This window comes from Pseudoalteromonas porphyrae, from assembly GCF_001298125.1.
GTDB lineage: Bacteria > Pseudomonadota > Gammaproteobacteria > Enterobacterales > Alteromonadaceae > Pseudoalteromonas > Pseudoalteromonas neustonica.
Map to the genome: position 1 here is coordinate 115,344 of NZ_LHPH01000005.1, position 57,671 is coordinate 173,014.

The 57,671-nt window shown below is 38.2% G+C and carries 48 protein-coding genes and 3 tRNA genes (2 of these 51 cut by a window edge); 31 read left to right on the top strand and 20 right to left on the bottom strand.

The genetic code is table 11. The features are described 5' to 3' along the window. From ADS77_RS06165 to ADS77_RS06220, 12 genes are all read left to right on the top strand, one after another. Positions 1–449 carry the 3' portion of a hypothetical protein gene (locus ADS77_RS06165; protein ID WP_054203582.1) on the top strand. 82 nt of this gene lie to the left of the window's left edge, so only the last 449 of its 531 coding nucleotides appear in the window; its start codon lies beyond the left edge, outside the window; its stop codon occupies positions 447–449. 15 nt (positions 450–464) lie between these two features. Then, positions 465–932 (top strand): hypothetical protein, encoded by a 468-nt coding sequence (locus ADS77_RS06170; protein WP_054203583.1) that lies wholly within the window; start codon positions 465–467, stop codon positions 930–932. Positions 933–934: 2 nt separating this feature from the next. Further along, positions 935–4,381, top strand: a complete 3,447-nt coding sequence (locus tag ADS77_RS06175; protein ID WP_054203584.1) for an AAA domain-containing protein — start codon at positions 935–937, stop codon at positions 4,379–4,381. Between the two features lie 150 nt (positions 4,382–4,531). After that, positions 4,532–5,224, top strand: a complete 693-nt coding sequence (locus tag ADS77_RS06180) for a hypothetical protein (protein WP_054203585.1) — start codon at positions 4,532–4,534, stop codon at positions 5,222–5,224. A 124-nt stretch (positions 5,225–5,348) separates the two neighbouring features. Then, complete coding sequence (locus ADS77_RS06185) at positions 5,349–5,879, top strand: HEPN domain-containing protein (protein WP_054203586.1); 531 nt, start codon at positions 5,349–5,351, stop codon at positions 5,877–5,879. Positions 5,880–6,102: 223 nt separating this feature from the next. After that, entirely contained in the window at positions 6,103–7,692 is a 1,590-nt protein-coding gene (locus ADS77_RS06190; protein WP_054203587.1) for an AAA family ATPase, read from the top strand. Positions 7,693–7,698: 6 nt separating this feature from the next. Next, a complete protein-coding gene (locus ADS77_RS06195) occupies positions 7,699–11,016 on the top strand; it encodes a DEAD/DEAH box helicase family protein (protein WP_054203588.1) in 3,318 nt (1,105 codons plus the stop codon). After that, positions 11,017–12,699, top strand: a complete 1,683-nt coding sequence (locus ADS77_RS06200) for a hypothetical protein (RefSeq protein ID WP_054203589.1) — start codon at positions 11,017–11,019, stop codon at positions 12,697–12,699. It begins immediately after the preceding gene. Then, positions 12,699–14,864, top strand: a complete 2,166-nt coding sequence (locus ADS77_RS06205; protein ID WP_054203590.1) for a hypothetical protein — start codon at positions 12,699–12,701, stop codon at positions 14,862–14,864. The genes ADS77_RS06200 and ADS77_RS06205 overlap by 1 nt, the downstream gene beginning before the upstream one ends. Then, a complete protein-coding gene (locus tag ADS77_RS06210; protein ID WP_054203591.1) occupies positions 14,857–15,066 on the top strand; it encodes a DUF2997 domain-containing protein in 210 nt (69 codons plus the stop codon). Before ADS77_RS06205 ends, ADS77_RS06210 begins: the two co-directional genes overlap by 8 nt. Further along, the gene (locus tag ADS77_RS06215) at positions 15,066–15,563 is read left to right on the top strand and encodes a hypothetical protein (protein WP_054203592.1); all 498 of its coding nucleotides are present in this window, start codon (positions 15,066–15,068) and stop codon (positions 15,561–15,563) included. Before ADS77_RS06210 ends, ADS77_RS06215 begins: the two co-directional genes overlap by 1 nt. 3 nt (positions 15,564–15,566) lie before the next feature. Then, positions 15,567–16,139, top strand: coding sequence for a 4Fe-4S single cluster domain-containing protein (locus ADS77_RS06220; RefSeq protein ID WP_082355615.1), 573 nt, complete (start codon positions 15,567–15,569; stop codon positions 16,137–16,139). Positions 16,140–16,320: 181 nt separating this feature from the next. On the opposite strand, the gene ADS77_RS06225 is transcribed toward ADS77_RS06220, so the two are convergent. The 5 genes from ADS77_RS06225 to ADS77_RS06240 all read right to left on the bottom strand — a co-directional run bounded on the left by ADS77_RS06225 (position 16,321) and on the right by ADS77_RS06240 (position 19,228). Then, positions 16,321–16,397, bottom strand: a tRNA-Val gene (locus ADS77_RS06225). Then, a complete protein-coding gene (locus ADS77_RS21580) occupies positions 16,388–16,663 on the bottom strand; it encodes a hypothetical protein (RefSeq protein WP_082355616.1) in 276 nt (91 codons plus the stop codon). The genes ADS77_RS06225 and ADS77_RS21580 overlap by 10 nt, the downstream gene beginning before the upstream one ends. Further along, positions 16,637–16,713 (bottom strand) — tRNA-Val (locus ADS77_RS06230). Before ADS77_RS06230 ends, ADS77_RS21580 begins: the two co-directional genes overlap by 27 nt. Positions 16,714–16,824: 111 nt before the next feature. Continuing rightward, entirely contained in the window at positions 16,825–17,895 is a 1,071-nt protein-coding gene (locus tag ADS77_RS06235; protein WP_064435467.1) for a DUF3080 family protein, read from the bottom strand. Next, complete coding sequence (locus tag ADS77_RS06240) at positions 17,873–19,228, bottom strand: MATE family efflux transporter (RefSeq protein ID WP_054203594.1); 1,356 nt, start codon at positions 19,226–19,228, stop codon at positions 17,873–17,875. Before ADS77_RS06240 ends, ADS77_RS06235 begins: the two co-directional genes overlap by 23 nt. Positions 19,229–19,392: 164 nt before the next feature. Between ADS77_RS06240 and ADS77_RS06245 the strand changes: the two genes are divergently transcribed. After that, complete coding sequence (locus ADS77_RS06245) at positions 19,393–20,019, top strand: riboflavin synthase (RefSeq protein ID WP_054203595.1); 627 nt, start codon at positions 19,393–19,395, stop codon at positions 20,017–20,019. Here the strand turns inward: ADS77_RS06245 and ADS77_RS06250 are convergent. Continuing rightward, positions 20,016–20,219, bottom strand: coding sequence for a CPXCG motif-containing cysteine-rich protein (locus tag ADS77_RS06250; protein WP_054203596.1), 204 nt, complete (start codon positions 20,217–20,219; stop codon positions 20,016–20,018). The genes ADS77_RS06245 and ADS77_RS06250 overlap by 4 nt on opposite strands. Positions 20,220–20,406: 187 nt before the next feature. Further along, positions 20,407–21,267, bottom strand: coding sequence for a fructosamine kinase family protein (locus tag ADS77_RS06255; RefSeq protein ID WP_054453429.1), 861 nt, complete (start codon positions 21,265–21,267; stop codon positions 20,407–20,409). A 130-nt stretch (positions 21,268–21,397) separates the two neighbouring features. On the opposite strand from ADS77_RS06255, the gene ADS77_RS06260 reads away from it, so the two are divergent. Further along, a complete protein-coding gene (locus ADS77_RS06260; RefSeq protein WP_054453431.1) occupies positions 21,398–22,093 on the top strand; it encodes a hypothetical protein in 696 nt (231 codons plus the stop codon). Positions 22,094–22,170: 77 nt separating this feature from the next. On the opposite strand, the gene ADS77_RS06265 is transcribed toward ADS77_RS06260, so the two are convergent. Next, on the bottom strand, positions 22,171–22,536 hold the full coding sequence (locus ADS77_RS06265) for a DUF3718 domain-containing protein (protein WP_054453434.1): 366 nt from the start codon (positions 22,534–22,536) through the stop codon (positions 22,171–22,173). 355 nt (positions 22,537–22,891) lie between these two features. On the opposite strand from ADS77_RS06265, the gene ADS77_RS06270 reads away from it, so the two are divergent. From ADS77_RS06270 to ADS77_RS06280, 3 genes are all read left to right on the top strand, one after another. Further along, positions 22,892–23,677, top strand: a complete 786-nt coding sequence (locus ADS77_RS06270; RefSeq protein WP_054453436.1) for a hypothetical protein — start codon at positions 22,892–22,894, stop codon at positions 23,675–23,677. A gap of 118 nt (positions 23,678–23,795) precedes the next feature. Next, positions 23,796–25,178 (top strand): amidohydrolase, encoded by a 1,383-nt coding sequence (locus ADS77_RS06275; RefSeq protein ID WP_054453522.1) that lies wholly within the window; start codon positions 23,796–23,798, stop codon positions 25,176–25,178. 12 nt (positions 25,179–25,190) lie between these two features. Further along, complete coding sequence (locus tag ADS77_RS06280) at positions 25,191–26,432, top strand: amidohydrolase family protein (protein WP_054203601.1); 1,242 nt, start codon at positions 25,191–25,193, stop codon at positions 26,430–26,432. A gap of 417 nt (positions 26,433–26,849) precedes the next feature. On the opposite strand, the gene ADS77_RS06285 is transcribed toward ADS77_RS06280, so the two are convergent. Together ADS77_RS06285 and betT are read right to left on the bottom strand one after the other, a co-directional pair. Continuing rightward, complete coding sequence (locus tag ADS77_RS06285) at positions 26,850–27,266, bottom strand: MgtC/SapB family protein (RefSeq protein WP_054203602.1); 417 nt, start codon at positions 27,264–27,266, stop codon at positions 26,850–26,852. Positions 27,267–27,588: 322 nt separating this feature from the next. Further along, positions 27,589–29,571: a choline BCCT transporter BetT gene (gene betT, locus ADS77_RS06290; RefSeq protein WP_082355617.1), complete on the bottom strand. Its 1,983-nt coding sequence runs from the start codon at positions 29,569–29,571 to the stop codon at positions 27,589–27,591. A gap of 163 nt (positions 29,572–29,734) precedes the next feature. Here betT and ADS77_RS06295 point away from each other — a divergent pair, with 163 nt between their 5' ends. Next, on the top strand, positions 29,735–30,124 hold the full coding sequence (locus ADS77_RS06295) for a hypothetical protein (RefSeq protein ID WP_054203604.1): 390 nt from the start codon (positions 29,735–29,737) through the stop codon (positions 30,122–30,124). Here ADS77_RS06295 and fghA read toward each other — a convergent pair. Beyond that, positions 30,078–30,920, bottom strand: coding sequence for an S-formylglutathione hydrolase (gene fghA / locus ADS77_RS06300; protein ID WP_054203605.1), 843 nt, complete (start codon positions 30,918–30,920; stop codon positions 30,078–30,080). The genes ADS77_RS06295 and fghA overlap by 47 nt on opposite strands. A gap of 50 nt (positions 30,921–30,970) precedes the next feature. Further along, a complete protein-coding gene (locus ADS77_RS06305; protein WP_054203606.1) occupies positions 30,971–32,092 on the bottom strand; it encodes an S-(hydroxymethyl)glutathione dehydrogenase/class III alcohol dehydrogenase in 1,122 nt (373 codons plus the stop codon). 106 nt (positions 32,093–32,198) lie between these two features. Here ADS77_RS06305 and ADS77_RS06310 point away from each other — a divergent pair, with 106 nt between their 5' ends. Then, entirely contained in the window at positions 32,199–33,074 is an 876-nt protein-coding gene (locus ADS77_RS06310; protein ID WP_200909641.1) for a LysR family transcriptional regulator, read from the top strand. A gap of 1 nt (position 33,075) precedes the next feature. On the opposite strand, the gene ADS77_RS06315 is transcribed toward ADS77_RS06310, so the two are convergent. Continuing rightward, positions 33,076–34,767: a SulP family inorganic anion transporter gene (locus tag ADS77_RS06315; RefSeq protein ID WP_054203607.1), complete on the bottom strand. Its 1,692-nt coding sequence runs from the start codon at positions 34,765–34,767 to the stop codon at positions 33,076–33,078. A gap of 146 nt (positions 34,768–34,913) precedes the next feature. Here ADS77_RS06315 and ADS77_RS06320 point away from each other — a divergent pair, with 146 nt between their 5' ends. The 6 genes from ADS77_RS06320 to ADS77_RS06345 all read left to right on the top strand — a co-directional run bounded on the left by ADS77_RS06320 (position 34,914) and on the right by ADS77_RS06345 (position 42,171). Beyond that, entirely contained in the window at positions 34,914–36,131 is a 1,218-nt protein-coding gene (locus ADS77_RS06320; RefSeq protein ID WP_054203608.1) for a lipoprotein-releasing ABC transporter permease subunit, read from the top strand. Then, positions 36,124–36,822, top strand: a complete 699-nt coding sequence (gene lolD / locus ADS77_RS06325) for a lipoprotein-releasing ABC transporter ATP-binding protein LolD (protein ID WP_054203609.1) — start codon at positions 36,124–36,126, stop codon at positions 36,820–36,822. The genes ADS77_RS06320 and lolD overlap by 8 nt, the downstream gene beginning before the upstream one ends. Next, the gene (locus ADS77_RS06330) at positions 36,812–38,056 is read left to right on the top strand and encodes a lipoprotein-releasing ABC transporter permease subunit (protein WP_054203610.1); all 1,245 of its coding nucleotides are present in this window, start codon (positions 36,812–36,814) and stop codon (positions 38,054–38,056) included. The genes lolD and ADS77_RS06330 overlap by 11 nt, the downstream gene beginning before the upstream one ends. A 142-nt stretch (positions 38,057–38,198) precedes the next feature. After that, positions 38,199–38,672, top strand: a complete 474-nt coding sequence (locus ADS77_RS06335; protein WP_054203611.1) for a DUF1456 family protein — start codon at positions 38,199–38,201, stop codon at positions 38,670–38,672. A gap of 461 nt (positions 38,673–39,133) precedes the next feature. Beyond that, the gene (locus ADS77_RS06340) at positions 39,134–41,323 is read left to right on the top strand and encodes an ATP-binding protein (protein ID WP_161803875.1); all 2,190 of its coding nucleotides are present in this window, start codon (positions 39,134–39,136) and stop codon (positions 41,321–41,323) included. A gap of 317 nt (positions 41,324–41,640) precedes the next feature. Beyond that, positions 41,641–42,171 carry a hypothetical protein gene (locus tag ADS77_RS06345; protein ID WP_054203613.1) on the top strand — a complete coding sequence of 177 codons (531 nt, stop codon included), beginning with the start codon at positions 41,641–41,643 and terminating at the stop codon, positions 42,169–42,171. 609 nt (positions 42,172–42,780) lie between these two features. Here the strand turns inward: ADS77_RS06345 and ADS77_RS06350 are convergent. Beyond that, entirely contained in the window at positions 42,781–45,600 is a 2,820-nt protein-coding gene (locus ADS77_RS06350; RefSeq protein ID WP_082355620.1) for a bifunctional aconitate hydratase 2/2-methylisocitrate dehydratase, read from the bottom strand. Between the two features lie 635 nt (positions 45,601–46,235). On the opposite strand from ADS77_RS06350, the gene ADS77_RS06355 reads away from it, so the two are divergent. The 5 genes from ADS77_RS06355 (at position 46,236) to ADS77_RS06375 (ending at position 48,716) form a co-directional block, all read left to right on the top strand. Next, the gene (locus ADS77_RS06355) at positions 46,236–46,784 is read left to right on the top strand and encodes an NAD(P)H nitroreductase (protein WP_054203615.1); all 549 of its coding nucleotides are present in this window, start codon (positions 46,236–46,238) and stop codon (positions 46,782–46,784) included. Between the two features lie 200 nt (positions 46,785–46,984). Next, positions 46,985–47,362 (top strand): hypothetical protein, encoded by a 378-nt coding sequence (locus ADS77_RS06360; RefSeq protein WP_054203683.1) that lies wholly within the window; start codon positions 46,985–46,987, stop codon positions 47,360–47,362. A gap of 105 nt (positions 47,363–47,467) precedes the next feature. Next, a tRNA-Ser gene (locus ADS77_RS06365) sits at positions 47,468–47,558 on the top strand. Between the two features lie 49 nt (positions 47,559–47,607). Further along, positions 47,608–47,994, top strand: coding sequence for a hypothetical protein (locus tag ADS77_RS06370; RefSeq protein WP_054203616.1), 387 nt, complete (start codon positions 47,608–47,610; stop codon positions 47,992–47,994). A 104-nt stretch (positions 47,995–48,098) separates the two neighbouring features. Beyond that, complete coding sequence (locus tag ADS77_RS06375) at positions 48,099–48,716, top strand: FKBP-type peptidyl-prolyl cis-trans isomerase (protein WP_054203617.1); 618 nt, start codon at positions 48,099–48,101, stop codon at positions 48,714–48,716. Between the two features lie 376 nt (positions 48,717–49,092). On the opposite strand, the gene ADS77_RS06380 is transcribed toward ADS77_RS06375, so the two are convergent. After that, complete coding sequence (locus tag ADS77_RS06380) at positions 49,093–51,489, bottom strand: TonB-dependent receptor (RefSeq protein WP_054453441.1); 2,397 nt, start codon at positions 51,487–51,489, stop codon at positions 49,093–49,095. Between the two features lie 149 nt (positions 51,490–51,638). Between ADS77_RS06380 and ADS77_RS06385 the strand changes: the two genes are divergently transcribed. Then, on the top strand, positions 51,639–52,166 hold the full coding sequence (locus ADS77_RS06385) for a YaeQ family protein (protein WP_054453443.1): 528 nt from the start codon (positions 51,639–51,641) through the stop codon (positions 52,164–52,166). Positions 52,167–52,197: 31 nt separating this feature from the next. Here the strand turns inward: ADS77_RS06385 and yfaE are convergent, their stop codons facing one another. The 5 genes from yfaE to ubiG form a co-directional block, all read right to left on the bottom strand. Beyond that, on the bottom strand, positions 52,198–52,470 hold the full coding sequence (gene yfaE, locus ADS77_RS06390) for a class I ribonucleotide reductase maintenance protein YfaE (protein ID WP_054203620.1): 273 nt from the start codon (positions 52,468–52,470) through the stop codon (positions 52,198–52,200). Then, complete coding sequence (gene nrdB, locus ADS77_RS06395; protein WP_054203621.1) at positions 52,470–53,600, bottom strand: class Ia ribonucleoside-diphosphate reductase subunit beta; 1,131 nt, start codon at positions 53,598–53,600, stop codon at positions 52,470–52,472. The genes yfaE and nrdB overlap by 1 nt, the downstream gene beginning before the upstream one ends. 69 nt (positions 53,601–53,669) lie before the next feature. Beyond that, the gene (gene nrdA, locus ADS77_RS06400; RefSeq protein WP_054453446.1) at positions 53,670–55,952 is read right to left on the bottom strand and encodes a class 1a ribonucleoside-diphosphate reductase subunit alpha; all 2,283 of its coding nucleotides are present in this window, start codon (positions 55,950–55,952) and stop codon (positions 53,670–53,672) included. A 380-nt stretch (positions 55,953–56,332) separates the two neighbouring features. Further along, positions 56,333–57,016: an HAD family hydrolase gene (locus ADS77_RS06405; protein ID WP_054453449.1), complete on the bottom strand. Its 684-nt coding sequence runs from the start codon at positions 57,014–57,016 to the stop codon at positions 56,333–56,335. Further along, positions 57,016–57,671 carry the 3' portion of a bifunctional 2-polyprenyl-6-hydroxyphenol methylase/3-demethylubiquinol 3-O-methyltransferase UbiG gene (ubiG, locus tag ADS77_RS06410; RefSeq protein ID WP_054203624.1) on the bottom strand. The gene runs 55 nt beyond the window's last position, so 656 of the gene's 711 nt are visible here — the last part of the coding sequence; its start codon lies beyond the right edge, outside the window; its stop codon occupies positions 57,016–57,018. The genes ADS77_RS06405 and ubiG overlap by 1 nt, the downstream gene beginning before the upstream one ends.

Genomic DNA, 57,671 nt, shown 5'->3' on the forward strand with positions numbered 1-57,671 from the left:
TACAGCATGGGGTTAAAGGAGCTGCAAAAAAAATTAACCCGGCTGTATTATATGTTGATGCTGCACTGTCGGTTATTGAAGCGGTAAGTAGTTATTTAGAGTACGCTAAGGAGTGTGAAAAAACTAAACAAATATTTGCTGAAAATAGAAAAATTAAATCAGAATTAGATGATCAATTAAAAATTTTAGGGTTGAAACAAAGAACTGTTTTAAGAGAAGGTGAAGCACGTATAGAAGAGCTAAGCCAGCAGATTAAATTAAGTGAAAAGCAAAGGTCTAATATGCTCAGCCAAGTTAAAAGACACCTTCATATAGCTAAATCGATGCAGGATAAGCTTAAAGAAGACCGCGAAAGGGGAATTGATTTTAAACAGTTGCAAGTAGCTCAACAAGCACTAGATCACTTGCTAAGAGCGACTTTAATTTTTATAACAAATAATATCGATTAAGTAAGGACACATATAATGAAAAAACCTCAGTCAGTTAAAGCCCAATATATACCTAGAAATAAAGCCAACTCAGCCCAGCAGGCTACTTCTCCAAATGAATCATCAAAAATTGATGTTAGAGAAATGCTTGGTAAGCTTGATGGTGAACAAATAACAAATCTAGGCAATGGTGTTATTGAGTTAGCTAGTAACGGTATGGAATTGGCTAAAGAAGTTTTAAAAACAGGACAGGTTTTAGCGCAAACTCAAGCAGAAATATTAAAGAGCGGGCATGAAGTAAAAAAAATCGCTATCCAAGAAGAAACTAAACAAAAAGAAATAAAGCTTAAAGAAAAAGCTAATGAGTTAAATTCTTGCTTTGAAACTAGAAAAGAAGCTAATAACCATGAGCAAATAATGAAAATTTTAGAGCATATTGAAAATGGTAAAGTTTCTTCTGAACAACTTTCAGAACTGATTTTTGCTATAAAGTCAGGATCTTAATTATGTGGCAACTAGCTGTGGGTCTAGGTGTTGTCGTATTAGGTAGCGCAGCAGCTTACTATTACAACGAAAAAACGGATGATGAACTAGCTAGGCAAGATAGAGCTTATAAAGAACGTGATGATATTTATGCACGTTATGATGCTAAACACGCTACTCAAGATGAAAATTATAGAGAAAAAAGGAAAGCACAAGCTGATGATTATAAGAGGTTATTAGTCAAAGAAATAGAAAAGCATTTTGAAAAAGTAGCACCAATAACTAAGGCTTATCAGGAGCTATATGATGCGATCATTATAGAGATAAACTCAGATACGACAAGTCCTTATAGAAAGTCAGCACTACGAAAAGAGTTTTCACGAATTGAAGATGCTCAAATTAGAATTTCAGAATACGCAAAATATTTAGAGTTTGAAAGAAGAAAGGTCAACCAGTTGTGGGATCAAGGTAGTTACGATTGGTTATTAGAGCGACCAATTTCAGACGCCTTATTGCCTTTGGAGTGGTTATATCCAGGTAAGCTATTAGTAGTTGAGCTTTCTGATTTGGATAAGCCTTTAGATAATAGCCGTCATATTTTAAAATTTTCAGGGTTTAATGGTGAACTAGAGCAACAAAAAGCGCTGGCATTAAACTATGGAACTGAATTTCCAATACTAATAGTTAAAAATAATCGTAATGGTAATCAATTTTTTGGTTGTGTGGCTCGCGGAATTATTTTTCATGATCACATTAGATTGTCTGAACCTCTAAGTATGACAGTAGATCGTTTTCGTGATGGATCTAAGGAGTATTTATGTACTTTTAATGAAGGTTTAGTAAGGGCGTGGTTACCACAGCAATCACTTCTTCAACCTGGGCTGCGTTGTGTATCAGGGCAAAAGGTAGAAGTATATTTTGAAAGTTATGATGCTATTTTACGTTCAAATCCTCTTGGTCTTTTAAAAGCAAACAAAGAGAAACCATTCCCTTCTATTACAGAAAAGTCTCCATCAACTTTGGGATATGATGACTTTGAGTTGTTTATTGAAGCAGATACTGAAGTATTAAGTAAAGTACCGTCGGACAGTTCTTTTTATAGTGAATTTACCCAATGGTCATTGTTAGATTTTAATATCGATAAAGGGCTAATAACGTTAGGCAAAGGGGAGGTTGAGGTACAGTGCAAACTTTCAGAAAATAATGATGGCTTAGTTATTAGTAAAACTTTTGTACACCAGCTACCCCAAGTTGGTATAGATTTACCTTTTGAGTTTATACTACTGTCATCAGATCTTTCAGCGAGTGAACTTTTTGGCTGGGCTTATGGGGTTGAACAGCTTTTTTCATTTGCAAGCCAAGTACTTATTAACTCAACAACAGCAAAAGAAAGAGTTAATCAAGTAGAATTTTTTAGGCGCTGGGAAAGAGTTGTTGAATATCAAAAACAACAGGAAAGTATTCGAAGCGTTGAGTTTGAAATAGTTCCACATCGCATTAATTCCACATTTTATTCACTAGCCATTGATAGCAATTCTATTAAAGTATCATGCTTGAATGACAAATCTGTATACCTATTCATGAAAGAAATAGAAACCTCTGGTTTTTTACAGTTTAACCGCAGTTGTCGGTTATTAGTTTGGGATGCCGACCATGGTAAATACTTACCCGCTGTCGAGCATTCAAGATCATATAAAGTTGATTATCGGCTTGATAACGGCAATATTGAAATTGAAGCACCTCTCAATAATTTCAAAAAACTAGACTTTACACAACCTCAAAAATTTCAATTAGTAGTTCAATTACCTAATGCCCCTCTTCAAAGGCAGCAGATGGCTTTAGATGCATTTTTTGAAGATAGACTTGTTGAGCCTCATTTAAAAGAGATTTTCCTAGCGCCATCTTCTTACAATATCGAACAACATCCCGGTTGGTTTGAAACTGACATATCGTGGAGTGATAGGCTTACTGACAGCCAAAAACATGCAATTAAAGTAGCACTTGCAGCTAAACATATAGCTATGATTCAGGGACCTCCGGGAACGGGCAAGACGACTACAATTGTAGAAATGTTGTATCAATTATTACGAAAGAACCCTAATCAAAAGATTTTAGTTGTTTCACAACAGAATACCGCAGTAGATAATGCCATTACAAAATTTAAAAATGTTTATCCACATCTTGTAAATTCAAGCGTGAATATTGTTAGGGTAGGTAATCCTGACAAAATCGATGATGATATGGCAGAAGACCATTTCGATTTTATTTTTCAATCTTTCATTGAAAAATGTTTGTCCGACACAACGAGTCGAGCTTCGAATTACGCTGTTAATGGCACTATTGAAGATAATGAAAAGAGACTTGTAAAAGAAAAGCTTAATGCTGTTTACGAGTGGAGAACATTATTGATGCAAATGAAAGATACTGCTCAAAATAATAAGGTGTCGGATGAGTTTTTTACTACTATGCTGGCAGATAAAAACTTGATAGGCGCAACTTGTGTAGGTTTAGCAGCTAGACATTCTGGTATTGATCATATCACCTTTGATGTAGCAATAGTGGATGAAGCTGGTAGAGCTACAGTTCCAGAGCTTTTAATTCCTTTACTTAGATCTCGTAAGACAATACTCATTGGTGACCATCATCAACTCCCACCTAGCATCGCACCTGTTCTGCGTGAAGACTCAGCAAAAGATGAAATGAAGTTTCTTGAAGAGACCTTTTTGGAAACAAGCTTTTTTGAGACGTTATTTGAACAATTACCAGTTACATGCACAGCCTCTTTAGCTGAGCAATTTAGAATGTCTAAGCCTATAGGTGATCTTGTTGCCGAACTCTTTTATACAAAAGAAGGTGTTAGAAAACTCCATAATGGTAATAAAGACCCTCTTGATACAACTGGTTTTGTATCAAAAAAATGTCTTGTTTGGGTCGATGTGTGGGGTAAACAGTTTAAGAAAAATGGAGCAACGAGCCTTGAAAATGAATTAGAAGCCGAGGCCATTTGTTCTTATCTCAATAAATTATCTAAATCTATCACCCGTAAAATAGATGTTGCTGTTATCACCCCTTATGGTGCTCAAAAGCGATTAATAAGAAAGTTTTTAAAGTCTAGTGGCGGTTCTCAGCAAATTAAGCTAGGAAGTTTAACTATTAAAGTTGACACAGTAGATAGCTTCCAAGGTAGTGAAGCTGAACTCGTTTGTTATTCTACTGTGAGAACGCATGGGTCATTGCAGTTTTTACTTGATAAGAAGAGGCTGAATGTTGCCTGCTCGAGAGCTAAAGAAAATTTGATGTTCTTCGGTAATATACGAGCGCTAGAAAGTTGGCAGCCCAAATCTGGTGAGGTTAATCTTTTTAAAGAAATAATAAAAAGGTCACATAAAGAGAAATTTTTACCTGAACATATTAAAGAAAAAAGAGATAACAAAAAGAGGTTATATAAAAACTCTGGCGTGAGAAGCTAATACAGTGGTTACCTAGGATAAAATGAGTTATCTAATAGCTAAATTAGTCTTCAAAAACATAGTTTGGAATGATCTATTTAGCTAACATTCATATAATAGAAATTCTCAAAGTTAATAATTTACTTTAATAACATAGGGCTGAAGTTTATTTTGAAATTCCAGCTTTGCGCCTCAAACGCACTCAATAAATACCTAAAAGCTGATTTACCTCGTTTGCCACATGAACCAGGTAAACAAGCTGGGGTAAATACACTTATAAGCGATAATAATAGCTTTAACTGGCAATTGCAGATAATTGATAACAGCTATAAATTTCGTGAAAAAACAATCATTGTTTGTGAAGCGAATAGCCGTTTTACGTTTTTTATACCGGTTAGCTTAAAGCTATCGCAAGAAGAATTAACTCAGCGCTTAGAGTATGAATGGCAGCTAATGATGGCTGAAACGCTTGAGGTGTATCAGCTAATACCACGCAGCGACATTGCGGTGCTGTTAAGTGACTTATCAAAAATAGAATTTACCCCGCACTGGGTTAAAAATACCGATTTAAGTATAAGCGGCCACATTAGCGATGCTGCACTTTGGGTTACTCAAACACTACAAGAAGAGGGGCTTTATGATTTACCTAAAGACCTTGCCATTGAGTTAGCTATTTATTTAAACACCCAACCTAAACGTATTACTAATAAAGCAACTGGCCGTAAAGATAAGCTGATACCCATAGAGCGTTTATTGAGTTATTGCCAATCGCTTGTTACTGATCAACAACATGATGATGGCTCATCAAACGAAATAATTGATAACAGTAATATCATTAATTTTAGTGATTACAAAAAAGGCTAAAACCAACTCAATTAAGTTTTCACAAGCTTGTGAAAATATATTTTTATAAATTTTTGTATAGCATTACAAAAATAAAGCAGTAGTAACAAACACCTAATTGTTAGTTAAATATTTAAGGAAGAAAATGACCCTCTCATTACAAAATTTTAATAAAGCCCTATCTGAAGCAGAACAACTATTAGCATGCTTTGAAACGTTAAATAATCATCCAGAATTATGCTCTTATGATGTTTTAAAAAAAGCGAGTTTAATAATGACGTTAACCGCATGGGAAACTTATGTTGAAGATGTGGTAACTGAAATTTTTGATGCCAAGTTTAGCTTAATTAAAGGCTCTCAATTTGGTCACTTTGCAGAAAAGCAATTAAATGAACGTTTAAAGTTTTTTCATAATCCAAATTCAAATAAAACCAAAAAGCTTTTTGAAGAGTTTTTTGGAGTAGATATTACTGAGCAATGGTCATGGCCTAATGTACTACCAAAAGATGCCAGAGAGCAGTTAAATAAGTGGATTTATAAAAGGGGTGAGGCTGTACACCGTGCACAGCTTGATAATACTCAGCCACAAATAATTAAAAAAGATGAGCTTGAAAAGTGTTTGCGCTTCTTTAAAGCGCTTGCACAAGCAACAGACAAAGCATTAGCAGTAATTTAAAGGAATAAGTAATGAGTTTACAAACAAGAATAAAAAATTGTTCTGATATTTTTAAAGTTATATACCCAATATTAATTTTTTCATTATTGTAGGTTTTAAGTATTTATTTTTATTGAATTAAATGTTGAATAGTTACAGGTAGTCTAGTATTTTCTAAAGTACCCAAAATAGGTCGGAAAATGCTGGGCTACAAAAATTATCTTTTTATGCTACATGGATCAGTATGGATTTCAAAAAACAAATAACACTCGCCGTGAAAGCAGGCGCACCGATTATACAAATTATAAGTCACGATACGCTCCGTATTAGGGCAACAATTAACTCAATTGCAGACACATTAAGTCTGGAAACTTTCATTTGGGATAGCTGTAAAGGTTTAAGAAGAGGGATTAGCCAACAAGAACTAGTGGAAGATGTGGGTACCCCCTCTGAAGTACTTGAGTGGATAGTTGGAGATAATAATGATTTGCCCACCCCAGTTGACTGTATATTACTTCTTGAGGACTTTCATCCTCACATAGGCACATTCGATCATAAAAATATTTCGCGTTTACGAAGTTTTGCTGTAGCGGTTGCTGGCCGTCGAATTGAGAACGTAACAATAATCATGTCCCAACCCGTTTTTGATTTACCGGCGGAATTGGTAAAAGATACGCAAGTATTTGAAATGCCTTTACCTAACCAGTCAGAACTAAAAAAGCTGGCTGAGCAGGCAAAACAAAAGTTTGGTTTAGACGAAAGAGATTGCTCTTTTAGCTCAGAGTTTCTTAATTCAGCACTAGGGTTGTCGACAAGCGAAGCACAGTTAGCGTTTGCCAAGATTGCTTGTGAAAATCAGCGATTAAATGAACTTGATGTTTCGACTATTGTTCGAGAAAAAGAGCAAGTAATTAAAAAGCAAGGGCACTTAGAATACTTTCACCCAAGCGCCACGTTGGATGATATCGGTGGTCTCGACAATCTAAAAAAGTGGCTTGATCGCAGAAAACTTGCTTTCAGTGAAAGTGCAAAAGAGTTTGGTTTAGAGGAGCCTAGGGGGCTACTTTTATTGGGTCTTCCTGGTACAGGTAAAAGCTTAGCAGCTAAAGCGATAGCGAATGCCTGGCAATTACCTTTACTACGATTAGACATTGGCAAAATATTTGGTGGTATCGTCGGTCAATCAGAATCGAATATGCGAGAGGCCCTTCAGTTAGCTGAAACACTATCTCCCAGCATTTTATGGATAGATGAAATTGAAAAAGGATTATCGGGCATTCAAAGTTCTGGTTCATCGGATGGAGGCACCACAGCGCGGGTGCTTGGTAGCTTTTTGACTTGGATGCAAGAGAAGAAAAAACCAGTGTTTGTTGTTGCGACAGCTAACAATATTGCGCAGTTGCCTCCAGAGTTACTCAGAAAAGGCCGTGTTGATGAGATTTTCTTTGTCGACTTACCTACTGAACAAGAGCGACAAGATATCCTTAACCTGCATTTAAAAAAGCGAAGCCGACAAGATAACTTAAATCTATTTGAAATTAAAGAAGTTGCTCAACTCACACTCGGCTTTACTGGGGCAGAGTTAGAGGAAGTAATCAAAGAGGCTTTGTTTATGGCCTTTGACGATGGCATTGATATTAACTTTGAACATATCAAATCAGCGATTGCAGTAACTACGCCTATATCAATGACTATGCACGAACTGATCGATAAAACACGTTCTTGGGTCAAAGGGCGAGCAGTGCGCGCAAGCTCACAAACACCAGAAGTAATCACTGATAAATCAAAATCAATGACTCGCTTAAAATCTGAAATAGAAAATCCTTTCGAGTAATCTGCTATGAATCCATTTTATCTATCACTTTGCGGTGATGAGTCAGAGTCGTCAAAATTACAAGAAAAAGTGCGCGATGGTCTAAAACCTTTTCGTGATTATTTGTCTAACAGTATTACCGCGTTTAAAGATAAAGAAGTCACATGTGAATGGGAAGCGCTTGCCCAACAGCAATTTATTATTAAGCCAAAGCAAAATATATATCAAGTAGTTCCTCTTACTCGTATTCGTGTAATCAACCCAGATAAAGACTGGCATCGATTAAACAACGCTGACTTGGATGATGACTTTGAAGTTGATCTTGATGAGCCCGTAACCTTGGGTAAAGGTAAAAAAAGTCAAAAAATTAAAGTAACTGATTCCAGAGTCCGTAATAGTTTTTATGAAATTAAAATAGAACACAGTGAAGTTATTACTTCTGTGGTGTGGCTAGGTTATACCATAACATTAGTGCCTTTGAGCCTTACTGTTAGAACTACAGATATACTGACAGTCAATGAAGAAAGTTACAGTATCGATACTTGTAATGATTTAGTGGTGGATTTGTTTGGGCTGTTAAATGAAAAAAAAGGTACAGCCAAACTTGATGATGTAACCGTGAAGTTTGAGGTCATAAAAACGTTTTCGGATTCCAATTTACCAACTCATGCAAAGGGGGAGGAAGCAAATTGGTTAGTGATTTCAGCGAAAAAGCCTCGTTATGATTGTGCTAAAGTTGAAGATATCACCGGGCGTGAGCTAAAAAATTTAACGGTTGATAGCTTATTTGATAGTAAAGGAAAACCATTAATACAAAGCGATTGGGAGGTTTCTTTAGACAGTAACAAAGTCACTATTACCGCACAAAATAGCAATGTAACAAAATTAAGCCACTGCAGTTTATGCACTCATCCAGATCTTGAATTTGATATTAAAGAAGAAAATACAAAAGAGCAGTGGATACAGTTAATTGAACCCAAAAATAACGAGGATAGCGGTCTATCGGCACTCGATTATTTTTTTAGTGAAAACGCGATTATTTTGGAATCTAACCAGAATAATAATCGCGAGGCATTTCACGTAATAAAAAGTAATAGTGAGAATAAACAGTTATTACTGGCTAAATCAAAACAAACTAAGCATCAAAGTGTTTTGCCTACTCATAAAACTATAAAAGCCAAAGTTGATATTTCTCAATTACGCAAGCAACAAGACGCTATAGCTGCTCTTACGTCTGTTCCTCACTCAAAACAGCATGGATTACTTAATTTATTTAAAGACCAAACAAGTAAACCTTGGCAGCATATAGAGTCGGAACCTCTTCAAGAGGACGAATGGAAGATTTTGACGGATATTCGCTTTAAAGGCTGTCAGGAACAGCGCGAGTTCGTTGAAAAAGCATTGGCTACACCTGATTTTGCAATTCTTGATGGCCCACCCGGTACAGGGAAAACGACGTCTATTTTAGAGCTTATTGTCCAGTTAGTTCGCCAAGGTAAAAAAATACTATTAACAGCATCAACTCATGCTGCAATAAATAATGTTCTAGAGCGGATAGACAGTAAACAACTTACTAATGAAGTGTTTCCCCTTCGAATAGGAGATACTCATAACGCTCAAGGACTTGAGCACTACCAATTTGATAGTTTGGTTCAAAGTGAAAATACTAGTAAACAAATATTAGTCGATAGTGCCAATCTCATATGTGGAACCACCATTGGTATAATGAGATTATTTAATGATAAAGAGGTTAATTTACCTCTTTATGAGCCAGCTTTCGATGTGATGATCATAGACGAATGCAGTAAAACCCCTTTTCAGGAATTTTTGGTACCCGCTCGCTATGCGGCTAAACACATATTAGTCGGAGATATCCGCCAACTTTCCCCTTTTACTGATAGAGAGCAGATAGTCGCAAACCTCGAAAACCTTATATTAGAGCCTGGTAGAAAAGGGCACGCTTCGCAAATGTTAGATAAAAACTTGCAAACAGCATGCTTTTTACTGGAAGTGTTAAGAGGTGGGCAGAAAAGCCATCAGGCCTATTCAAATCAATTAATTAAAACCGTTTCACCACAAGAAGCGACAGCCTTAAGGGCTGAACTTGCTACAAGAGTAAAAGTAGGCGAAGAATACGAACGCATTTTAGTGATCGATACATCAAATGTAGATAAGTACGCTTCCAACCCAATTCACCTTTGGGATTATAGCTTGTGTTTTATTGCGGATAATTGCTTGCAAAAAATTAATGGCTTTGTACCCGCTGATAGCATTTGGCTATCAGATGATTGGCATACGAGTGACCACGCATTCTCACATCAAGCATTATTTAGTAACAAGCAAAAACTTAATAGTCGTGGCGCTAGTATCAATGGAACATCAGAGGTGGCATCACATTTTAATAAACAATTAAAAGAAAAATCTTGGGCTGAGGAGGTATGTTGGCGACTAGAAAGGTTATATTGGTTACGTTTGTCACACAATTTTGATAACAAAACTAAAAATTATAAGGAAACTATAGAACGCCTCTTGCCGAAAAGTATAAATTGCGAAGGGCGAGTTTTTCAGTTGCAACAAGTGGCATTTCCCTCAGTACTAGAAGCGTTATCAGGCAATGGTTTACAAAAAAGAAAACAAGATATTTCGCATACGCTTAACTCAGGTTTTACCCCTGTTATTAAAAAGCAACGCCATACAACGCTAAGCTACCAACATAGAATGCACCCAGATATATCCAAATTTCCTGGTAGGCAATTTTATAATGGAGAATCACTTAAAAATGGCGATGCTGTTTATACAGATAGGGAGTGGCAGTATCAAGGCTTTAAATCGCATGCAACTTGGTTCGATATTCCGAAAAATAGTAAATATGCCCAAGTAAATCAAAACAAAAATAAAGCCGAAGTCGATAAGATCCTTAAAGAATTAAAACAGTTCTGTGATTGGGGGGAAGGTCGTGTAAATGATGAGGGGCAGCCTTATAGTGTCGCTATTCTGACGTTTTATAAAGGGCAAGAAGCAGCATTAAGAAATGAATTACAAAAGTTGCCGGGTAACAACAAAAAATATAGTCAATTTCAATTTAAAGGGCTGTCTATTAAATTGGCTACGGTTGATTATTTTCAAGGGCAAGAAGCTGATTTGGTTTTTCTATCTATGGTTAATAACTACCGCGATGGCTTTTTAGACTCACCTAATCGGCTTAATGTTGCTATTACACGTGCTCGTTATCAATTAGCGATAGTCGGGTGTCATGATTATTTTGAGAATAGAGATAATGTACGTTCTAAAAGCCCCACTACTGAGCTCAACAACTTGGCTAAAGCGCTTACTAAGGAAAGTTAAATGAATTCGTCACTGCAAGAACAATTACAAAGAATAAAACCAAATTTAAGCAAAGATATAACTAAATCAGGTCATCCTGAAAAAATGCAAAAATCTTCTAAAAAAATACGCAATAAGGTTAAATCTAACGACCCTTTATTTACATTGAGCCGAAAGGTTAATTTAGTATGCCTACCTTTGTTGGGAACGATAGAGGTTTACGTTAAGCGACAGGATATTGCTGATGCGCTTGCAAAATTAGGCGAGCTCCCTACTAGATTAGTTGAGTATTTAAAAAAATTAACATTAATCGATCGCAATAATGAGTTAACGGCCAAGGGCCAAGAATTTATGAATACAGCATTGCTACCAACATTGGAGCGGGGCTTGTATCACATTTGGTTTGCTGAAAATGATCCATTATTGTTAAATGCTCCAATTTTAATACAGCGTATTGATGCCTTTGCCACAAAAGAGCTTAATAAATATCGACGTTATCGCGGTGATACCAATCAATATTTAACTGAGCAGCTTATTACTACTAACTTGGTTATAGAAAACAACAAATCAATCTCAATAGAATCAGTTAATGCGAGAATTAAAGAGGTGGAAGTGCTATGTGATACGCAAGGGAATTCAAGCTTGCCTTTAAAGTGGCAGTTACAACAGCACAGTAAAGCTATTCTTAGTGGGAAATTAAATATTGAGGTGCCAAGTAAGGGGAGGGGAAGTAATTCGACTATTATTGAAAAAGAAGTTTCTTTCAATTTACCAACCAGCCACAACCAGTATATGGAAGTAATGGACAGTATAGGGAAGCGGTTAAATGGCCAGTGGGATAATCAAAAGAAGTTTTTTGTTCTTCCTTTTAATGAAACCATTGATGATAAAAACACGCTTAACGACTTATCGTTAAAAACACTCCCTTTTAAAACAGTTAATTCAACTAGTTTTGGCTCATTTGAGATAGAAGAGCATCAGCCGTTGTCAATTTCACCCATGAATTCAGGTGATGGAGAGAAATGGTTAGAAGCATGGTGCAAACATTATTATCAGCAAAAACATAAAGCGTTGATACATGCAGAAAAATCGCAATTGGAGTGGCTTTCTCAACCAGAACTAATAGCACATGATATTACACCTATTCAGATTGATAAAATGCTAGCAATATTAGGGACTGAAGGTAAAACCACAGCCTATTGGCAAGCGGCAGCTGGATTCGACTTAATGCCACATATAGCGGCTGATTATGGTGTTGCTTTAACATTAGATGATAACGCCGAGTTCGAATTGGTAAAACTCATCAACCATTTAACCAATGGTAGAACCATAGAAAATATTATTATTTCAGATCGCTATTTCACAACTGATCATCAACAAGCCCTTTTAACAAGCATAGCCAAAAAAACAGGTGTATCTGATGGGGTGTTTGTAACACTTGAGCAAATGTACAAAAAGAAATTACCTGAAAGTTGGCAGCCTAAATTTATTGATAAATCACCAGATAATCATGATCGCTACTGGCTGTTTTATACATCGGCAGGTTTAAAGTGCTGGAAAGTCAGCGCAAGTTTAGATTTTGCTCGCGAGTCCCATGGCCAGTGGAGCGTGCACGGCACACCGACTTTTACTCCCTTAGACAAAAGGGAACTACCGCAATATCTTCACGACATTGTTGAAGCATTCGACAGGGAGTGTGTGTAATGATAACACTTGCACCAAAAGAAATTAATTTTGAAAAAGATTTTAGTGAACAAGAGCTTAGCAGTAAATTTGTAGCTAAAAATATTAACACCGAATCAGTTTATGATTGTGATATTGTTGCTGCATTTAATAAATTTGAATTGATAGAGCAGATAGAAGAAACAAAGCATACTTTAATTATTTCTGCAGATGTCCTGTTTGATAGTGAGATTATCAAAACGATACAGTTACTCGTTGATAATCAACCTGCCATACGCGTGTACTTATGCTTAGGTGATGATGAACAAAACAAAACAGCGATCGATCGGCTAAAATCGCGTTGTTTAGTTCGAACCGGGGTTGCTCAGGCAGGGGCAATATTTTTAAGTGATCATCAGTACTTTAATAAACGCGGTGTAGTTATCACAGAGTTAAATGAAAATGGCTATTGTTTGGATCTTACACTAGATCAAATTGATGATAGTTACCGCAGTTTCTGCAAACACTTTTGGGATAATACACAGTACGAATATATTGGGGAATCAAAGCGTCAATCACAACAAACAGATGCTACGATTGTCTTAAACGATGAATATCAATTAGATGACTATTTTAATAGAAAATCATTTAAAACAGCGATATCGACAGTTAACGCATTAGATTTATCAAATAAAATTGAGCTAGAAGAGTACGCTACACTGATTTCAAATCGGCAATTTGCGGAGCTAAATCGTATCGCAAAAGAAAGTTCAGTAAATATATTTTTAACTGACTTTAACTACCCTAATATTGTGTATGAAGCTAAAGATGATGAAAGAAGTGAAGAAGTCGTTTGGTTACTCCCTAACAAATTCTCTGCAGGTAAAGTAAATTGGGCTATTCAACTTAATGACGATCAAAAAAATAATGTAACTGAGTCTATTGATAAAGCTATTGAGCAAGCTTGTTGGGAGCTAGCGTTAAAACCTAAAGTATGTGAACTTGTTGATGTTGATTTTGTGTCTGCTAATAATTCAAATGAAGAGCTAATGACGATAGATGAACGTAAAGCTATCACTTTGGAAGAAAAATATTGCCAATCAATCGAAGAGTTTTTGAATGAAACTCCTGAAATTTTGTTTTCGAAACAAACTCATTGGTCTGATAAATTTGCGGCACAACATATTACGTTCTCTGGCATCATTCATCCTCCTTATTGCCCTAAAAACGCAACCAAAGATGAATTGGTAGGTAAGTGGGATAAAGTAAATAATCAGTGGCATCAATCATTATCAGAAGTAGAAAGTATGCTAAATAACTTAAGTAAACAACTTACTGAAAGTAGCGCTCGCTCATTTGCAAGTTTATTGAAGCAATTTATTTTGGGGCAAGATCAGAAGCGTAAAAAACTGATTGGAAGAATAGATGAGCTCAAAAATTTTAACCTTTTACACTCAACACCTGCTGAGAGAAAAAAGGCAGAAGATGACTTTTATCAAATTTCATTAGAAATCAATCAGAATAAAACGCAAATAGCTCAGCAGATCAATTTGGCTGAAAAAGAACATATGTGGGATAAACAAAATAAGCAGTTATCGGCGAATAAACAACAAGCACGTGAGGACGTGAGTAAAGCGAAAGAACTACTTAAAAATAAGCGACCACAAGTTGAAACTTTGCTCAGAGAAATAGAGAGCAAGTACTGTGAGGAAGTCAAAACTTACACAAGTGCGAAAACAGAAGATAATAGAGCGGCATTGCCAAAAGAGTTAAACATCGCCAAACAATTCTTTACTAATAAAGGAAATCGAAAGAAACATTCTAAATTACATCAAGTCTACAATCGTTTAGTTACTCAACATAACAAAGCTAATAAAGAGCTGCTAGATATTGAGAAAAATACGGATAATCTTGAAAAACGTTTAGCAACCATCATTGATGATCTTGAGCGTCATGAGCAAAACAAACCAAAAGCAAAAAGCTTAGATGAATCTTTTGATAAACAACTGGGGCTTAAAGATAAAAAACAGTTAAAAATTACTTGGCCTTCGGAAGATTTACCAGTTGATGATTTGCCATTAATGCAAGATAAAGGTAAACGGTACTTAGTGATAAAATCATTAGATGAATATGACATTGCGAACAAAGAGGCATCTCGATTAAAAGCAACAGTTTGTACCTTTAAAAATGGTGATGTTTATGCCTGAGCAACAAATTATTTTAACGATTGATGAGCAAGGTAAAATCAATGCTAAAACTGAAGGATTTCAAGGTGATTCTTGTATAGCAGCAGTTGTTGAACTTCTTGGTGAGCAGATCAATATCAATAATATAAAAAAGACTGATGAATATCACCAATCACAAACGGTAAAAGCAGCAAATATTGTCGAAAATAAGCGAGGTGGTTAATGAGTGCTGTTATTAAAACAACCACGCCCTTTGTATTAGAGGCTTTACTTTTTCAGGCACTTACTAAGTTAGGATATGAACCGCAATATATCTCCGTAAATAACATGCATGATTTCCATGGCCGAAATAGCGTGGAGTACGGTGACATAGTTACGAATAGGATCGATTATAATGGTCATCAGCATTTTAGGAAGCAAAACGATAGATGGGTTTTAAGGCATGATGCCGATCAATATAATGCGCGTATTTTAGGGTCGAAGCAGTATAAAAAGGTCGCTGATTTTTTATCTGAACTAGAACAAGAGTATTTGACTGAATATAAACTCTATTTAGCAGAGCTTGCTGAGTTAGAAAGAAAAGAGATCGAGGTACAAAGGAAGGCGAGAGTAGAGGCAACTCGAGAGAAAGCCATTATGCAGGCTAAGGCTCAAGGTTACAGCGTAAAAGAAAAGCACATTAATGGAAAAATCCAGCTTATATGTGTTAGGCATACTTAATTTATGCATAATACATATAAGTGTAAAAGTTCATTTAATTTAAGCCATATAGAGCCACACACGCATATATATGGGCCAGGCACTCGTTTTTCAATTTGGCTACAGGGATGTACATTAGGGTGCAAAGGCTGCTGGAATACTCAAATGTGGCCGCATAGAGAGAATACTTTTGTACATAGGGAAAAGTTATATCAACAAATTTTGAGTACGCCTGAAATTAGTGGTGTTACCTTTTTAGGAGGTGAACCGCTCGAGCAAGCTGATAACACACTTTGGTTAATCAAAAGGATAAAGGAGAAAACGGACTTAACGAGCGTTGTTTATACAGGCTTTGAACAAAGTGAACTCGAAGCCAAAGGCTACTGGCCAACTTTATATGAAAATAGTGACCTAATTATATCGGGGCGCTATCAACAATCTTTACGAAACACATATTTAAGGCTTAGAGGCTCAACAAATCAAAAGCTTATTTATCCTCTGGACTCTAGGCTTATGAAGGAAAGTGATGGCGGTAATGAGATAGAAATAGTAATAGATAGTTTAGGCTCAATTACAACTCTTGGTTATCCAGATTAAATATTGACAGCCCTTCAGAACTAAGGAAGTAATTAGGATAGGCTTGGGCATGATAGCGGTAGGGGGCCATCCTATAATGTCTAGAGAATTAGTAAATTAGTGGATTCGGACCACCGACCCTTGGACTGGGTGATCAAGAGTAGGGAGTGCTTTTTCTTTTTAGAGTTTTAATATTTAGAATTGGTACGACTGAGTGGATTCGAACCACCGACCCCTACCATGTCAAGGTAGTGCTCTAACCAACTGAGCTACAGTCGTACAATTTTTTGAATTGCTTTACGTAAATTTGGTACGACCGAGTGAATTCTAGCTACTGACCCTTGGACTGGGTGTTCAAGAGTAGGTAGTGCTTTTTCTTTCGATTGTACTTTTATTTTATATTCACATAAATTTGGTACGACCGAGTGAATTCGAGCTACTGACCCTTGGACCGGGTGTTCAAGAGTAAGGAGTGCTTTTTCTTTCGATTGTACTTTTATTTTAAATTCACTTAAATTTGGTACGACCGAGTGGATTCGAACCACCGACCCCTACCATGTCAAGGTAGTGCTCTAACCAACTGAGCTACGGTCGTATCATAAATTTAAGTTGTGTTAATTGCTTAACAACGGTCGCTAATATATAGCGTGTGCTTTAGTGAATCAAGCGGGAAACGTGTTTTTTAGTTCGTTTGCCGTTTTTTTACTCATATTGGGCTGATTTCACACGTTTTATAAAAATTTTGCCACCAAAATACATGGCTTTTAGCTGAATCCTTAAATGCTATGAGTAAATTACTAGGCTGGCTTGGACTTAACAGGGCTGCTATTTGCGGTTGCATGCTTGTAGAGTTTAGCCAAAGGGCTTGGTATAGCGGCATTAAACGCTCTAACGCTCCTGATAGTTGTGCTTGGTAAGGTTGTAATTGCGCTAAGTAATATTTTTTGAATATGTTACTCACGATCTGCGCTTGGCGTTTATTCTTCAGTGGATTACATAGCATGGTTAGATCAACGTTTGCCAAATAGTCACTGGTACTATTATTTAACTGTGTTTGCTGACGTACGGCGCTTATCAGGGCTTGATTAAAGTTATATTGGTGCAATTGTGACAAAAGTGGGTAGAGCGCTTGGGTATCTATCTGTGCATATTGCTGTTGCTTAATTTGCTGTTTCAATGTTGCTAACTGATTTAGTGCAGCTTCAGTCTCGGTAAGGCCAGCTAGGTTAGTATCTAATGTATAACTGGTGAGTTGCCATGTCCGTTTTAATTCTGGATCGTTATAAAGCAATTGATTGAACTGCACTACTAACTGCTGCTTTTTATTATTTAACTCTCCTTTAATTGCAAGATAACTTTTTGAGCTAGGTTCTAGCTTCTCTAAACAAGCGGGTGCGAGTTGAATAAATTGAATTTGATAGATTAATTGACTGGCAGGCGTTGCGAGTTTACCCAATTGACTATTACGTTCAGCAATGAGGGTATTTAGTTTGCAATGAGAAAGCTGTGCCAGTTGTAATAGACTTAATTGCTGGGTCGTTAGCGCTTCTTGCTCATAATGAATAGGCGTTAACACTATATTGTTGAGTTCGGGAGCCTGACTTAGCGGTTGTTCTAATGTATTGGCTAGGCGTTGTTGGTATTGTAGATAAACATCGCTGGGCTTATCTGTGCAGGCACTGAGTAATAAGCAGCTTAACAATGTAAATAAGTAACCAAACAGCCAAGTTTGGTTACTGTGCTGATTATCTGTTTTAAGCGTTTTTAAGTGGCTCATGTTTGAATCTATTCGCAACGGTTAGCATTAATAAAATGGCGGCAACACTTAAGCCTACAATAATACCAATCCAAAAACCATGTGGGCCCATAGCTGGCACAATTAAATCTGTGCGTGCTAAAACGTAACCTAGAGCAAAGCCAACTAACCAATACGAAATAAATGTAATGTATGAGATAGGGGTGGTATGTTTTAGGCCTCGTAATATGCCATTGGCGGCTACTTGTAGCGCATCGGGTAGCTGGTATATACACGCTAAAACCATGATTGAGGTGGCTAATGCAATTACACGGGCATCATCTGTGTATAAGTGGCTAATGATATCGCGGCCAAAAAATGTAAGAGTAGCAAGGAGTATGGCAATCATCACGGCTAAAATGTAGCTTGTGGAGGTTGCTTTTTTGAGCTGTTCATAATGATGTTGCCCATATAAATTACCAATGCGAATACTGATAGCGATAGATAAACTCAAGGGCATCATGAATAAGAGTGTTGTTACACTTGCTGCAATTTGATGCCCCGCCACGGCGACAGCGCCTAAATGAGCTATAAATAATGGAATACAGGCAAATAAAGTAACTTCAAAAAAAGTAGCCAGTGATATCGGAATTCCCACCTTTGTAATCGTCCACATGGTAGTGAATTGTGGTTTTTGAAAGTTAGCAAGCAGTGTTTTAGCATCTACTTTTTTACTTAGTTGGCAGTAAATTACTTGTGTAATGGCCATGGCCGTAAACACGAGAGCCGTGGCTATCCCGCAACCAGCACCACCTAAAGCGGGCATGCCAAACTTGCCATGAATAAAAATATAATTGGCTGGTATGTTGATCGCAAGGCCAATAAGGCTGATATAAAAAGCGGGCTTAGTCATGCCCATTCCTTCGGTAATATTACGATAGACACTAAAAAATAAAAAACCGAATACCCCCCACTTAACAAAGTGAATATAGTCATTTGCCATGGTAGCAATAGCTGCACTTGTATCAAGTTTGAAGATAATAATATCGGCAAAATAAGCAATGGAGATACCCACTATGCTTAATACACCCGCAAGGTATAAACCTTGCTGAAAATAATGGCTAATACCGTTTTTATCATTGGCGCCACTAAACTGGGCAACAATACCTGTTAGAGCTAAAAGTATTCCCTGGAGCGCGAGCATGGCCGGATTCCAAATGCCGGTTGCAATTGATAATGCAGCAAGATCAGTTGGACTAACTTGTCCTGCCATGATGGTGTCAACCACTGACATTAAAACGAGCGTTACTTGTGCTAAAAATACTGGGATCGCAAGAGATATAAGGCGTTTAGCTTCCCAATTACAAAAAGTCATATTGCATGCAAAATAAGATAAAGTGGTCTACTAGTGTAATCGATCCGTAATGAATAAAAAATTATAAACGATGAGTCTACTTTCAATAAAGTAAAAAAATATTGGTTCAGGTACACTTAACACTGAAAATTACAATGGTCAGATTTGAAAAGGTGAATAGATTTATGTTTACAGGCATAGTGCAAACTCAAGCATTGGTAGTATCAAATAACCATGAACATGGTGTGTTACGATTAGTATTATCTATACCAGTACAGTTTATTGATAAACTGGAACTGGGGGCGAGTATTGCAATTAATGGCTGTTGTTTAACCGCCGTTAAATTTTATTCATTAGATAATAGCAGTCTTGCCCATGTTTATTTTGATGTGATTGACGAGACGCTGAACCTGACAAATTTAGGTAAGCTAAAAATTGGTAGTACAGTTAATTACGAACGCTCAATGACATTCGGTACTGAGTTAGGCGGTCACATAGTCTCTGGGCATATACATTGCACAGCTAATATAAGTAACATTATTCACTCGCAAGATAATTGTAAAATGTATCTAACTTTACCTAAAAAGTGGCAAAAATACGTACTTTACAAAGGGTTTGTTGCAATTAATGGTGCTAGCTTAACGGTGGGGGAAACCGATGAAGATGGGTTTTGGTTGCACCTTATCCCTGAAACGCTTTCAATCACAAACCTTGGCAATGCAAAAAGCGGTGACGTGATAAACATTGAAGTTGACCAACAAACGTTTACGATCATTAATACCGTTGAAAACTATTTAGCTAATCAGCATTAAAAAATCTGTTCGTCATCACTGTCAATATGTAGCTCTATTTTGTTAATTGCGTAATCAATATGCATATTAAAATGAATAGGGTTACAGCAGGCGGTGCAGTCTTCAAAGTAATCTTGATCGCCATCACTTGCGTCAAGTGTTATGTGAATATGGTGGCCACAATGTGGGCAGCTGATCCGTTGTGATAGATGATTTTTCATAAATGCCTCAACCTAGCAATGCTTACATAAGTTACCAGAGCCAAGTTGATTAAAGTTGCATGTTAATATTTGGCCTATGGTGGTTTGGGTATAAAGCCTTTCATTACTTGGTATGTTTAATTAAAGAGTAACTTAAATATAGACTGTATTACTGGTTTATGACATCAACGAAAGCATATAATTGCATTTATTTCATTAATTGTTCTATTTGTTGTTTTGCTTCAGTGAGATAGTGGCCCGCAAATACATTCGCATGATTTAATATAGGGTAAAGTTGATAAATTTTCTTGCGTTGCTCATAGCCAGAAGCCAATGGGTAATGTTTGTTATAGGCGATGTAAAAAGCTTCAGGAAGGGGCGCGAACAGTTCACTCATCGCAATATCTACTTCTCGGTCACCATAATAGCAGCTGGCGTTAAATACACTGGGAATACTATGGATAAACCCTAGGTTTCCTCGCCAAAAGTCACCGTGCAATAGTGACGGACTTACGATGTGGCTGTGAAGCATACTTTTGATTAACCCTACAAAATAATTGTGGTCAACAAGCTCTATACCTTTTTCATGTAAAAGCTGTAGTTGCCAGCCAATACGTTCTTCAGCAAAAAATACATCCCACTTTTTATGCCAGCGATTAGGCTGAGCAGTTGCACCAATAAAATTGTCATGATCAAAACCAAACATGGCTTGCTGATGTTTTAAATGTAAATGAGCTAAGTGTTGTCCCATAATATGCCAGTTAGTGTGAGGCTGTTGATCAAGCGTCAGCCATTCTAAGGCAATAAAGGAGTATTCAATATTTGACCCAGTTGTAATACAGTCAGGTACCATGAACATACTTTCTTTGGTCAGCAAGTTTAAATTGTAAGCGTCATTCTCAAAGCGTTCTAAATTATTTCGATGGGCTACTTTAACAAGAAATGAGTGTGTGCCATCGCTTATTTTAAATAGCATGTCGCTGCTAGTGCTTTGAAGTTGACGCTTGTTGGTGTGCTTAAAGTCAAAATGCATGGCTTGGCTGATTTGTTCGTTAACCGTATTCCACATGAGATTGCTCACCTTTTGTACATATGTTTAAACTATGGCAAAAAGTAGTTAAATAAACAATCTCTTGAGAGTAAAATTCGTATTTAATAAATATACGTATATTGTTAAGTACTACTAAGAGGAAAAAATGATGAACAAAAGCCTTATCACTAATGTGATTGCGAGTGTTTTAGTGGTTATTGGTTATTTTTATGATCAAGCAATTGTGTTGTCTATAGGCTTGTTTGCTTTATCGGGGGCTGTAACTAATTTACTCGCTGTGCATATGTTGTTTGAAAAAGTCCCTTTTTTATATGGCTCAGGCGTTATTCAATTAAAATTTGCAGGCTTTAAGGTTGCGATAAAAAATCTTATTTTGACCGAGTTTTTTTCAGAGCAAAAGATAGCCCAATTGTTGGGTAATAAAAATATCAATGTTGATCTTCAACCTGTCATCAACGAGGTTGATTTAAACCCTGCGTTTGACAGCTTACTAGAAGTAATTGAGCAATCTCAGTTTGGCAGTATGTTAGCAATGTTTGGTGGCAGTGCTGCGGTAGAGCCTATGCGCGAAGCATTTATTGATAAAATGCGCGGTTCATTATTGAGTATGAGCGAAACTGATGATTTTAAAGCGTTGGTAAATAAAAAATTGACGCAATCAGGTATAGCGAGTGACTCGCTATATTCAACGGTCTCTGGCTTGGTCGATGATCGCTTAGATGAACTAACGCCAAAAATGGTTAAAGATATTATTCAAACCATGATCCGTGAGCATTTAGGTTGGTTGGTCGTGTGGGGGGGAGTATTTGGTGGAATGTTTGGTTTAATTGCCGCTCTACTTTAATGTAATTTAAACGTATTAAACATATGCAAATTTTTAAGCAGGCCAACAACTCGCCTGCTTAAATAAAGTAACGCATATTATTTTGAACCTGCAACAACCATAATTGTTTGTTGATCTAGTTTAGCTAAATCTTGTATTGATGTATTTGTTTCAGCTTTTAAATTTAAGAGTTTTGCTGTTCTATTAAAGCCATAAGTACCTGCAAAATTCTCCATGCTCATGTTGTTACAGCTTAGCTTATCAGTGGCTACTTTTTTATTTACGCGTAACTCTCTCATCGTCATTGAGAGCTTTATTGGTTTATTTGACGCTACAGCCATACAAATTTGTGTACCAGGGCTGTTATCCGCTGCAACAAATTGCGCAGCCTCAGTGTTAGTTGATGTAAGTGCTGCTGTGCCTAAAAGTAATGTAGTACATAATGTGGTTGTTAAAGTATTCATCATCATTCTCCAGTGTTTTTGATATAAGTTATCTTGTTGACGAGTTCATTATTGGCTAAATTTTTTAATAATGCTGTAAATGAAAATCGACAAAATGTAACACGGTATGTGGATGTGTTTATTAATATCTAAGCGCATGAAAATAAGATGTTTAATATGTGTTTTTTGACATATTTAACTAGAATTATTTTTTAACTTTTTTATTGATTTTGGTTGGTTTTCAATCTGTTTTCATTGGTTTTACACACCATTTACTTTAGAGTAAATGCACTTTATCGTGCTGTAATACTGACATATTTTAAAACCCTGTTATGATCGCCATGATTATAAAGATACCGGTCTATTAGGAGACACTGTGAGTAAAACATTGGCGAGTTATTACCAGCAAGCATATGCTTGTGAGCAGCATAATTTTAATCGTTGCTTTTATTGTGGCTGTGAAGCAACAGAGCGCGATCATTGCCCGCCATTGCATATGCTTCAAAGTATTATCGACTTAGGCGAAGAAGCTGACTTTATAAGTATTGCAGCGTGTTATGAGTGTCATGCAATATTACATAATGAACGTTTAATGACGATTGATGAGCGTTTTACTAAGCTAAAAAGTAAACTCGGCACTAAATACGCAAAGCCGTTGCGAGTGTATAACATGTGGCATGAAAATGAACTTGGCGATATGAGTGATGAATTTGCGCACAGTATTAAAGCCGGTATGAAGCTCGGTGCAGAAGCCGCAGAGCGTCTTGCGTTTGGCGGCTTCAGTTATGCCACAGAGGAAGCTAAAGTAACGGTACGTGAAAAAACCGCAGAGTTTGATGTTGAAGGACTCGTTTTTTTCGATTTTAAAGAAGCTTTAAATTACTGCATTAGCAACTTAAAAGTACAAAAAAGTGATTTTTATAAAATTTTGGTCGAAGATTACCAAGGTGACTTTAATAAAGCGCTGAGTCAGTACCGTCATCGTCACGATAAAGTCACAGCAGCAAAAGATGGTAATTGCTTAATTAAAGATTTTTCTAAATTACATAAACAAAATTCAGACTTTGTCACGCGAACCGTAAAGCACTTTATAACTAAAGATCCAAGCTTAACGACAGAAGGTGCATTGGAGAAACTGTATATCAACTATATTAAGAAATAATATTATTTAAACATTTAGTTGCTTACATTCATCTTATATAAATGAGGCTCTAGCTTATTTTTTGGCTTTATTGCGTGTATTTATATAAAGTAATAAAAAAACAACAGAGATAAACATGATGCAAAAATTTGCTCCTTCATTGTTGGTTGTTGCTCTTGGTGTGGCGTTAGCCGGTTGCCAAGATAGCGGACCACAAGATGAAAAAGTTACAATTAATAAAAATCCTTATCCAAGTACATATCAAGCACTTAAATCAACAAGCACCTTAATTACTAATGCGACCGTATTAACTGGTACGGGTGAGCGTTTAGAAGAAGCTGATGTACTACTTATTGATGGGAAAGTACAACAAGTTGGTAAAGATTTAACAGTACAAGTTGATAATACAATTGATGCACAAGGCAAATGGGTTACACCAGGTCTTATTGATGTACATTCGCATTTAGGTGCGTACCCAAATCCATCGGTTGAATCACACCAAGATGGTAATGAAATGACCAGCCCAAATACAGCTGAGGTCTGGGTCGAACATTCTGTTTGGCCACAAGATCCAGGCTTTAATCGTGCGCGTGAAGGTGGTATTACGTCATTACAAATCCTGCCTGGTTCTGCCAACTTATTTGGCGGGCGTGGCGTTACTTTAAAAAATGTGCCAGCGCATACTATGCAAGGCATGAAGTTCCCAGATGCACCTTATGGTTTAAAAATGGCGTGTGGTGAAAACCCTAAACGCGTATATGGTCGCAAAGGCATTTTACCATCAACACGTATGGGAAATATGGCAGGCTACCGTACAGCCTGGATTGACGCTGCTGAATATAAGCGTGAGTGGGATAAATATGACAGTGATTACGCTGCGGGTAAAAACCCTGAAGTACCGCATCGTGATATTAAATTTGATACGTTACGTGGCGTGCTAGAAGGCGAAGTAATGATCCATAATCATTGTTACAAAGCCGAAGAAATGGCAATGATGATTGATCTTTCTAAAGAGTTTGGTTACCACGCAGGCACATTCCACCATGGTATTGAAGCATATAAAATTGCAGATATGTTAGCTGATAATGGTTCGTGTGCAGCACTTTGGCCTGATTGGTGGGGCTTTAAAATGGAAGCTTACGACATGGTTCAAGAAAACGTTGCTATCGTTGATGCCGTGAAAAATTCATGTGCAGTAGTTCACTCAGATTCAGACACGACAATTCAGCGTTTAAACCAAGAAGCTGGCAAGGTGATGTTCCGCGCTAATGACAATGGTTTTAATATATCTGAAGAGCATGCGATTAAGTGGATCACTTCAAATGCCGCTAAATCATTAGGTATAGCTGATAAAACAGGCTCACTAGAAGCGGGTAAGCAAGGTGATGTGGTAATTTGGAATCAGAATCCTTTTAGTGTGTATGCAAAAGCTGAGCAAGTATTTGTAGATGGTGCAAAAGTATATGATCGCCATGACGATGCTTACCAAGCACAAAGCGATTTTATGTTAGGTCAAAAATAAGGAGTAACTAGAATGACAAAAATAACACATTCATTTGCGCTCTCGCTAGTTGCTGCTGGTTTATTAGCAAGTACTGGCGTTAACGCCGAGTCAGTGGCTATCATCAACGCAACTGTGCATACCTCAACAGAGCAAGGTATTTTACAAGGCGCGAGTATTATAATGGATGAGGGCAAAATTATTGCCATCAATCCAACAAAAGTTGAAGCAGATACCATCATTGATGCGAAAGGCCAAATTGTAACTGCCGGCTTTATCGGTAGCATGAACCAGCTAGGTTTAGTTGAAGTGGGCGCTGTGGCAGGCTCGCGTGATGCTGGTGATGATAAAGCAGGGATCGACTTTGACCCAAGCTTGGCTTTTAATCCACGCAGTAGCTTGATCCCTTACGCACGTAAAGGCGGTATAACACGTGATGTGATCACACCGCATGGTGGCGATAGCATCTTTGCAGGTTTAGCAAGCGTAGTTGATTTAAGTGGTGAATTTGATAGCGTTAAGCAAACACATGCAGCACTTGTGGTTAATCTAGGTGAGCAGCGTAAAGGCTCTCGTGCAATGTCGCTTAAAAACTTAATCGATAAGTTTGAAGCACATCAGCAAAAAGCCAGCAAAAAAGATAAAAAAGACGACGCTAAACCAAGTACAGAAGATAAAGTGCTTACTAAAGTGTTAGCAGGTGAAATGCCATTACTTGTAAGTGCATCACGTGCGTCTGACATTCTTGAGCTGCTCAAAGTAAAACAGCAATTTAAACTTAACTTGGTGATCTCTGGCGCACAAGATGCTGTGGTAGTTAAAGCACAATTAGCTGAAGCAAACGTACCTGTTATTATCAGTGCAATGGATAACTTACCTGGCAGCTTTGATTCACTCCATGCGAATCTAAATAACGCAGGCGAGCTTGAAAAAGCGGGTGTTAAAGTTATTTTTGCTATCGCAGGTGATGGCAGCCACAATGTTTATCAGCTTCGTTTTGATGCAGGCAACGCAGTTTCTTACGGGATGAGCCAACAAGGCGCATTACATGCCATCACAGCGAATGTTGCTGATGTGTTTGGTATCAATGCTGGCCGTGTTGCAGTGGGTAAAGCCGCTGATTTAGTAATGTGGAATAACGACCCATTTGAACTAAGCAGCCATGTTACAAAAATGTTTATTAATGGCGAAGAGGTAACAACCGAGTCTCGCCAAGATAAGTTACGTGACCGTTATATGGCAGAATCTGAGATGCCGCGCGCTTATACAAAATAATCTGCTTGTTCGTTTTATATAGAAAGGTCGCATTTGCGGCCTTTTTATTTTTTAGCCTAGAATTTAACTTGAAATAAGTTGCTCTATTTGTTGGTTAAACTTGTATTACGATGGATATTATCCGTCAGAAAAATCAGGCTTTCATAAAATGGCTATTCAATTACACTATTGACTGTATTGACTGTATTGACTGTATTGACTGTATTGACTGTATTGACTGTATTGACTGTATTGACTGTATTTACTTTATAGGCGGTTCTTGCGTTTAACTAAACTTGTGAGCGTCTCTTTTTTTACAAAGAACACAACAATCAATAAATATTTATATTTTCCAAGCAAGTCTATACCAACTAAAAGATAAAATGCATTATTAAAATCTAAATAGATGGCAAATAATATCAACAAAAATAAACATTGTTACTTTAATCTTTTTACATAACGCAGGGTTATAAAGTTGATAATAGCCATTAGTAAGGCAATTTCGTAACGGCTAAATGCAACAGCTATACCAATTAACCCCATATTCCATATGCTTGCGGCGGTTGCTGTGCCGTAGGTCGAATTTTTATTTTTTAAAATGGCTCCACCGCCAATAAAGCCAATCCCGGTAATTATACCTTCGAGAACTTTAGACTCAGCTTCGGTTGAAGTAAGCACAGACATACCAACTAAAGCGTAACCACAAGATGCGACAGCAACAAGTGGAAAAGTGCGCAGGCCTGCACCATGATTTGAGCGCTCTCGGTCGAACGCCATAGGTAATGCCAGCATGTAGGCGATCCCTAAATGGATTAGGTTATCGATTATTTCATGCCATTGTAAGTTGAGTTCCATCTTTGATCCTATCTAATCTTAGCCCTTGATAGAGTAAGCAAAGAACGAACCAAATATAAAAACATTTATTATTAATTACTTACAATATTTTAATTATTTACTACGGATTTGAGCAAGGTAATATTTACAGACTAGCGAGGGGATATTACTTATTGGGTAGGACTGCTGTTGAATATAAAATAAAATCAAAAACCTATAAATGTTACAGGAACAAGCAAGCTACTCCTGTAACATGAATACCAATCTACATAAATATTTGAACAATTTAACGAATTAAATAGACCCCATATCTACGCTGATTGGTATAAAGCACTATTAGAGGTTAGCGAAGAGTATGTAAAAAGTGCATATGTTTATGATATTGATCGATAATATCATTGATCACAGCTTCTTTAGACCAGCCCATAACATCGTAATCTTGACCGCCTTCACGTAAATGAACTTCTGCTCGATAGTAATTATTATCACTGTCGTCATCTTCATCTTCATCTTGTGTATAAGATGGTTTTTCATATGATCGGCGTTTAACTTCGTATAAAAAGTCAATTTCCTCGCCAAGCAATACTTTTAAACTAACATGCCCGCGTTCAAGTTGCTCTAAGTCAATTTCAACATCAAGACTATGTGTTTTAAGCTCTTTAGAGACATTTTCCATTGCCGGTAACGCAATTGATTTAACGAAACGGTTTACATTGGCTTTGTTAGGAAAATCAACAATATTATTTAGTCGCTCTTGCCAACTTGCACCTTCGCTGCCTGGTAAAGTGGGGGCTATAGGGGCTATGTTCATTTGTAAACTTTCACGTTTAGCAATGTCTACCCGTAATGCTTTTATCAAGCCATACGTCGCTATTAGCAGTACAACCGCAAAGGGCAGGGCACTGGCTATAGTCATGGTTTGAAGAGCACCTAAACCGCCAACCATGAGCAAGACGGCAGCAACAACACCTTCGCCACCAGCCCAATAAATACGCTGCCACATAGGTGTGTTGTCTTTACCATTTGAACATAACATGTCGACCACCATTGAGCCTGAGTCAGACGATGTAACAAAAAATACAATAACCATACAAGTGGCAATGAATGATAAAATTCCTGACATTGGGAAGTTTTCTAAAAATGCAAAAATAGAAATCGCAACATCTTTTGAAACCGCTTCACCTAAACTGGCAACGCCTTGATTCATGATCAAATCAATGGCTGAGTTTCCAAAGAATGTCATCCACATAAGGGTAAAGCCAGTTGGAATAAAGAGTACACCCATAACAAATTCACGGATTGTACGACCACGGGAAACTCGGGCTATAAACAAGCCAACAAACGGTGCCCAAGACATCCACCAACCCCAATATAAAATAGTCCAGCCGCCCATCCATTCAGTTTTTTCGTAGGCAAATAAGTTAAAAGTATGACTGACTATATCTGAAGCATAAGATCCCACGTTTTGCACAAAAGCTTGTAACAGATAAACAGTAGGACCAAGTATCAATACAAATAGCAACATGATGACCGCAAGGCCCATGTTTAGCTCTGACAAACGGCGAATACCTTTATCAAGGCCGGTTGTGACAGAGACAATTGCCAAACCGGTGACTGCGGCAATAAGAATGACTTGGGTAACAATGCCTACAGGGACATCAAATAAGTAATTGAGTCCGGAGTTTACCTGTAATACGCCATAGCCTAAGGATGTTGCAACACCAAACACGGTACCTATAACGGCAAAAATATCAACCGCATGGCCGATCGGACCATATATTTTATCGCCAATAAGGGGGTATAGCGCAGAGCGCAGAGTTAATGGCAGGCCATGTCGGTAGCTAAAAAAAGCTAATATTAATGCGACAATCGCATAAATTCCCCATGCATGTAATCCCCAATGGAAGAAGGTGATTTTCATCGCTTCACGTGCAGCTTCAACAGTCGCAGCATCACCTGTAGGTGGATTCATATAGTGCATCACAGGTTCGGCTACGCCAAAAAACATCAGGCCTATCCCCATACCCGCACTAAAGAGCATAGAAAACCAAGTCATGTGGTTGTAGTCAGGTGTTGAATGATCAGGGCCAAGTTTAATGTTACCGTAACGCGACAAGCCTAAAAAAACGACGGTGATCAAAATAATGGCAACGGTAAGTACATAGAACCAACTGGCATTTTGCACAATGACACTTTGTAAGCCGTTAAAAAAGACATCAGCACTTTGTGGGGCTAATGCAGTAAATAGCACGAGCATAATAATCAGCGCGGAGGCTGTGTAAAATACAGGTGGATTGAGTTTGGATTTTTCTTCTGTGGTGGACATTGATATTCCCCGGAATTATTGAGTGTACATAGAAATAAAATTTCGACGAAAGTATAGCATATTCAATTAATTAATTCCTCTTACAGTTTTTAACAGTGTTTTTACTTAATTCGTTTATAGTCATGTCAGATGGAGTTTAAATTTATAGAAGGTTGTTTGTATTATGTTAAGACTTATTTTTAGTGCCTTGGTATTATGCCAATTACTAACAGGCTGTACAGTGGCGGGTGTATTAATTGATGGTACCGCTTATTCTAAAGCTGATGAGAATTATGATGCTGATCTTGCGCAATCGGGGCCGCATACCGAACCCAAAACATTTATTGTTGATGGTGATGTAAACACCCTTTCTTTTTCTGAGTTAGGGTTTCAAATAGACAGTGCTGTAGTGGGGTTTATTAAAGATCAAATTAAACCGCAGACATCGAATGTTTGCAGGCGTATTTCTCGAACAATTAAAGAATGCCAAGACGTTACAATTGAAAAACCCCATGTGAATAAAAAAATCAGCTACGCAAATGACTATGATGAAATGATAAGTGTTCGTCAATAAAGCTGCTTATAAAATAGTAGCTATGATCATAGCCTGCCTGCATATGTAGTGTAAGCGGAAAGTTTATCTGTTTAGCAACGGCTGTTAGGTTTTCTGGCTTAAGTTGATCGATTAAAAAGCTATCGGCATCACCTTGATCAACACGCATGGGTAAAAAGTCATCGCTGCTCGTATTTTTCATAAGTTCACAGCTGTCGTAATTAGCCCACATCATTTGATCATCACCTAAATACAAGCTAAAAGCTTTATGTCCCCAAGGGCAATTAATTGGGTTTGTAATTGGGCTAAATGCTGACACACTGCTGTAACTTTTTGGATTACGTAGTGCAATGACCATTGCACCATGACCACCCATAGAATGACCACTAATGGCTTTTTTAGTCGTCACGGGGAAGTGCTGCTCAACAAGCGCTGGCAATTCATGAACAATATAATCGTACATGTTGTAGTGCGTGTTATAGGGAGCCTGTGTCGCATTTAGGTAAAAGCCTGCACCTTGGCCAAAATCATAGCTGTCTTGGTCGGGGACATTATCACCGCGAGGGCTAGTATCAGGTGCAACGATTGCTATGCCAAGCTCTGCCGCTTTTTTAAGTGCACCGGCTTTTTGCATAAAGTTTTCGTCAGTACACGTTAAGCCTGATAACCAATATAACACAGGCACTTTATTGGTTTGGCTGGCCCCTGGTGGCAAAAAAATGGCAAAACGCATTTGGCAATGAGTGCTGGTGGAAATATGGCTGTACTGTTTATGCCAGCCACCATTTACTTTTGTAGCGCTTAAATTATCTAACATAACTCTCTCTTTGTTAACGGCTACACCGCAGTGCGATGCAGCCAATTAATTTAGTAATGAATAACAGTTCGAATGCTTTTACCTTCATGCATTAAATCAAACGCTTCATTTATGTCTTCAAGGCCCATGGTATGAGTGATAAAGTCATTTAGCGCAAACTCACCGGCCATGTAACGTTCAACAATGTCGGGCAGTTGTGAACGACCTTTTACGCCACCAAATGCGCTACCACGCCATACGCGGCCAGTGACTAGTTGGAATGGGCGAGTTGAAATTTCTTGACCTGCACCAGCAACACCAATGATCACCGACTCCCCCCAGCCTTTATGGCAGCACTCAAGGGCTGAGCGCATAACATCAACGTTACCAATGCACTCAAATGAGTAATCAACACCGCCGTCGGTCATTTCAACAATTACGTCTTGAATTGGTTTGTCATAATCTTTTGGATTGATTAAATCTGTAGCACCTAACTTGGTGGCAAGATCAAATTTACTGGTGTTGATGTCGACACCGATGATACGAGAAGCACCAGCCATTTTTGCACCAATAATGGCAGATAGACCAATCCCACCTAAACCAAATATCGCAACCGTGTCGCCAGCTTGTACTTTTGCAGTATTTGTAACTGCGCCCATGCCCGTTGTTACACCACAACCGAGTAAGCATATTTCTTCAAGCGATGCTGCTTTATTCACTTTAGCCAAAGAGATTTCAGGAAGTACGGTGTATTCAGAAAACGTAGAGCAACCCATATAATGATAGATTGGCTGACCGTCTTTATAAAAACGTGTGGTGCCATCAGGCATTAAGCCTTTACCTTGGGTTTCACGCACAGCTGAACATAAATTTGTTTTACCTGACGTGCACATTTTACACTCACCACATTCAGCAGTGTATAAAGGAATAACATGATCGCCTACCGATACACTTGTAACTCCTTCGCCAATTGCATAAACCACACCAGCGCCTTCATGGCCTAGAATAGCTGGGAAAATCCCTTCAGGATCAGCACCAGACAAAGTAAATGCATCAGTATGGCATACACCTGTTGCGGTAATTTTTACCATTACTTCGCCTTTTTTAGGCATCATTACATCCACTTCTTCAACTGACAGTGGTTGATTCGGGCCCCAAGCGATAGCTGCTTTAGATTTTATAAATTCAGACATAGTGACTCTCTTATATACAGTGCTTAAAAACAATAACGCTATTTTATTTGTTTCTCAAACAATGTTAATCTTCATTTTAATAAAACACTTTTACAGTATGGTAATAATGAGTCGTTGGTTAGGTATAGATGAGTTTATCGCAGTGGGTGAAGAGGGAAGTTTTACTCGTGCTAGCGTAGTATTAGGGGTTTCCGTTGCACATATTAGTCGACAAGTAACGCAATTAGAGCAACGCTTAAATACGCAATTGTTAACGCGTACGACGCGCAAAGTGGTACTGACCAAAGAAGGCGAAGCATTTTTACATCAAACTAAGCATTTACAACACGCAATGGACGATGCAACAGCGCTATTGGCAGAGCAACAAAGTACGCCAAAAGGTAAAATTAAACTCACAGCGCCTGTAATGTATGGCGAAACATTTGTAATGCCGGCGGTGCATACGTTTATGCAGCAGTATCCAGATTTAGAAGTGGTGATGTCACTGAGTAATGAGCAAGAAAATTTACTTGAAGGTGGGTTTGATTTAGCTATTCGCCTTGGTCATTTAAAAGACTCTAGTTTAAAAGCACGGCGTTTAAGTGCGCGTCATTTTGTGATCTGTTGTTCAAAAGCGTATTTAGAACGCTTCGGAGAGCCTCATACATTAGCGGAATTACAACAACATCAATGCTTAGTGGGTAATAGCAGTTATTGGCGAGTATGTGAACAAGGGCGTGATAAGCATATTAAAATAGCAGGGCGGTTACAGTGTAATAGTGGCTGGGCATTGGCGGACGCAGCAAAAAAAGGCCTTGGTATTGTTCAATTACCTAATTATTACATTGAAAAGGATTTAGCTGAGGGGAATTTAGTGCCTATCCTAACGAATAACCAACCAAAGCCTGAAGGTGTATGGGGCGTATACCCTCCACGGCAGTTTGTTGCGACTAATGTGAAAGCGCTGCTCGATCATTTAGTAGCAGCGCTTAGCTTAGCTTAGTTTAGTTTATAACAGTAGAGATATCCTGCTCAACACTTTGCATACTCACAAGTGCCTTATTGAGGGCTTCGCTTCGACTGATACAAAAAGCATTTGTAGGCAGCTTATCCTTTATTTGTAGTCGTTTTAGTTGTTCACTGGTATCACGATTTGGTGAGTAAATGAAAACGTCACAATTGGCATCTAACGCATCTTGAATTGCATTTTCAATGGCTAAAGACACGGTAACATCAAGCATCTGTACATCAGACAAATCAAGCACCATGGCTTCATATTCACTAATGTGACGATGTTGGCGTGCAATTGCTTTTGATACGCTAAATATCATCGGGCCTGATAAGTAGAAAAACAGCAGTTTTCCTTGAGCTCGTTCTAGAAGTTCACGCTCTTCAACGGCAAGAGGTACATCATCGTCATCGGCGTCACTAATCGCTTTTACATGTTTGGCTTGTTCTCGGCTAAGTCGTTCGATCACAATAATATTTGAAATAAATACGCCAAGACCTACCGCCACAATTAAATCGACAAATACGGTGAGCAGCATCACACCATACATAATAGCCATTTGTAAAATACTCAGTTTGTGGGCGCGTTGAATGAAGCTCCAATCAAGAATATTAAAGCCGACATACACTGCAATACCAGCAAGTACGGCCATAGGGATCGGTTCGGTTAAACTGCCAGCCACAAACACGACAGCCATTAAGATCACAGCCCGAAGGATCCCAGCCAGAGGGGATCGCGCGCCAACTTGCACATTGACTACGGTGCCCATTGTTGCACCTGCACCAGGAAGTGCGCCAAAAAAACCAGCAACCATATTAGCAATACCTTGGCCACGCAGCTCTTTGTCTGAGTCATGTTCGGTACGGGTTAAACTATCGCCAATGACGGCGGTTAATAGGGTATCGATACAACCAAGAGTACCTAATACAAGCGCATCAATAACCATTTCAGTAAAAAGATCGGCGGTAAAAGTTGGAAATACAATACTGGGTAAGCCACTTGGAATGACACCAATACGGCGAATGTCGTCGGTAGAGAAGACTAAGATAGAGACTATAGTTACCACAACAAGGGCAACAAGTTGGGCAGGCACATACTGTCGAAATTTTTGCGGTAGGTAAAATAAAATACCGAGTGTACATAACCCTAAAAATAATTCGGAGAAATGCAAATCCATAACTAAATCAGGCAGTGCGCCCAAAGTACCCAGTACGCCGCCACCTGGGGAGGAGTGACCAAGTAATGGCGCTAACTGTAAGATAATAAGTATTACCCCAATACCAGACATAAAACCTGAAATAACGCTATAGGGCATCAGCGTAATATATTTGCCAAGCTTTAAAGTGCCGAGCATTATTTGAAAAGCGCCTGCCATCATCACAACGGTAAAGCCCATCGCGAGGCCTTGCTCAGGATAACTGGCGAGCATAGTGGTTAAAACGGCGGTCATTATTACGGTCATTGGACCGGTCGGTTCAGATATTAATGAAGTAGAACCACCAAAAAGGGCGGCAAATAAACCAACGAGGATTGCGCCCCACATACCAGCTTCAGCACCAGCACCCGAGGCAACACCAAAGGCCAGCGCTAGAGGCAATGAAATAATCGCAGTAGTCACACCACCAAATAAATCACCTTTTAAATTTACGTGTTTAAATCGCTTTAAAGACAAAACGGGGTTCCTCATCTTGTAATTTGGCGTATTTTAACTTAAAAACGCATTATCAAGTATCAGATTTTTAATTATTTTTTACACTTTTGACGATACCCAAATAAATACAGTTTATGCTAGTATGACGGCATAATTGGCATTAGATGCGATCATAAATAATTATGTTTCAACCTGTTAGCCTGTTTATCGGGCTGAGATATAGTCGTTCCTCTAAGGGGAATGCTTTTATCTCTTTTATTTCATTTTTCTCAATTGCTGGTATTGCAATTGGTTTAATGGCGCTTTTTACCGTCAGCTCAGTGATGAATGGCTTTGAAGATAACCTAAAGAGCAATATGTTGGGATTGATCCCTCATGTAGAAATCTCATCAAGTGGGCACACTCAAACTAATATGATCCAGCTACAAAAAGACGTTGTTGTGTCTGATTTTGTTAAGCAGGCGAGCTTGTATCGTCATGGCGAAGCTATTTTACAAACAAACCGTGATTTGCACGGTGTGCTGTTACAAGGCTTGTACGATGAAAATGCATCGCTTTATAAAATCAGCGATAAAGTCATTCAGGGTAATTGGCAAGTCGTAATGGCGACGCGTTATAATATTGCTCTTAGCCGTTATTTAACGCGCAAACTAGGCATTGGCTTAGGTGATAAAGTACGTGTAATTATGCCAAATGCATCAACCTACACGCCATTAGGGCGTGTGCCAAGCCAACGTTTATTTACCGTTGCAGCGATTTATGAAACTGGTTCTGAAATCGATATGGGCCTTGCATTTACAAGTGGAGAATCATTGCAACGGGTATTAAAACTCCCTGACAGCAGCGCGCCTAACTTAAGCATATCGCTAAACGACCCCTTTGAATTGGATGCATTTATTGCATCGTCAAATGCGCTTTTAAGTCAATATAAGGTGACAGACTGGCGACAATCGCAGGGCACCTTATTTGCGGCCGTCGCTATGGAAAAGCGCGTTATGTCGATGCTATTGGCGCTAATAGTATTAGTGGCTGTATTTAATATTGTTTCGGCTTTAACTATGATGGTCAGTGAAAAACAAAGTGAAGTTGCAATATTACAGACTTTAGGACTGACGCCTTCTCAAGTACAGCAAGTCTTTATGATCCAAGGCCTTTACAATGGTTTAATTGGCACAGGGATTGGCGCTGCATTCGGGTTACTATTAAGTGCATATATTAATGAAGCATTAGCTTTAATAGGTTTGAATTTATTAACAGGCATTGCTTTACCCGTAAAATTTGACGTAATGAATTTATCCCTCATTGCCATTGGTAGTATTACCATGAGCTTTTTAGCCACTTTATACCCGGCGCGTAAAGCTGCCAATGTTAGTCCTGCAGAGGTATTGCGATATGAATGATTTAGTTATTCAATGTGAGAAGTTAAGTAAAATATATCAAGATGGTGCGAGTGAAGTTGCAGTATTGAAAGGAGTGGATTTATCTCTTCAGCAGGGTGAAATGCTCGCTATTGTCGGCAGCTCAGGGTCTGGAAAAAGTACGCTTTTGCATATACTGGGTACTTTAGATGCGCAAACTAGTGGAGTGGCTAAAATTAAAGGTCAACAAGTCGCTAAACTTTCACGTGCTGAACAGGCTAAGTTTCGTAATGAGCATTTAGGTTTTATCTATCAATTTCATCATTTATTGATGGAGTTTAATGCCGTTGAAAATGTAGCGATGCCATTATTGATTAAAGGCCTTAGCGCGAAAAAGGCAAATTTAAAGGCATTGGCTATGTTAGATAAAGTCGGTTTATCGCATCGTAGTAGCCATAAACCGTCGATGTTGTCTGGCGGCGAACGTCAACGTGTAGCCATTGCTCGCGCGCTTGTAACAGAGCCTGCATTAGTATTAGCAGATGAACCAACGGGCAACTTGGACAAACAAAATGCGATTAAAATTTACGATTTGATCAAAGAACTTAATAGCAGTTTGAATACCAGTTTTGTAGTAGTAACACACGATTTAGAATTGGCTGATAAATTGGGTAAAATTGCTTATCTTGATGATGGAAAATTAGCAATCAAAGAGGCAAGTCATGTTGCTTAGTGCTTATTTGAGCAAGCGTTTTAGAGCAAGCTCAGGCGGTAAAGACGAAAAGAACGGGTTTGTTAGTTTTATTGCTAAAGCATCAACAGTCGGTATTTTACTTGGTGTTGCAGTTTTAATTATTGCGCTTTCAGTGATCAACGGATTTGAACAACAATTAGTGCATCGTCTTTTGAGTGTTGTTCCGCAAGTTGAATATGTTGCACCGAATCGTCCTATCGATAATTGGCCTGATAAAGTACAAAAGCTTACTCAGCAGCGAGATGTGGTTGGGGCCGCGCCTTTTATTAGCGTTAACGGTATGGCGCAGTACAAAAGTGAACTAAAAGCGGTTGAAGTGCGTGGCATAGATCCTACATTAGAGAGTAAAGTGTCGGCGGTTAATCAATACACGAAAGGTAAATTAGTTAGCCAGTTAGGTTTTGATGAGGTTATTTTAGGTCAACAAATCGTTAAACAGCTCGGTGTAACGCAGGGGGAGTTAATAACGTTATTGATCCCGCAAGTTAACAAAACGAGTAACGACATTTTAGCACCGAAAAGAGTTACTTTGACGCTGGCTGGGATAATTGAAATGGGCGGCCCAATCGATAGCTCTGCTGCATTTATTCACCTTGAAAAAGCACAAAGGGTATTAGGTTATGACTTACAGCAAGTCACTGGGTTGCGTTTAGCTGTAGCGGATGTCTATTATGCACATCAAATTGCGTTGCGAGTTGGCCAAACAATAGATGATTATGTGTATATTTCTAGCTGGTTTAGAACGCAGGGTAGTTTATATCAAGATATACAAATGGTTAGAACCATCGTTTATATTGTGGTGTTTTTAATTATCGCTGTCGCGAGTTTTAATATTGTCTCATCGTTAGTCATGGAAGTGCGAGAAAAACAAGCTAATATTGCTATATTAAAGACCATGGGTGCGAAAGACAGTACGATACTAGCGACCTTTATCCTTCAAGGTTTAAGCCAAGCGTTTATTGGGGTTATTTTAGGCTCTTTTATTGGTGTGATTGTCGCGTTAAATATTAGCGAGTTGTTTACTTTACTTAGTCAATTTGCTGGCAGTAACCCATTAGAAGGGGTCTATTTTATTGAATTTTTACCCAGTAAGTTAGTATGGCAAGATATTGTTGTAACGGTTATTGTTACATTTGTACTTGCGGTGTTAGCAACGATCTATCCTGCTTGGCAAGCTACCCGTGTAGACCCTGCGAAGGTACTAGGAAACTAGATCGAATACTTTAAATGGCCACATACTTTTATAAAATAATAATCAATAGTGGGATAAAGCTATCTCTGTTAGACTGTGTGGCTATTTAATAAACCAGCAAAAAATTGCTTGGTTACCAATACCTTTACTCTTGGAATTTACTTTGACTAATAATGATATCTTACGCCGCATTCGCTATACCTTTGATTTATCTGATACTAAAATGATTGAGATTTTTGCCGCGGCAGATTGTCAAGTAACGAAGGAACAAGTTGTTGCGTGGTTATGTAAAGAAGGGGATGAAGGCTATATTGAGATTACTGATACTGAGTTTGCGACTTACTTAAATGGCCTTATTAATACTAAACGTGGTAAACGTGAAGGTGAGCAGCCAGTGCCTGAGAATAAGCTCAATAACAATATGATCTTAATGAAATTACGCATAGCGTTAAACATGAAAGCTGAAGACGTTATTGATGCACTCGCCGTTACTGATTTTATTCTAAGCAAGCATGAGCTAAGTGCTTTTTCTCGTAAAGCAGATAACAAACACTTCCGTGTGTGTAACGATCAAATATTACGTAACTTCTTAACAGGCGTGCAGCAAAAAATCCGCCCAGAATCTACTGGTAACTAATCAGTATTTTTAACAAGTAACCTGAATCTAGGTTACTTGTATACTCAAATTACCTTAATATGCAGGAGCGGTTTTGTAACACGATGTTGGCTTAATGTAATTTAACCTGAATCTCACGCCGTTTTTTACATTAATTTTTGTGATAAATCGTAGCTTTTGCTCTGCCTATAAATCATAAAAGCTAATAATGCTTTTTACCTGTAAATATTCGTATATTTCTTTTAGCTCGTCTAGACTTACAACTTCATTCATCGTTAACCCATCATATGCAACTAAAGACCCGTTTGATCACCGTATTATTAATCAGCTCGCTATTGCCGCTATTAGTGGTTTTTGTTTTAGTGAGCATACAAGGCACTGAGCAAGCAGAACGTTTAAGTATCGTTGCAGCCCAAGCAAAAGTAAGTAACGCCGCAGGGATATTTGATCGATATTTTATCGAAAGAAAAGCTGAAATATCAATGTTAGCAAAAGATTCACGAATAAAGTCTATGCAATTTGTCAACATGCGCGATTATTTGATCAGTGAAAAAAAACAAGGTAGTGGCTCCTATGAAAAATTCATTGTAGGTGAAATTGATGGCAGTTTTTACAACACTGAAGGGGGAAATAGTTTTCAAAACCTAAAACGTACTTTTGATGATTCAATCGCGAACTCCAAACCCCGTTCAATTAAAAAAAGAGACTACTGGTTGACGACCGTTGGTGAAAATACAGCTAATGATCCTGTTATTTTTGTATCAGAACCCATGATCTCCTATACAACGGGAGTAAGACAAATTGTAATAAGCTCATCAATTTTAAATGACGAGAAACAAGTTGTTGGCTTGATCGGTGGCAGTATTGGTTGGAACGAAATCGAGCGTTTGATACAAGCAGTTCAAACACAGGTTATGAATTCTTTTGATGATGGCGTACGTTTTATGCTTGTATCAAATAGCGGTATTTATATGTACCACTGGGAAGCTGATAAAATAATTCAACTTTTGAAAAAAAATGAGCGCTGGGTCTTAAATAATATTGGTGAAAAGGTCAGTGTTAAGTTAAGGGTTACACAAGAGCCAAACGAAGAGATGAACCATATTGGGGTTCGTATGGTGGCTGGACATTCAGGGTTTGCAGAAATATTTAATAGTAAAACTGAAGAAAAAGAGCATATTTTCTTTTCGCCAATATCTTCGGCAGGTTATAGCATTGCTGTAGTGATCCCAAATAAACTTATATTTTCCAGAATAAAAGAGTTACAAAAAACTCTCTGGATAATTTTTTCTATTGTTTTGGTGGCAGCCTTATTTATAGCCATTCGCTTATCTGTTCGTCTGTATGCGCCAATTCATAACTTAACTCAGGCTTCACATGCTTTATCTTTAGGTGACTATAGCGTGAAGATCGCCTCATCAGGTAAAGATGAACTCGGTGAACTATCACGTGTTTTTATTAGCATGCGTGATGAGCTTTCAATGAGAGAAGGACAACTTGAAAAACGCGTAGAAGAACGTACAAAAGCATTTGAAATTGCAACGGGAAAAGCCAGTGATGCGTTAACAGCCAAAAGTCGCTTTTTAGCCAATATGAGTCATGAAATCAGAACGCCTCTCAATGGTGTTTTAGGTACTTTGCAGTTATTACAAACAGCTCCTGGACTGAAAGAAGATGAGGTGCTGTTAGTAAATACAGGGGTAACTTCAGCAACACATTTATTGTCGCTAATTAATGACATACTGGATATTTCTAAATTAGAGCAAGGAAAATTAAAAGCCGATAATTCAGTGTTTACATTACAACAGTTACAAGATGAAGTTTTCGCAATAGTTCAGCCCTTAGCTATAAAAAAGTCAATTATTATACAATGGCATAGCGATAACCACACACTTAGTGTTTACTCAGATAAAACACGCTTGAAACAGATATTGGTAAATTTAATCGGTAATAGTATTAAATTCTCACAATTAGGAAATGTGAATGTGACGATTAATACACAAAAAGAAGGTGCTGATTTAACATTGCAGTGTGTAGTGAAAGATAGTGGGATCGGGATTAAAGACGATCAACTCGCTGATATTTTTGAGCCATTTAGTCAAGCTGATAATAGTACAACACGTGTTTATGGTGGTTCAGGGTTAGGTTTAAGTTTATGTAAAGAGCTTGTAGAAATGCTTGGCGGTAAAATTACGATTCATTCAGAATTTGGTAAGGGAACTGAGGTCATTTTTAGTATTTTAACCGTTGAAAAAAATGAAAACAAAATTGAGAACACAGATCCAATGCTGGATTTTTCAAATGTGTCAGCCACAGTACTCGTTGTAGAAGATAATATGGTCAATCAATTGGTGATTAAAGCAATGCTTCTAAAGTTAAATCTAGATGTAGTAATAGCAAATGATGGCTTAATCGCTTTAGATATTCTACAGCAGCAAGATTTTGATATTGTTTTGATGGATATGCATATGCCTAATCTTGATGGAGTAAGTGCAACAAAAATTATCCGTGAAAATAAAAAATGGAAAAATCTTCCTATCATTGCGATAACGGCGAATGTAATGCAAGAAGATGTCAACGCATGTTTTCAAGCTGGAATGGATGATTACTTAAGTAAACCAATTGAGTTTAATTTACTCGCTTCATTATTATCACGCTGGTTGAAAACTTAGTTTTTAGTTCAGTTCCCGCCAGTCATTACATTGGTTTGATCACTATAGAAGCTTCTGAACCTTATTTCTCGTAACGAAGGTAAAGAGTGCGATTCACAAGCATAGCGATTAGGTCGATAAAATTTCACGAGACTCACTCAAACAAGATATTGATTGTATCAAAATAGGAACTCAGCTATGGTCTGTGTATAACCGAATTAATCTAAATGAGTTATCCATAAATTTATTCAGCATGGATGAGTAAATGTTTAAAGTCAGTTAAGAGACTAATACTTGTAGATACTTAACTTTCAAAAACAATGCGTAAAGGACAATAAATGATTAAGTATATTTTAATAATAGCAGCTGCATTTGGTGCTTATAAATTTTTCTTCTCTTCTGAAGGGCTAATTAAATCAAATATGAGTGAGATCCACTCAAGTGAGTATAAGTTTAAGATTACATTTCCTGACAAGCCAAGAGAAAAATCTGAAATCATTGATCTCCCTAATTACGGAAAATTCAAAACAGTGAGTTATTTTGTGCGTAAGCCTGAACTTGTTTGCGGTATTGTAATATCTGATTACTTAGATGCAGATGAAGTGACAGGGGATATTTATGACCAAATAGATGTTGCCAAAAGAAATCTGCTCAACAGATATGGCAGTAGCATCAATAGTGAAGAGTTTATCTCTGTTGGGGGGGTAAGTGGCTATCAATTCGATGTGACGACAAAAGATAGTAAGTTGTTGAGAATGCAAATTTTTAAGTATATGAGTAATTCATACAACCTTAGTTGTCAGTACGAAAACTCGGATGATCATAAGGGGCAAATGAATGAGTTTATGGACTCATTTGAACTAATTTAATTTATCTTACTGACATAAATTATTTAAAAATATAGCCGCTTAACAGAGTAAAGTATAAATATACTAACAATGATTTTTGGTGTTTTTCAGCTTAATTATCATACATTACTTAATGCAGCGATTACGAAGGTCGCTTTGCTGTTTTAGCGGTAGGTTTCATCGGGAATGGTATATTTATACCCAAGCTACCTCAATATGAAGAATATTATTTTTCTTTAACCCTTTAACTCTTTTACGAGAACTTTGCTACAACAGTACGTGATTTTTTACTATATTTTCAGCGCTATTTACTTCATTAGCGGCATATTCAACATTAAGAGAATGATATGCTTGAGCACCTTTACGGAACAAATGTTCAAGAAGCAAATTAGTAAAAAACTGAGGACAGAGAGATAAAGTACTTTGATAAACCAAAGACCGTCCATAATTATGCGTTTAATTGCTTCATCTAGGGAAATTTCTTATTTCTCATTTTTTGGAGGGGTTATAAACTTAAATAGAAATTTATGAATTTGCTCTGTGCAATGTCTGGTAAATGATATTTCTTATCGATTGCTCGTAACATTAAAAAAGCGCGTTTAAAACGCGCTTTTTAATTACTAAACTAAATTAGCTAGCGTCAACTACTTTGACAGGCACAGATTTTTCAGCACTGAATTTAGTGATCATTGCTTCTTCAACCGGTGTGAACGATGTTAGGTCAATGCCTTCAACCGCAGACTTATATTCTTCGATTGTAGGGAAACGGCCTAATACGCTTGCAAGTACTACAAGTGGTGTAGAACCAAGCAGTGATTCACCTTTTTTATTTGATGTATCAGCTACAACACGACCTTGAAACAGACGTGTTGATGTGGCGATTACAGTGTCACCAGGTTCAGCTTTTTCTTGGTTACCCATGCATAAGTTACAGCCTGGGCGTTCTAAGTATAAGATATTTTCATACTTAGTACGTGCCGCAGTTTTTGGTTTCGCATCGTCAAATTCAAAACCAGCGTACTTAGCCAAGATTGCCCAATCGCCTTCAGCTTTTAGCTCATCAACGATGTTGTATGTTGGTGGTGCAACAACTAATGGTGCATTAAAGACGATTGAACCGTTTTTCTTTTCAAGGTTGCGTAACATGTGAGCGATGATTTTCATATCGCCTTTATGAACCATACACGAACCAACAAACGCCAAATCAACTGGCTTGTCAGTGTAGTATGAAACAGGGCGAATAACGTCATGAGTATAACGCTTAGATACATCGTCGTTGTTTACGTCTGGATCGGCAATCATTGGCTCAACGATTTCATTAAGATCAACCACTACTTCAGCGTAGTATTTAGCTACATCATCAGGTGCAAGCGCAGGGTTTGTGCCGCTGTTGATCTCTTCGATACGTGTGTTAGCTAAGTCGATAAGACCTTGAAGTGTCTGTGCTTTATTATCCATACCTTTGTTGATCATGATTTGGATACGGCTCTTAGCCAACTCAATAGACTTGATCAACGTTTCGTCGTTAGAAATACAGATTGATGCTTTCGCTTTCATTTCTGCAGTCCAATCCGTGAAAGTAAACGCTTGGTCAGCCATTAGAGTACCAATGTGTACTTCAATAACACGGCCTTGGAATACGTTTTCACCGCCAAATTGCTTAAGCATTTGCGCTTGAGTTGCGTGAACAACGTCACGGAAATCCATGTGCTTAGCCATGCTGCCTTTAAAGGTTACTTTAACAGACTCTGGAATTGGCATTGCCGCTTCACCCGTTGCAAGTGCTAATGCCACAGTACCTGAGTCAGCACCAAACGCTACGCCTTTAGACATACGGGTATGTGAGTCACCACCAATGATAATAGCGCGGTCATCAATTGTGATGTCGTTTAATACTTTGTGGATTACGTCAGTCATTGCATGATAAACGCCTTGCGGATCACGTGCTGTGATCAGGCCAAATTTATTCATGAACGCCATTAATTTAGGGATATTTGCTTGCGCTTTGCTATCCCATACTGATGCTGTATGACAACCTGATTGATATGCGCCGTCGAGAATAGGAGAAATAACAGAGGCTGCCATTGCTTCTAGTTCTTGCGCCGTCATTGGGCCAGTTGTATCTTGTGAACCAACAATGTTTACATTAACACGTACATCAGAACCCGCGTGTAGCGGTGAGTCAGACAATACGCCTACGGCATTACGGTTGAAGATTTTTTCAACGGCTGTTAAGCCTTGACCTTCATGCGATATTTCTTTAGCAGGTGCATATACAAGCGGTATATCAATACCTAAAGTTTCTGCTGCAAATGTTTGTAGTTTTTTACCAAATACCACGGCATAAGAGCCGCCAGCTTTCATAAATTCAATTTTTTGAGCACTGAATGCAGAAGACACATCAGCAAGCTCTTTATCGCCGTTGTATAATTTCTTCTCTTTGGTATTAATCGTTAAAACTGTACCAGTAGCAACAGAATACGCTTCTTCAAGAACTGCGTCGCCGTTAGCATCTGTTACTGTGTTACCGTTAGCATCTACCTTCTTAACCCAGTTTTTAAGGTCAAGACCGATACCACCAGTTACATCAACGGTTGTTAGGAAGATTGGTGAAATACCGTTAGTTCCCGCAACCACTGGTGCAATGTTGATGAACGGAACGTATGGACTTGCTTGTTTACCTGCCCAAAGTGCGACGTTATTAACGCCAGACATACGTGATGAACCCACGCCCATGGTGCCTTTTTCAGCAATTAGCATTACTTTTGCATTTGGGTGTTTTTTCTGTAACTCACCGATTTCTTGCTGTGCTTCTGGTGTGATCATGCATTTGCCGTGTAATTCACGGTCGGCACGTGAGTGCGCTTGATTACCAGGAGATAATAAATCAGTTGAAATATCACCTTCACCAGCGATGTAGGTTACAACATCGATTTTTTCTGCAATTTCTGGCAGCTTAGTGAAAAATTCAGCTTGTGCGTAGCTTTCTAATAACTCTTTAGCAACAGGGTGGCCTGCTTTATATGCTGCTTCTAAGCGAGCAGTATCTGCATCGTATAAGAACACTTGTGTTTTAAGTACGTCAGTCGCTTGTGCTGCAATTTCTGCGTTATCAGCAAATGCTAGATCAAGTAGCATTTCAATTGAAGGGCCGCCTTTCATATGTGAAAGAAGCTCAAAAGCATATTCAGTAGTGATTTCTGTTACAGCTTCGTCACCAAGAATAATTTCTTTTAAAAACTGTGCTTTAACGCCCGCAGCACTCGTTGTTCCTGGTAATGTATTATAGATAAAGAAATGCAGAGAATCTTCACGATGCTCGTTGTTCGTATCTTTTATTTGAGTGATGATTTCAGATAGTAGCTCTGCACTATCAATTGGTTTTGGGTTTAATCCAAGTTCCGTTTTACGGGTTTGGATTTCTTCCATATATTTTGTATACAAACTCATAGAAAACTCTCGGTATTTTACTTGATATGAAGTTAAGCATTTTAACTGATTTACAGTGACTAGTAATGCCCAAATGAAAAAAGCTTTGTGCCCAACTATAATTATAGCTGGTTTTACGTTGACGGTATCTATACACAAGGTAGGATTTTATCGTACTTGCACCATAATTTGTATATATGAAATGAATATTCACTATTAATCTTGTGAATGTATGATGGTTGTAGCGCATACTCATCTAACTGTAAAAATTAAACAATGGAGGATTTTTGTTGTTCAATGTCTTCTGAACAGTTGATGCATAATGTACGTATGTGTTTAAACATCTAAATAATGATTATTTCAGCTAAAATAGGATAAAAGCTGTGATTTACGAGTTCGGAAGTTTCAGGTTAGTGCAATCATATATGAGATAAGAAGTTCTATTATGTCTCCTGATTAAATTTATATCGCTCTCGGCTTTTTTCATCAGCGATCCAGACTGTAATATCATTGAGTTTAATCAACCAGTAAGTGTTCAGATGTCGCTTTGTGTCATTTTATTTTATCAACGAAGTATCTCAAAGTATTGGCTCAGATCACTTTCTCAGCGTTCACTATCAATGGTATGCTCTTTTCTTTTAAATAAGAGATTTGCTATGGATGCTATTGAACTTTTATTAACCCGCCAATCAGATCCTCGATTGATTGCCCCAGGCCCTAATGATGATCAACTTAGTATTATTAAACAGGCGGCGCTGCGAGTGCCAGATCATGGCTGTATTGCACCATGGCAATTTATTGTTGTTGAGGGGGAAGGGCGTGAACGTTTGGGTGAGATCTATCATCAAAGTGCTATTGCAGAGCAACAAGATGAAAAAGTGATTAATCGTGCGAAAGAATTACCGCTGCGTGCCCCGATGATTATTATCGCTATTGCAAAATACCAAGCTCACCCAAAAGTTCCACGCGTAGAGCAAGTTCAAAGTGCTGGGTGTGCGGTGTTAGCTATGCAACAAGCAGCTTTCGCTCAAGGTTTAGGTGGTGTGTGGCGCACGGGTTATTTTGCACAGAGTGATGCAGTTAAAGGTGCTTTAAGCTTAACTCGTGAAGATGAAATTGTCGGGTATCTTTATTTAGGGACACCAGCAGTTGATTGTAAAAAATCTGTCCGTCATAGCCCTGAACACTTTTTTACAAATTTATAATCATTTTCACAAATGAATGAACTTTTCTCTAAAAATCTGGTCACATCATATTAAGTTTAAACGTGTTACTCTGCTTTAGCTGTAAGAAGTGCATGGATGCATTAATTGAACTATTTCTTCTGCAGTATGTTTTTTAATCTGTTGTTTTTTGTTAGTGTATGGATAGTCTTATAAAAATAACGATAAAGAAGACGAGAATGATGGGAAATTTATTTCTACGTGAAAAAGAGAAATGGTTAACGTGGTCCTTATGGGGCTTGGTTGGCGCAGCGCTGACTCTTTATATCGCAATGAGTACAAAAACACCGTATTTAGTGGCCTTTTCAGCGATGAGTATTCTTGTTTTACTGACTTGGTGGATGCAACGCAGTAAACGATTTGATTTTGGTCGAGCATTTAAAGTGTGTTTGTACGTAGTGATGTTAAGTGTATTACCGGCATTTATTTTGGTGATTATGCCAAGCGGTGACCTAAACAGATTTGATTTGATATTCCAAGTTATTAGCTTTGTTAGCTTAAGTTTATTAGCGTGTTCATTATGCTCACTAATTGCTCGTCGACCTAAGCAATATTATTGAACTGTCTTAAAATGAGTTAAAAAACCTATAATATCAATTATTTTAGGTTTTTTACATTTTAGGGGTTTACAAAGAGAGTCATTCCCACTATTATCCGCGCCGTACGGAGAGATGGCAGAGTGGTCGAATGCACCGGTCTTGAAAACCGGCATGGGTTTATAGCCCATCTAGGGTTCAAATCCCTATCTCTCCACCATATTTAAAAAGCCGCCTTATGGGCGGCTTTTTGCTATCTGGAGTTTATGATGTCTCAACAAAACCAATTAAACACGGTGCAACGGGTGGTCAAACATGTCCTGTTATGGACTGTATTTGCTTATTGCTATCACAGTGCCATCAACTTGCTCGTCAAAATGGCTATTGATGCCCAACCTGATGCTGTTTTACTTACGTCGTTTGTTTATTGTTTAGGTTTCAATATTCTCAGTGGACATTTGATCACAAAATATGACAAACATTGGCCTGTGATTGGTGCATTTTTTATTGGGGTCGTTGGTGTTGTTGTAGTACCTGCGGTATTAGTTGGTACGCATGCATTATTGAGTAGACCATTGCTTGCTGGTATTTTAATCAGCCTGCCTGCATTTACTTTTGCAATGGGCCTAATTAAGCAAAAACTCAATAAAAACTAAGCTTAAAGAAGCCCAAAAGGGCTTTTTTTTATGATAGCATAGACGCGTCTTTTAACTGATACCAGCGCATGATAGGTTGGTATAAACAAAACGTGAAACACATTATGTCAGATAATTTTACTACAGATGCTGAAAAAGCAAGTTACGGTATTGGCTTACAAATGGGTGAGCAACTTAAAGCTAATCCATTCGAAGGTTTAAACTTAAATTCAGTATTTGAAGGCATGAAAGATGCGTATGCTGGTAGCGACTTCCAAGTCGAGATCCCTGAGATCCAAGCTGCATTCGAAAAAATCAATACAGAAATTCAAGCACGTCGTGAAGAAGAGTCAAAAGTACTCTCTGCTGAAGGCATTTCATTTTTAGAAGAAAATGCAAAACGTTCTGAAATCACAGTAACTGAGTCTGGTTTACAGTATGAAGTATTAACTGCTGGTGAAGGCGCTAAGCCAACGGCAGAATCAACTGTACGTACTCATTACCATGGTACATTAATCAACGGTACTGTTTTTGATAGCTCTTATGAGCGTGGTCAACCTGCTGAGTTCCCTGTAGGTGGCGTGATCAAAGGTTGGACTGAAGCATTACAAATGATGGGCACTGGCTCAAAATGGCGTTTATATGTTCCTCATGAGCTTGCTTATGGTGAACGTGGTGCTGGCGCTGCAATTGCTCCTTTCTCAACGCTTATTTTTGATGTTGAGTTAATCGAAATTCTTTAATTAGACATTTTGATATTAAAAAGCCGCGCTAATATTTATTAGCGCGGCTTTTTGTTGTTACAAAGTAATATTATACTAATCTGCATAAACATTTGAACAATTTAACGAAGTAAATCACGCTATAACGGCGTTAAAAATTTTTAATTTAGAACCACTGGATATAAAAATTTTTGCTTAGGAAGAACCCTTTGGGCAGCGCATGTTTGGCATTTATACTGCGTTATCGCCTATTTATGGGGAACACCCACACCATAGGCGCTGCCTTGCCTAAATGCCAAACATACTGCTGCAAAATTAATCACGAAAGGTCAACACGTCCTCGTTATAACGCAATTTACTTGTCATTAAATAGACCCCATATCGACCCAGATTGGTATTAAAAGTAACCACGTACACCAATTCTAAAATTACGACCAGGTAGAGGGGCTTTATCCTTGATAAAAGAGCTGTGAACAAAGCCTAATTCATCTGTAATATTATCTATATTGATATAAAATTGTGTATCAACAGGGCCAACGGTTAATTGGTAATTTGCTTGTGCATCAAATAATGTATAGCTATCAGTTGCAGTTTCATAAGCGGTAATGTCATTTTGTTCAAAATAATGTGTGCCGGTTAAGCTAAACTGCCAATCATTAAGATTATATTGTAACTCAGAGCCTAACTTGTTCGCAGGTATACGCGGTAAGTTATTATCGTCAGAAGATAGCTTGGCCGTTGTAGAATCACCAAAAAGCTTGATCATCGCATTTGAATTTATTTTGTAATGCGCATCAAATTCTAGACCATATAATTGTGCATCTTTGCTTACAAATTGATATACAGTCATGTCACCTTCGTGACCTTCTTCTGCAGCTTCTAAACCATGCTCTTCATCGAAGACTAGACCCGTATTTTGCTGATAATAGAAATTTTCAATATCGTTATAAAAAAAGTTAACGGTATAACCAAAATCACCACTAAAGCGTCTAAAACTTAAATCAATATTAGTTGATGTTTCTTGCTTTATATCCTCTGGCTCAAAGTGAATCTCACCTTCTTCAATTTCATAGCCTAGGCCAAGTTCATAGGTGCCGGTGGCAATATGAACACCATTTGAAAGTAATTCAGCAGAAAGCGGTGCTCGTTCAGAATGAGATAAGCTTAGTGCGATACTTTGTCCTGGCGTATACTGCCAAATACCACCTGCAGAGACGCTTAAATTAGTGAAACTTTTACTGTATAGCTGTGTTTGTGCGTTTGACTCATCATGGTCATGGTCATGGTCATGGTCATGGTCATGGTCATGGTCTGCGATTGCGCTATCAATAGTGTAATCTTCTAAGCGTGCACCAAACTCAATAGTAACATCACCAATTTGCTGCTCTTCTAAAATAAAGATTGCATGACTGGTTGTTTTACTGGCTGGAGTAAATGCTTCTTCGCCATTAGCGTCATAGTCAGAATCGCTAAAGTGATAACCTACCATACCGTGCCAATTAGCAAACTTATGCTCAATGTTTAATCGTGCTTCTGTAGTTTCGTTACTAAAAATAGTACCAATAGCACCATCTTCAATTTCAGCATGACGATAGTCAGTATAACCAACACGTAAGTTAATTGTTTCTATCCAATTATTATGCAACGCATAGCTCATAAGACCTTGCCAGCGATCTTGCTCTACACGTGCATAAACTGGCGTTTCTTCACCTTCTTCGTGGTCATGGCCGAGCTCATGATCGTGTTCGTGTTCATGGTGTTCATGTGCAGGGATACCGTAGTCAGTATCAATACGTCCGTAAGCCAAACCAAGAGTAAAATGTTCACCCACATAACTGGTACCAAAATTAACGGTTTGACTATCAATAAATGTGTTTTCTACAGATGTTGCGGTTTCATGTTCTTCTTCTTCATGGCCGTCATGATCTTCGTGCTCTTCTTCGGGTAAATCAAAACGCGGCGTTTGATAATCATCACCAGTACGTTTTGTACCATCAAAATGAAAATTAAAGTTGTTGTGACCTGTTTCCAGTTTTGCTGCATACGTATTAGCATTTGAAACCGTGTCATGGGTGTATTCAACAGCACCAGTTAGCTGTTCAATGTTATCAGTCGGAATTCGGTTATCAACAACATTTACCACGCCGCCGATCGCACCTGACCCATAGAGTAGGGTTGCAGGTCCACGTAAAACTTCAATTTGTTCTGCAGCTAAACTATCGTTTGAGGTCGCGTGATCAGGACCAATGCGTGACGCATCACTACTGTCTAATCCGTTTTGTGTGATCTTAACACGCGGGCCATCTAAACCACGGATAATTGGACTTGATGATACTGGACCAAAATAACTGGCATTTACGCCAGGAATTCCCTTGAGAGTTTCACCTAGGGTTGGTTTAGCTTTGTTACGTAATTCATCACCAGCAAGTACGCTCACTGGCGAAATCATTTCTAAGCTGTTTTTATGCAAAGCTGACGCATATACGACCATCGTTTCAACAGACGTTGGGGTGAGTGTAATATTTAGAGCCGAGCTAGCTTCATTTACTGCAATACGTGCATCAATGTAATTACTTTTACTTATGTGTAATTGACTATTGGCATCAACATTAATACTGAATTGACCATTGTCATCAGTTTTAATTGATTGTGTTTTCCCGTGTATATGTACATCGGCCTGACTAATTGGTTGATTATTAGTATCTAATACTTGGCCTTTGATAATGCCAGCATGAGCGGAAAATGAACTAAGGGCAGTGATTATTGCAGTGGAAATTAATGAATGTCGGATCATGAGTACTACATCGTGATGATTATGTTGTGATATAATATAACACCAACAATAAAGTGGATCAATAATGTTATACCATAACTTTTAATAATCCGCTTAAATTTTTATATCCGCTATACTTACTTTTAAGTAGCCGATCATAGGTATTTGCAATGAGTGATAAAACCCGCGTTTTTAAAGCTCGGTTTACTATTGCTGATTTGCGCCAGCAACGGAACCACCAAGAAGTGTTCACTACGGCTTTAGTTAAGAATGAGAGCTTAGAGCATTTTATTTTAAAGCTACTTGGTTACTGTCTGCTATCTTATGATAAAGATGCGGTGATAAATAAGCAATTTGATAAACTAACGCCAGACGTTAGTATTAAAGCCTTAGACGAGCATTATAAGACATGGCTAAGTGTTGATAAGCCCGATGCAGAGCAGCTAATTAAAATAGCCAAAAATGTTGATGAGCTTCTTATATTGACCGCCGCCAATACTGATTGGCTAGCGGATGTTCAGACACGATTGAGTTTCTTTTCAAACAGCCATATTATTGAAATTGATCAGCAGTTTATTGATGATATACGAGCTGGCTTAACGAGAAACTTAAGCTGGGATGTTATAATAGATGACACAAGTTTGATGATTAGCGATAAAGATCATTGCTATGAAACGAATAAATTTGATTGGCACTAAAACGTACCAATGTTTATATCTCGTCTTTTAATCATTTAAAACTCAGGGTAATACTGCCATTTGGTTTACAACAACACAGTAATACTTCGCCTTCTCTGACAAACGCTAAAGGCTCTTGGTTATAATTAACAGTTCCATCAATAAGCGTTGCCCTACAGGCACCACAATAGCCTTCGCGGCACTGATAGGGCACAGTTAATTTGTTTTGTTCTAAACAGTCTAAAAGAGAAGGGCAGCCAGTATTAAAATCAAAACACTGGCTGTCATCTGCAAGGTGAACCTTTGCAGTTTTTTGTACAGACATTAGAGATCAAAATCACCAAAGTCAGACGCATCTACTTGCGAGTCAATTTGGCCAACAAGATATGAGCTTATTTCGGCTTCCTGTGGGGCAACCTGTACATTATCAGAAACAAGCCATGAGCTGATCCAAGGAATTGGATTGCTGTTACTCGGAAATTGTGCAGGTAGGCCAACTGCAATCATACGTGCATTGGTAATGTATTCTACGTATTGACAAAGAATATCTTTATTTAAACCAATCATGGATCCATCTTTAAATAAATACTCAGCCCATTCTTTTTCTTGCTCAGCAGCATCAACAAACATTTGAATTGCTTCTTCACGACACTGTGCGGCTACAATAGCCATTTCAGGGTCATCTTTGCCATCTTGCATAATATTAAGAATATGTTGTGTACCAGATAAATGCAGTGCTTCATCACGGGCAATAAGTTTTATTATTTTTGCATTACCTTCCATTAGCTCTCGCTCAGCAAATGCAAATGAGCAAGCAAAGCTAACATAAAAGCGGATCGCTTCTAAAATATTCACTGACATCATGGCAAGGTACAAAAGTTTTTTAAGCTCAAATAAACTGATATTAACGGTTTCACCGTTAAGCACATGCTTACCTTCACCATATAAGTTGTATACGGCAACTTTATTAATTAACTCGTCGTAATATTTAGTTACCGCATCAGCACGTTCACTAATTTTTTCATTACTGACGATATCGTCAAAAATAAGTTCAGGGGCTTGGGTTACATTACGAATAATATGTGTATATGAACGGCTATGAATTGTTTCACTGAATGCCCATGTTTCAATCCAAGTTTCAAGTTCAGGAATAGACACAATTGGCAATAATGCAACATTAGGCGATCGACCTTGTACACTATCAAGCAAAGTTTGGTATTTTAAATTACTTAAAAATATATGTTTTTCGTGATCTGGCAAGGCTTGGAAATCTAAGCGGTCTTTGCTTACATCAACTTCTTCTGGGCGCCAAAAAAACGAAAGTTGTTTTTCAATTAATTTTTCGAAAATAGGGTACTTCTGTTGATCATAACGCGATACGTTAACGGTTTGGCCGAAAAACATCGGTTCTTGTAGTTGGTTATTATGGTTTCGGCTAAAAGTAGTATAAGACATAAGATCACTCAAAAAACGAACAGGATAAAGCGGGCGTAAAGCCCGCTTCAAATTTATATTTATAATCGATTAGATTTTACATGCGCCGCCTGCACAATCATCATCTTCCACTTCTGGTGTTTCGTCTTGCATATCAGAAGCACCATCACGTGTATTATGGTAGTAAAGTGTTTTAACTCCTAGTTTATATGCACCTAGTAAGTCTTGTAGTAACACCTTCATAGGTACTTTACCCCCTTCGAACTTATTTGGATCATAATTAGTGTTTGCAGAAATTGTTTGGTCAACAAATTTTTGCATAATACCAACAAGTTCTAAATAACCTTTGTTTGATGGGATATCCCATAATAACTCGTAGCTATCTTTTAGGCGCTCATACTCAGGCACAACTTGCTTTAAAATACCATCTTTACTGGCTTTTACACTGATATGCCCGCGAGGAGGCTCAATACCATTCGTTGCGTTTGAAATCTGTGATGATGTCTCTGACGGCATCAACGCAGATAACGTTGAGTTACGCATACCATACTCTTTAATATTGGCACGCAATGTGTCCCAATCTAGATGCAATGGCTCATCACAGATTTTATCTAAATCACGCTTATACGTATCTGTTGGCATAATACCTTGTGAATACGTTGTTTCGTTAAATTTAGGGCAAGCACCGCGTTCTTTTGCAAGTTCATTTGATGCTTTCATTAGGTAGTACTGAATTGCTTCAAATGTTTTGTGCGTTAATGCGTTAGCACTGCCATCAGAGTAACGCTTACCATTTTTAGCAAGATAGTAAGCGTAGTTGATTACGCCTATACCTAATGTGCGACGACCCATGGTTGCATTTTTTGCAGCGGGGACAGGGTAGTCTTGGAAATCAAGCAGATTATCAAGGGCACGTACAGCCAGCTCTGCAAGTTCTTCAAGCTCATCCAGTGACTCAATCGCACCTAAGTTAAATGCTGACAAAGTACATAAAGCAATCTCGCCTTCTTCATCATTTACATTGTTAAGCGGCTTAGTTGGTAACGCTATTTCTAAACATAAGTTAGATTGACGAATAGGCGCAACTTTAGCAATGAACGGGCTGTGCGTATTGCAGTGATCTACATTTTGTAAGTAAATACGGCCTGTACTTGCACGCTCTTGTGCAAACATTGAAAACAGTTCAATGGCTTTAATACGTTTTTTACGAATTGAGTCATCTTGTTCGTACTGCACATATAATTTATCAAATTCATCTTGATCTTCAAAAAACGCATTATATAAACCAGGCACGTCTGATGGGCTAAAGAGCGTGATGTAATCGTCTTTAATTAAACGCGAGTACATAAGTTTATTAAACTGAACACCGTAGTCAAGGTGACGTACACGGTTATCATCAACACCACGGTTGTTTTTAAGTACTAATAAATTTTCAACTTCTAAATGCCAAAGCGGGTAGAACAAAGTGGCTGCACCACCACGCACACCACCTTGCGAGCAGCTTTTAACGGCTGTTTGGAAGTGCTTATAAAAAGGAATACAACCGGTGTGGTAGGCTTCGCCATTGCGAATAGGGCTACCAAGTGCACGAATGCTACCAGCATTAATACCAATGCCTGCACGTTGCGATACGTATTTTACAATCGCGGATGATGTTGCATTGATAGAATCTAAGCTATCACCACACTCAATAAGTACACATGAACTAAATTGACGTGTCGGCGTACGTACACCGGCCATGATTGGAGTTGGTAATGAAATTTTAAATAATGAAACTGCGTCGTAAAAACGTTTAATGTAATCTAAACGTGTTTCTTTTGGGTAATCTGAAAACAGACTGGCGGCTACTAAAATGTATAGAAACTGCGCGCTCTCATAGATTTCGCCTGTAACGCGGTTTTGGACTAAATACTTACCTTCAAGTTGTTTAACCGCAGCGTAGCTGAAGTTTAAATCACGTCCATGATCAAGGTACTCGTCCAATGCATCAATTTCTTGTTCTGTGTAATCAGCCAGTAAGTGAGCGTCGTAGCGCTTGTCTTCAACTAGTTTAACAATGTGATCATATAAACGAGGTGGTTCAAATTGACCATATGCTTTTTTACGTAGGTGGAATACAGCTAAACGTGCAGCTAAGTACTGATAATCAGGAGACTCTTTAGAGATCTGATCGGCTGCCGCTTTAATGATGGTTTCATGAATGTCTTCGGTACGAATACCGTCATAAAATTGAATATGTGATTTTAATTCAACTTGCGAGACAGAGACATTTTTTAGACCCTCGGCGGCCCAAGCAATAACGCGATGGATCTTATCTAAATCAAGTGACTCTTTGCGGCCGTCACGTTTGCTTACAGATAGCTGTTGGTTCATAATTTTGCCTGTATTCCTTGAGGAAATATTTTCTAAAAAAATTTTTATTGTGTTAATGCTACTTTAACGAGAATTTAATTGTATAAGTCTTAGCCACAACATCTGGTGCTTATCAAATTCTAGGTCACAAGATAGAGTGGTCTGCGATCTTTTGCAAGGTACATAAATACCCTTGATTGTGGATAAGGTTGGGATAACATGATTGTGTTAGTGGGCATTAACCTTTGACCTTCTGATTAAAATGAAATTTATAAAAATCAACTCCAGATTGAGTAAATTATCTCATTTTAAAAATAAATTTCTGCTGCTTTTTTTATCAGCAATCAATGCACAAAAATTAACACAATCACAATATGTAGTGGTTAAAAATTAGCTAGACACTATATATGGTTAAAAGCATCAATAGGGGAGTACCAATTAAAATCAGCTTGCCAGCCTATTGCATCAGCTACACTAGGGATATATCCCCATAATGCCGTAGCGCTGTGCATGTTTGCAGCTTTGGCTGCGACAATGTCACGCTGTGCATCACCTATGTATAAACACCGAGTTGGTTCAACACCTAATAAATTAGCGGTGTGTAGTAGCGGCAATGGGGAAGGCTTGGCTACTGCTAACGTGTCACCACTGACAACCGCTTGCGCGCCTTTTAATTCAGTAATCGCTGAAACTAATGGGGTGGTCAAAAAGCCAGGTTTATTGGTCATTATTCCCCATTTAATGTTTTTTTGCTCAAGAGCAATTAATAAAGACGCTATACCAGAAAAACAGTGGCTATGCGTTGCAATATTATTTGCGTAAGCATTTAACAATTGCTGGCGTAAATCACCTTGCTTTGGGTGAGCATGCCACTGCTGGCCGAACCCGGCTTCCAGCAGCGCCATGGCACCATTAGAAGCTGCAGGACGATAGATGTCAGCCGAAACCTGTGGTTGATCATGATCAACGAGTACGCTATTAAGCGCTGCGCCTAGATCATCTGCGGTGTCCAGTAGTGTGCCATCTAAATCAAAAATAAAGGCATCATAGCTAATAACTGGCGTTGCTGTTTTAGAGTCAGCCATTACGCCAGTTTCTCAAAGTGCAAAATATAATTAACGCTGACATCGGTATTTAAGCTGTATTGCTTTGATAGCGGGTTATAACTAAGGCCAGCGCTGGCACGTACTTTTAATCCAGCTTGCTCTGCCCATGCAATAAGTTGTGCAGGTTTAATAAATTTTTTGTGGTCGTGAGTTCCCTCTGGCACCATTTTTAATAACTTTTCTGCGCCAACAATGGCAAACAAATATGCTTTTGGGGTTTTATTTAAGGTTGAAAAAAATACATCCGCACCCGGTTTGGCTAGTTTGGCAACGGCATGGATAATAGAAGCGGGATCAGGTACATGTTCTAACATTTCCATGCAGGTAATAGTATCAAAGCGAGCAGGGTACTGCGCTGCATACTCTTCTGCTGGTATTTTTATATACTCAACATTTACACCTGTTTCTAAACTGTGCAATTTAGCCACGGTTAATGGTTCTTGACCCATATCAATACCGGTCACGTGTGCGCCCATTCGCGCCATACTTTCACTTAAAATTCCACCACCACAACCTACGTCGAGTGTTTCTTTGTCAAACAAACCATGGGCTTTGTCGGCTATGAAGTCTAATCGTAACGGGTTGATCTCATGAAGAGGTTTAAATTCTCCATCTCGGTCCCACCATCGTTCGG

What these genes read in the sequence shown, in the direction of transcription:
- ADS77_RS06170 (WP_054203583.1), top strand. Translation starts at nt 465, where the DNA reads ATGAAAAAACCTCAGTCAGTTAAAGCCCAATATATACCTAGAAATAAA.
- ADS77_RS06175 (WP_054203584.1), top strand. Translation starts at nt 935, where the DNA reads ATGTGGCAACTAGCTGTGGGTCTAGGTGTTGTCGTATTAGGTAGCGCA.
- ADS77_RS06185 (WP_054203586.1), top strand. Translation starts at nt 5,349, where the DNA reads ATGACCCTCTCATTACAAAATTTTAATAAAGCCCTATCTGAAGCAGAA.
- ADS77_RS06190 (WP_054203587.1), top strand. Translation starts at nt 6,103, where the DNA reads ATGGATTTCAAAAAACAAATAACACTCGCCGTGAAAGCAGGCGCACCG.
- ADS77_RS06195 (WP_054203588.1), top strand. Translation starts at nt 7,699, where the DNA reads ATGAATCCATTTTATCTATCACTTTGCGGTGATGAGTCAGAGTCGTCA.
- ADS77_RS06200 (WP_054203589.1), top strand. Translation starts at nt 11,017, where the DNA reads ATGAATTCGTCACTGCAAGAACAATTACAAAGAATAAAACCAAATTTA.
- ADS77_RS06205 (WP_054203590.1), top strand. Translation starts at nt 12,699, where the DNA reads ATGATAACACTTGCACCAAAAGAAATTAATTTTGAAAAAGATTTTAGT.
- ADS77_RS06210 (WP_054203591.1), top strand. Translation starts at nt 14,857, where the DNA reads ATGCCTGAGCAACAAATTATTTTAACGATTGATGAGCAAGGTAAAATC.
- ADS77_RS06215 (WP_054203592.1), top strand. Translation starts at nt 15,066, where the DNA reads ATGAGTGCTGTTATTAAAACAACCACGCCCTTTGTATTAGAGGCTTTA.
- ADS77_RS06220 (WP_082355615.1), top strand. Translation starts at nt 15,567, where the DNA reads ATGCATAATACATATAAGTGTAAAAGTTCATTTAATTTAAGCCATATA.
- ADS77_RS06235 (WP_064435467.1), bottom strand. Translation starts at nt 17,895, where the DNA reads ATGAGCCACTTAAAAACGCTTAAAACAGATAATCAGCACAGTAACCAA.
- ADS77_RS06240 (WP_054203594.1), bottom strand. Translation starts at nt 19,228, where the DNA reads ATGACTTTTTGTAATTGGGAAGCTAAACGCCTTATATCTCTTGCGATC.
- ADS77_RS06245 (WP_054203595.1), top strand. Translation starts at nt 19,393, where the DNA reads ATGTTTACAGGCATAGTGCAAACTCAAGCATTGGTAGTATCAAATAAC.
- ADS77_RS06250 (WP_054203596.1), bottom strand. Translation starts at nt 20,219, where the DNA reads ATGAAAAATCATCTATCACAACGGATCAGCTGCCCACATTGTGGCCAC.
- ADS77_RS06255 (WP_054453429.1), bottom strand. Translation starts at nt 21,267, where the DNA reads ATGTGGAATACGGTTAACGAACAAATCAGCCAAGCCATGCATTTTGAC.
- ADS77_RS06260 (WP_054453431.1), top strand. Translation starts at nt 21,398, where the DNA reads ATGAACAAAAGCCTTATCACTAATGTGATTGCGAGTGTTTTAGTGGTT.
- ADS77_RS06265 (WP_054453434.1), bottom strand. Translation starts at nt 22,536, where the DNA reads ATGAATACTTTAACAACCACATTATGTACTACATTACTTTTAGGCACA.
- ADS77_RS06275 (WP_054453522.1), top strand. Translation starts at nt 23,796, where the DNA reads ATGCAAAAATTTGCTCCTTCATTGTTGGTTGTTGCTCTTGGTGTGGCG.
- ADS77_RS06280 (WP_054203601.1), top strand. Translation starts at nt 25,191, where the DNA reads ATGACAAAAATAACACATTCATTTGCGCTCTCGCTAGTTGCTGCTGGT.
- ADS77_RS06285 (WP_054203602.1), bottom strand. Translation starts at nt 27,266, where the DNA reads ATGGAACTCAACTTACAATGGCATGAAATAATCGATAACCTAATCCAT.
- betT (WP_082355617.1), bottom strand. Translation starts at nt 29,571, where the DNA reads ATGTCCACCACAGAAGAAAAATCCAAACTCAATCCACCTGTATTTTAC.
- ADS77_RS06295 (WP_054203604.1), top strand. Translation starts at nt 29,735, where the DNA reads ATGTTAAGACTTATTTTTAGTGCCTTGGTATTATGCCAATTACTAACA.
- fghA (WP_054203605.1), bottom strand. Translation starts at nt 30,920, where the DNA reads ATGTTAGATAATTTAAGCGCTACAAAAGTAAATGGTGGCTGGCATAAA.
- ADS77_RS06305 (WP_054203606.1), bottom strand. Translation starts at nt 32,092, where the DNA reads ATGTCTGAATTTATAAAATCTAAAGCAGCTATCGCTTGGGGCCCGAAT.
- ADS77_RS06310 (WP_200909641.1), top strand. Translation starts at nt 32,199, where the DNA reads ATGAGTCGTTGGTTAGGTATAGATGAGTTTATCGCAGTGGGTGAAGAG.
- ADS77_RS06315 (WP_054203607.1), bottom strand. Translation starts at nt 34,767, where the DNA reads ATGAGGAACCCCGTTTTGTCTTTAAAGCGATTTAAACACGTAAATTTA.
- ADS77_RS06320 (WP_054203608.1), top strand. Translation starts at nt 34,914, where the DNA reads ATGTTTCAACCTGTTAGCCTGTTTATCGGGCTGAGATATAGTCGTTCC.
- lolD (WP_054203609.1), top strand. Translation starts at nt 36,124, where the DNA reads ATGAATGATTTAGTTATTCAATGTGAGAAGTTAAGTAAAATATATCAA.
- ADS77_RS06330 (WP_054203610.1), top strand. Translation starts at nt 36,812, where the DNA reads ATGTTGCTTAGTGCTTATTTGAGCAAGCGTTTTAGAGCAAGCTCAGGC.
- ADS77_RS06340 (WP_161803875.1), top strand. Translation starts at nt 39,134, where the DNA reads ATGTTAGCAAAAGATTCACGAATAAAGTCTATGCAATTTGTCAACATG.
- ADS77_RS06345 (WP_054203613.1), top strand. Translation starts at nt 41,641, where the DNA reads ATGATTAAGTATATTTTAATAATAGCAGCTGCATTTGGTGCTTATAAA.
- ADS77_RS06350 (WP_082355620.1), bottom strand. Translation starts at nt 45,600, where the DNA reads ATGAGTTTGTATACAAAATATATGGAAGAAATCCAAACCCGTAAAACG.
- ADS77_RS06355 (WP_054203615.1), top strand. Translation starts at nt 46,236, where the DNA reads ATGGATGCTATTGAACTTTTATTAACCCGCCAATCAGATCCTCGATTG.
- ADS77_RS06360 (WP_054203683.1), top strand. Translation starts at nt 46,985, where the DNA reads ATGGGAAATTTATTTCTACGTGAAAAAGAGAAATGGTTAACGTGGTCC.
- ADS77_RS06370 (WP_054203616.1), top strand. Translation starts at nt 47,608, where the DNA reads ATGTCTCAACAAAACCAATTAAACACGGTGCAACGGGTGGTCAAACAT.
- ADS77_RS06375 (WP_054203617.1), top strand. Translation starts at nt 48,099, where the DNA reads ATGTCAGATAATTTTACTACAGATGCTGAAAAAGCAAGTTACGGTATT.
- ADS77_RS06380 (WP_054453441.1), bottom strand. Translation starts at nt 51,489, where the DNA reads ATGATCCGACATTCATTAATTTCCACTGCAATAATCACTGCCCTTAGT.
- ADS77_RS06385 (WP_054453443.1), top strand. Translation starts at nt 51,639, where the DNA reads ATGAGTGATAAAACCCGCGTTTTTAAAGCTCGGTTTACTATTGCTGAT.
- yfaE (WP_054203620.1), bottom strand. Translation starts at nt 52,470, where the DNA reads ATGTCTGTACAAAAAACTGCAAAGGTTCACCTTGCAGATGACAGCCAG.
- nrdB (WP_054203621.1), bottom strand. Translation starts at nt 53,600, where the DNA reads ATGTCTTATACTACTTTTAGCCGAAACCATAATAACCAACTACAAGAA.
- nrdA (WP_054453446.1), bottom strand. Translation starts at nt 55,952, where the DNA reads ATGAACCAACAGCTATCTGTAAGCAAACGTGACGGCCGCAAAGAGTCA.
- ADS77_RS06405 (WP_054453449.1), bottom strand. Translation starts at nt 57,016, where the DNA reads ATGGCTGACTCTAAAACAGCAACGCCAGTTATTAGCTATGATGCCTTT.